The sequence below is a fragment of the Sphingobacterium sp. 1.A.4 genome, from assembly GCF_002734245.1.
GTDB lineage: Bacteria > Bacteroidota > Bacteroidia > Sphingobacteriales > Sphingobacteriaceae > Sphingobacterium > Sphingobacterium tenebrionis.
This window is the reverse complement of record NZ_PEAZ01000128.1, coordinates 57,672-111,078: the sequence shown is the minus strand read 5'-3', so window position 1 is coordinate 111,078 and position 53,407 is coordinate 57,672. Positions and strand designations below refer to the sequence as shown.

The 53,407-nt window shown below is 41.9% G+C and carries 43 protein-coding genes and 1 pseudogene (1 of these 44 running past the window's edge); 31 read left to right on the top strand and 13 right to left on the bottom strand.

The annotated features are described in order from the left end of the window. From CRJ00_RS18560 to CRJ00_RS18550, 3 genes and pseudogenes are all read left to right on the top strand, one after another. Positions 1-236 (top strand): annotated as a pseudogene (locus CRJ00_RS18560) (IS110 family transposase); the annotation flags it as partial. Positions 237-464: 228 nt separating this feature from the next. Continuing rightward, positions 465-1,421, top strand: coding sequence for a ribose-phosphate pyrophosphokinase (locus tag CRJ00_RS18555; protein ID WP_099368215.1), 957 nt, complete (start codon positions 465-467; stop codon positions 1,419-1,421). 252 nt (positions 1,422-1,673) lie between these two features. Continuing rightward, positions 1,674-2,270 carry a 50S ribosomal protein L25/general stress protein Ctc gene (locus CRJ00_RS18550; protein ID WP_099368214.1) on the top strand — a complete coding sequence of 199 codons (597 nt, stop codon included), beginning with the start codon at positions 1,674-1,676 and terminating at the stop codon, positions 2,268-2,270. A gap of 190 nt (positions 2,271-2,460) precedes the next feature. On the opposite strand, the gene ric is transcribed toward CRJ00_RS18550, so the two are convergent. Both ric and azu read right to left on the bottom strand, forming a co-directional pair. Continuing rightward, positions 2,461-3,183, bottom strand: coding sequence for an iron-sulfur cluster repair di-iron protein (gene ric, locus CRJ00_RS18545; protein ID WP_099368213.1), 723 nt, complete (start codon positions 3,181-3,183; stop codon positions 2,461-2,463). A gap of 73 nt (positions 3,184-3,256) precedes the next feature. Continuing rightward, positions 3,257-3,790: an azurin gene (gene azu, locus CRJ00_RS18540; RefSeq protein WP_099368212.1), complete on the bottom strand. Its 534-nt coding sequence runs from the start codon at positions 3,788-3,790 to the stop codon at positions 3,257-3,259. A 142-nt stretch (positions 3,791-3,932) separates the two neighbouring features. Between azu and pth the strand changes: the two genes are divergently transcribed. The 3 genes from pth (at position 3,933) to CRJ00_RS18525 (ending at position 5,610) form a co-directional block, all read left to right on the top strand. Next, on the top strand, positions 3,933-4,496 hold the full coding sequence (gene pth, locus CRJ00_RS18535; RefSeq protein ID WP_099368211.1) for an aminoacyl-tRNA hydrolase: 564 nt from the start codon (positions 3,933-3,935) through the stop codon (positions 4,494-4,496). A gap of 140 nt (positions 4,497-4,636) precedes the next feature. Next, the gene (locus tag CRJ00_RS18530; RefSeq protein ID WP_099368210.1) at positions 4,637-4,828 is read left to right on the top strand and encodes a hypothetical protein; all 192 of its coding nucleotides are present in this window, start codon (positions 4,637-4,639) and stop codon (positions 4,826-4,828) included. Further along, positions 4,825-5,610 carry a prohibitin family protein gene (locus CRJ00_RS18525; protein ID WP_099368209.1) on the top strand — a complete coding sequence of 262 codons (786 nt, stop codon included), beginning with the start codon at positions 4,825-4,827 and terminating at the stop codon, positions 5,608-5,610. Before CRJ00_RS18530 ends, CRJ00_RS18525 begins: the two co-directional genes overlap by 4 nt. Before the next feature lie 284 nt (positions 5,611-5,894). Here the strand turns inward: CRJ00_RS18525 and CRJ00_RS18520 are convergent, their stop codons facing one another. Further along, a complete protein-coding gene (locus tag CRJ00_RS18520; protein ID WP_099368208.1) occupies positions 5,895-7,904 on the bottom strand; it encodes a M56 family metallopeptidase in 2,010 nt (669 codons plus the stop codon). Between the two features lie 51 nt (positions 7,905-7,955). After that, entirely contained in the window at positions 7,956-8,321 is a 366-nt protein-coding gene (locus tag CRJ00_RS18515) for a BlaI/MecI/CopY family transcriptional regulator (RefSeq protein WP_099368207.1), read from the bottom strand. Between the two features lie 312 nt (positions 8,322-8,633). On the opposite strand from CRJ00_RS18515, the gene CRJ00_RS18510 reads away from it, so the two are divergent. Continuing rightward, positions 8,634-9,920, top strand: coding sequence for a citrate synthase (locus tag CRJ00_RS18510; protein ID WP_099368206.1), 1,287 nt, complete (start codon positions 8,634-8,636; stop codon positions 9,918-9,920). A gap of 285 nt (positions 9,921-10,205) precedes the next feature. On the opposite strand, the gene CRJ00_RS18505 is transcribed toward CRJ00_RS18510, so the two are convergent. After that, positions 10,206-10,661: a T9SS type A sorting domain-containing protein gene (locus CRJ00_RS18505; RefSeq protein ID WP_099368205.1), complete on the bottom strand. Its 456-nt coding sequence runs from the start codon at positions 10,659-10,661 to the stop codon at positions 10,206-10,208. Positions 10,662-10,866: 205 nt separating this feature from the next. Between CRJ00_RS18505 and CRJ00_RS18500 the strand changes: the two genes are divergently transcribed. Beyond that, complete coding sequence (locus CRJ00_RS18500) at positions 10,867-12,807, top strand: KUP/HAK/KT family potassium transporter (RefSeq protein ID WP_099368204.1); 1,941 nt, start codon at positions 10,867-10,869, stop codon at positions 12,805-12,807. Positions 12,808-12,909: 102 nt separating this feature from the next. On the opposite strand, the gene CRJ00_RS18495 is transcribed toward CRJ00_RS18500, so the two are convergent. Together CRJ00_RS18495 and CRJ00_RS18490 are read right to left on the bottom strand one after the other, a co-directional pair. Next, on the bottom strand, positions 12,910-14,598 hold the full coding sequence (locus tag CRJ00_RS18495) for an amino acid permease (protein WP_099368203.1): 1,689 nt from the start codon (positions 14,596-14,598) through the stop codon (positions 12,910-12,912). 43 nt (positions 14,599-14,641) lie between these two features. Beyond that, complete coding sequence (locus tag CRJ00_RS18490) at positions 14,642-15,364, bottom strand: ACP phosphodiesterase (RefSeq protein WP_099368202.1); 723 nt, start codon at positions 15,362-15,364, stop codon at positions 14,642-14,644. A 51-nt stretch (positions 15,365-15,415) separates the two neighbouring features. On the opposite strand from CRJ00_RS18490, the gene tyrS reads away from it, so the two are divergent. After that, a complete protein-coding gene (gene tyrS / locus CRJ00_RS18485; RefSeq protein ID WP_099368201.1) occupies positions 15,416-16,699 on the top strand; it encodes a tyrosine--tRNA ligase in 1,284 nt (427 codons plus the stop codon). A 153-nt stretch (positions 16,700-16,852) separates the two neighbouring features. Here the strand turns inward: tyrS and CRJ00_RS18480 are convergent, their stop codons facing one another. Then, on the bottom strand, positions 16,853-17,554 hold the full coding sequence (locus CRJ00_RS18480) for a DUF4397 domain-containing protein (RefSeq protein WP_099368200.1): 702 nt from the start codon (positions 17,552-17,554) through the stop codon (positions 16,853-16,855). Between the two features lie 148 nt (positions 17,555-17,702). Between CRJ00_RS18480 and CRJ00_RS18475 the strand changes: the two genes are divergently transcribed. Both CRJ00_RS18475 and CRJ00_RS18470 read left to right on the top strand, forming a co-directional pair. After that, positions 17,703-20,312, top strand: coding sequence for an FtsK/SpoIIIE family DNA translocase (locus tag CRJ00_RS18475; RefSeq protein ID WP_099368199.1), 2,610 nt, complete (start codon positions 17,703-17,705; stop codon positions 20,310-20,312). A 10-nt stretch (positions 20,313-20,322) separates the two neighbouring features. Then, positions 20,323-20,964: a LolA family protein gene (locus tag CRJ00_RS18470; protein ID WP_180268541.1), complete on the top strand. Its 642-nt coding sequence runs from the start codon at positions 20,323-20,325 to the stop codon at positions 20,962-20,964. Positions 20,965-21,083: 119 nt separating this feature from the next. Here the strand turns inward: CRJ00_RS18470 and CRJ00_RS18465 are convergent, their stop codons facing one another. The 3 genes from CRJ00_RS18465 to CRJ00_RS18455 are packed head-to-tail and all read right to left on the bottom strand — an operon-like array spanning position 21,084 to position 23,607. Continuing rightward, on the bottom strand, positions 21,084-21,713 hold the full coding sequence (locus tag CRJ00_RS18465) for a 3-oxoacid CoA-transferase subunit B (RefSeq protein WP_099368197.1): 630 nt from the start codon (positions 21,711-21,713) through the stop codon (positions 21,084-21,086). 3 nt (positions 21,714-21,716) lie between these two features. Next, positions 21,717-22,895, bottom strand: a complete 1,179-nt coding sequence (locus CRJ00_RS18460; RefSeq protein ID WP_099368196.1) for an acetyl-CoA C-acyltransferase — start codon at positions 22,893-22,895, stop codon at positions 21,717-21,719. Continuing rightward, entirely contained in the window at positions 22,888-23,607 is a 720-nt protein-coding gene (locus tag CRJ00_RS18455) for a CoA transferase subunit A (protein WP_099368195.1), read from the bottom strand. The genes CRJ00_RS18460 and CRJ00_RS18455 overlap by 8 nt, the downstream gene beginning before the upstream one ends. A 363-nt stretch (positions 23,608-23,970) precedes the next feature. On the opposite strand from CRJ00_RS18455, the gene CRJ00_RS18450 reads away from it, so the two are divergent. The 6 genes from CRJ00_RS18450 (at position 23,971) to CRJ00_RS18425 (ending at position 33,298) form a co-directional block, all read left to right on the top strand. Next, positions 23,971-24,558, top strand: a complete 588-nt coding sequence (locus CRJ00_RS18450) for a hypothetical protein (RefSeq protein ID WP_099368194.1) — start codon at positions 23,971-23,973, stop codon at positions 24,556-24,558. A 158-nt stretch (positions 24,559-24,716) separates the two neighbouring features. Further along, complete coding sequence (locus tag CRJ00_RS18445) at positions 24,717-25,268, top strand: RNA polymerase sigma-70 factor (RefSeq protein ID WP_099368193.1); 552 nt, start codon at positions 24,717-24,719, stop codon at positions 25,266-25,268. 106 nt (positions 25,269-25,374) lie between these two features. Beyond that, a complete protein-coding gene (locus CRJ00_RS18440; protein WP_099368192.1) occupies positions 25,375-26,439 on the top strand; it encodes a FecR family protein in 1,065 nt (354 codons plus the stop codon). A 464-nt stretch (positions 26,440-26,903) separates the two neighbouring features. Beyond that, complete coding sequence (locus CRJ00_RS18435; RefSeq protein ID WP_180268540.1) at positions 26,904-30,044, top strand: SusC/RagA family TonB-linked outer membrane protein; 3,141 nt, start codon at positions 26,904-26,906, stop codon at positions 30,042-30,044. Positions 30,045-30,060: 16 nt separating this feature from the next. Next, positions 30,061-31,851 (top strand): RagB/SusD family nutrient uptake outer membrane protein, encoded by a 1,791-nt coding sequence (locus CRJ00_RS18430; RefSeq protein ID WP_099368190.1) that lies wholly within the window; start codon positions 30,061-30,063, stop codon positions 31,849-31,851. A 49-nt stretch (positions 31,852-31,900) separates the two neighbouring features. After that, on the top strand, positions 31,901-33,298 hold the full coding sequence (locus CRJ00_RS18425) for an arylsulfatase (RefSeq protein WP_099368189.1): 1,398 nt from the start codon (positions 31,901-31,903) through the stop codon (positions 33,296-33,298). A 191-nt stretch (positions 33,299-33,489) separates the two neighbouring features. On the opposite strand, the gene CRJ00_RS18420 is transcribed toward CRJ00_RS18425, so the two are convergent. Both CRJ00_RS18420 and CRJ00_RS18415 read right to left on the bottom strand, forming a co-directional pair. Further along, positions 33,490-35,268, bottom strand: coding sequence for a M14 family metallopeptidase (locus CRJ00_RS18420; RefSeq protein WP_099368188.1), 1,779 nt, complete (start codon positions 35,266-35,268; stop codon positions 33,490-33,492). 12 nt (positions 35,269-35,280) lie between these two features. Further along, positions 35,281-36,900, bottom strand: a complete 1,620-nt coding sequence (locus CRJ00_RS18415) for a M14 family zinc carboxypeptidase (RefSeq protein WP_099368187.1) — start codon at positions 36,898-36,900, stop codon at positions 35,281-35,283. A gap of 290 nt (positions 36,901-37,190) precedes the next feature. Between CRJ00_RS18415 and atpD the strand changes: the two genes are divergently transcribed. From atpD to ilvA, 14 genes are all read left to right on the top strand, one after another. Further along, positions 37,191-38,693 carry a F0F1 ATP synthase subunit beta gene (gene atpD / locus CRJ00_RS18410; protein ID WP_099368186.1) on the top strand — a complete coding sequence of 501 codons (1,503 nt, stop codon included), beginning with the start codon at positions 37,191-37,193 and terminating at the stop codon, positions 38,691-38,693. A 113-nt stretch (positions 38,694-38,806) separates the two neighbouring features. Further along, on the top strand, positions 38,807-39,055 hold the full coding sequence (gene atpC, locus CRJ00_RS18405; RefSeq protein WP_099368185.1) for an ATP synthase F1 subunit epsilon: 249 nt from the start codon (positions 38,807-38,809) through the stop codon (positions 39,053-39,055). Positions 39,056-39,376: 321 nt separating this feature from the next. After that, entirely contained in the window at positions 39,377-40,267 is an 891-nt protein-coding gene (locus CRJ00_RS18400; protein WP_099368184.1) for a branched-chain amino acid transaminase, read from the top strand. Next, entirely contained in the window at positions 40,251-41,951 is a 1,701-nt protein-coding gene (gene ilvD, locus CRJ00_RS18395) for a dihydroxy-acid dehydratase (protein ID WP_099368183.1), read from the top strand. Before CRJ00_RS18400 ends, ilvD begins: the two co-directional genes overlap by 17 nt. A 183-nt stretch (positions 41,952-42,134) precedes the next feature. Next, a complete protein-coding gene (gene ilvB, locus CRJ00_RS18390) occupies positions 42,135-43,829 on the top strand; it encodes a biosynthetic-type acetolactate synthase large subunit (RefSeq protein ID WP_099368182.1) in 1,695 nt (564 codons plus the stop codon). A 1-nt stretch (position 43,830) separates the two neighbouring features. Further along, positions 43,831-44,421, top strand: a complete 591-nt coding sequence (ilvN, locus tag CRJ00_RS18385) for an acetolactate synthase small subunit (RefSeq protein ID WP_099368181.1) — start codon at positions 43,831-43,833, stop codon at positions 44,419-44,421. A 66-nt stretch (positions 44,422-44,487) separates the two neighbouring features. Beyond that, positions 44,488-44,961 (top strand): DinB family protein, encoded by a 474-nt coding sequence (locus tag CRJ00_RS18380; RefSeq protein WP_099368180.1) that lies wholly within the window; start codon positions 44,488-44,490, stop codon positions 44,959-44,961. Between the two features lie 41 nt (positions 44,962-45,002). Next, a complete protein-coding gene (gene ilvC, locus CRJ00_RS18375; protein ID WP_099368179.1) occupies positions 45,003-46,484 on the top strand; it encodes a ketol-acid reductoisomerase in 1,482 nt (493 codons plus the stop codon). Positions 46,485-46,579: 95 nt separating this feature from the next. After that, the gene (leuC, locus tag CRJ00_RS18370; RefSeq protein ID WP_099368178.1) at positions 46,580-47,977 is read left to right on the top strand and encodes a 3-isopropylmalate dehydratase large subunit; all 1,398 of its coding nucleotides are present in this window, start codon (positions 46,580-46,582) and stop codon (positions 47,975-47,977) included. Between the two features lie 19 nt (positions 47,978-47,996). Then, a complete protein-coding gene (gene leuD, locus CRJ00_RS18365) occupies positions 47,997-48,581 on the top strand; it encodes a 3-isopropylmalate dehydratase small subunit (protein WP_099368177.1) in 585 nt (194 codons plus the stop codon). Beyond that, on the top strand, positions 48,581-49,993 hold the full coding sequence (locus CRJ00_RS18360) for an ATP-binding cassette domain-containing protein (protein WP_099368176.1): 1,413 nt from the start codon (positions 48,581-48,583) through the stop codon (positions 49,991-49,993). The genes leuD and CRJ00_RS18360 overlap by 1 nt, the downstream gene beginning before the upstream one ends. Position 49,994: 1 nt before the next feature. Continuing rightward, positions 49,995-51,068, top strand: coding sequence for a 3-isopropylmalate dehydrogenase (gene leuB / locus CRJ00_RS18355; protein WP_099368175.1), 1,074 nt, complete (start codon positions 49,995-49,997; stop codon positions 51,066-51,068). 47 nt (positions 51,069-51,115) lie between these two features. Then, on the top strand, positions 51,116-52,270 hold the full coding sequence (locus CRJ00_RS18350) for a 2-isopropylmalate synthase (protein ID WP_099368174.1): 1,155 nt from the start codon (positions 51,116-51,118) through the stop codon (positions 52,268-52,270). 7 nt (positions 52,271-52,277) lie between these two features. Further along, positions 52,278-53,407, top strand: the 5' portion of a protein-coding gene (gene ilvA, locus CRJ00_RS18345; protein WP_099368173.1) for a threonine ammonia-lyase IlvA. It continues 124 nt past the right edge of the window; the window shows 1,130 of its 1,254 coding nt (coding positions 1-1,130); its start codon is at positions 52,278-52,280; its stop codon lies off the right edge, out of view.

The window sequence follows — 53,407 nt, the reverse complement described above, 5'->3', positions numbered from 1 at the left end:
GTGTAAGGGGAAAGGGACATATCTGCAAGATGGGGATGGGCCAGGTCAGAAAGGTGCTGTACATGGCGGCAATATCCGCCATCAGGAGCAACACCGCCTGCAGCGGGCTTTATGGGAGGTTGATGGAAAAGGGAAAACCCTACAAGGTCGCAATCATAGCAGTGGTGAACAAACTGATCAAACAGGCATTCGCCATCGCAAAATCTGGAAAGGGCTACATCGCAAAAGCGGCCTAATCAGAATATTATTTGGAGAAAATTTAATTTATTATTTGGATATATACACAGTTCATTGCGAGGTACGAAGCAATCTTTGGACTAATCGAAAGATTGCTTCGTCGTGCCTCCTCGCAATGACGCAGAAAGTGCGTCCCGAACCTCCCCCATCTCCCCTTCCAATTAATTTTAAATTTTAAAACATTTACCTAACTTTGCGGCTACAATAAATTAATAAATCATTTCACCATGCCTTTGCAATTCAATACCGTAAAATTATTTGCTGGATCTGGAACCCAGGAGCTAGCGACAAAGATTTCAAAATCTTACGGAAAGCCACTAGGAGACATGACCTTGTCGAAATTCTCTGACGGCGAAATCCAACCTTTCTACAACGAATCCGTTCGTGGAAGTGATGTTTTCCTGATCCAATCGACCAATCAACCATCCGACAACCTGTTGGAATTATTGTTGATGATCGATGCAGCAAAACGTGCTTCAGCACATTACATTACGGTTGTTGTTCCTTATTTTGGATATGCCCGTCAAGACCGTAAGGACAAACCTCGTGTGGCCATTGGCGCAAAAATGATCGCAAACCTGATCACCGCTGCTGGAGCATCCCGTATCATGACCATGGACCTGCATGCTGCCCAGATTCAAGGCTTCTTTGATATCCCGGTAGATCACTTGGATGGTGCCATCATCTTCGTTCCTTACATCAAATCCTTGAACTTGGAGAACCTGATGATCGCTTCGCCAGATATGGGTGGTTCTTACCGTGCCCGTACCTTCGCGAAATTCTTCAATGCAGAGGTAGTCATCTGTGATAAACGCAGAARACGTGCAWACGAGATTGAATCGATGTCGATCATTGGTGATGTAACAGGTATGGATGTGGTATTGATCGATGATATCTGCGATACAGCAGGTACCCTATCGAAAGCTGCGGCATTGATCATGGAAAATGGTGCAAAATCTGTTCGTGCAGTATGTACACACGCTGTACTTTCCGGAAAAGCATACGAAACGATCGAGAACTCCGTATTAACGGAAATGATCGTTACAGATACCATTCAGTTGAATCCTGAAAAAGCAGCATTATGCAGTAAAATCAAAGTGCTTTCTACAGCGGATCTTTTCGCAAACGCCATCAAGAACGTAAATGAGCACGGCTCCATCTCGGATCTTTTTGACGTAAAGTAAAGCGAAGCTTTGCTTTACTTTAGTATTTAGTAGTAAGTATTTAGTATAAAGACCTATGTCGGCTAACCTATAGCCGACATTTTTTGTGATATACTTATCCGCCATAGATCAAAGTACTAAGCCGCCATAGATCTTCCTGCTAAGACGCCATAGGTCTAACTACTAAATACTCACTACTAAATACTGCTACTAATTTTGTTTTTCCAAAACAAAATTAGTAGCTTTGCGCCTCATTATTTAAATTTTATAACAATGAAATCAATTGCTATTAGCGGTTCTGCAAGACAGAACGTAGGGAAAAGAGAATCGAAAGAATTGCGTTACGAGGGTCAGATCCCTGCTGTTCTTTACGGAGGTAAAGAGCAAACACATTTTTCGGTTTCCGCAGCTGATTTGAAGCCAGTTCTATACACTCCAGAAGTGATCTTCGTAGAATTGGATATCGATGGTAAAAAAGCAAAAGCTATCGTTCAAGAAGCTCAATTCCACCCATTAACTGATTTAGTTACACATGTTGACTTCTTAGAACTTTTCGATGATAAAGAAGTTTCTGTAAACATTCCTATTACCTTGGTAGGTACTTCTCCAGGTGTTAAAATGGGGGGTAAATTGGTACAGAAATTACGTAAACTTCGCGTGAAAGCATTACCTAACAACCTTCCTCAAGAAATTGAGATCCCTATGGAAGGATTGGAAGTTGGTAAATCTTACCGTGTTGGTAAAGTAGATTTGAAAGACGCAAAAGTATTGAATAACAGCGACGATACTATCGTTTCAGTTGTTATGTCTCGTGCATTACGTCAAGCAGAGCAAGAAGCAGCTAAAGCAGCTAAAGGCGGTAAAAAATAAGTTTAGTAGTTAGTATTTAGTAGTTAGATGTATAACGGCTAGGTATTTTAAACTTAATAACTAATAAGAACTTAATATTTAGAAAATAGAAAAGGCATCGAAATTCGATGCCTTTTTCATTTTACAAACTGTTCAACTAAATAAAAAAATGTTAATGTAGAGTTTCAATTTTGGTATTGAGACCCGATTGTTAATGTAGAGACTCTTCTAATTTTATTGATTTTGGAAATAAAATATTGTTTTCGAGATGGATGTGTTTATGAAGATCCTGCTCGAACTCCCGCAGCATATCAAACGATACCCGGTAGGTGCTGCAAGCGTCATCTGGCACGGTATAGTTGTTGGTAAGCTCCTTGATGCGTTCAAAGCGGTCGCCTTCGGCCTCATGTTCGTGTACCATCATGCTGATCGGGTTCTTTACGGTTCCGAAGGTAGGGGTTTCCGGCTTTTCCTGATGGCTCTTGGATTCTTCCAATGCTTCAATGAACGGAAACAGGATGCGTTCTTCCTTTTCCAGATGATGACCCAAATCCAAGGCACATTCCTCGAACAATCGGTTCACTTCGATCAGCTCGGGATGACGCTCACCATGTACGCGAGCGACCTTGTTCAGGTAGGCCAACAGTACAGGCGTTTTCTCCCGCACATAGCGATGGTGGGTCTTCACGATATAGGAAACCAATAGATCGGATGGCCAGGCACTGAAATCGATGTTCTCGCCGCCTTTCGCGTTCAGCACATCCTCCAGCTCGGTAACCAAGGGGTCCAAGGCTACGCCTTTCTTAGCCGCTGCATCTTCCACCGAACGTTGTCCGCCACAGCAGAAATCCAACCCATATTTTGAAAAAACCGCTGCTGTCCTAAAATCCTGCGCAACGATATCACCCATTTTGTTTTTTGCTAATGCTTCCATGTTTTTTCATTTTTTCCCCTCTTATTTGAATTTAAGAGGTTCTTTTTTTATATAAGAGCTTCGTTATAGCGATTTATTCGGCAATGATCTTCCCTTTCATGATGCCCGCATGACCTGGGAAAGTACAGATATAATCGTAGGTTCCAGGTTCCAAGGTGAATTCGATCTTCGATTCCTCACCACCTCCGATCAATTTGGTATGCGCTATGATATCCGCCGATTCAGGGATGTACTCTTTATCCTTTGCTTTCAGTGCTGCCTCGGTAAAGGCCGTGATATCCGTTCCTGCTTTTAAGACCACCAGGTTGTGGCCCATCACTTCTTTGGCCATCTTGCCCACATGCTTTAGGGTAAGGCTTACAGGCTCTCCAGCCTTCACTTTGATCTCGTGGATATTGTATTTCATTTGGTCATCACTCTCCACAACCACCTCATTGGAAACCGCTGCCGTGGAGCTTGGCTCTGCAACAGGGGTACTCGTCGTTGTCGCTGATGTTTCGTGATTACTGTGATCCACTGCTGGTTTTTCTTTTTGTTCGCCCGAACCACAAGAGGCAATAAATAGACCTGCGATTGCGAGTCCAGTGAAACTAAATAACTTTTTCATAAGATGTCATTTCTATTTAAGACAAATTTGTCGTTTATGTGGAGATTAAAAAGTGATGCTTGCTACTTTTTAAAATGATCCTAAGCTGATTGGCAAAAAATGGGCTATGGGAAATTGTGTGTAATTCCCTATTTTTGCTGCCATGAACTATTTGATCGTCGGATTAGGAAACATAGGCAGGGAATATGCCGATACCAGGCACAATGTAGGTTTTATGGTGGCAGATGAGCTGGCCAATCAGGCTGGGGTTACCTGGTCTACCTTAAAGCATGCCTATTATACCGATTTCAAGCAGCGTGGGCATCAGGTGTATGTGATCAAACCGACCACCTACATGAACCTCAGCGGAAAAGCGGTGAACTATTGGATGAAAGAGCTGAAGGTTCCGGTGGAGAACGTATTGGTGATCGTGGATGACCTGGCGATTCCCTTTGGATCTTTGCGCATTAAACCCAAAGGTTCGGCAGCAGGACATAACGGACTACGCTCGATCGAAGCTACCTTGGGCACGCAGGCCTACCCGCGCTTGCGGTTTGGGATTTCGGATAATTTCCAGAAAGGCCGTCAGGTGGATTATGTATTAGGACCTTTCGATCCGGATGAGCAGAAGGATCTGCCAGCACATATCGAACACGCCGTGAAGATGGTGCATAGCTTCGTAAAAATTGGTATTGAACTCACGATGACGAATTTAAATACGAAATAACGAACAAAAATTCTTCTATTCTTGCCGATCATGGCATTTTATACTAAAAATCATAAGGAAATCCATAAAAGATTTTCTTTTTTCATTGGAAAATTCCAAAATTTTTAGTAATTTTTGGAAAAAAGAGAAGGAGAAAACCAATGAGGAAGATTAGCCCCTATATTTCGATACCTGTAGTGATCTTTTTAGTGATATTGGGATCAACAGAAGCTTTTCAGCTGCTGAGTGAGCGGTCTGATTGGGATGTTTTTCTAGGGGTATTGCTGGTGATCCTTCTGATTGCGGTCGTTTATAATTTTTTCAAATATATCTTTAACAAACCAATTGAATGAAAAGAAACATGATTGCTTTGGGCGCGACGCTGTTCGTTGCCCTGATCGTATGGATTAGTTGTACGGAACGTATTGATGCCGGTTATGAAGGCATTAAGGTGAAACTTTACGGCTCGGATAAAGGGGTTCAGGATGTGAGCCTGGTAACGGGTCGGGTATGGTATAATCCGATCACGGAATCCATCTATGAATTTCCGACCTATGTTCAGACTGTGAATTATGAGAATTTTACGGTGAATGCGAAAGATGGATCTGTTTTTACGGTTGATCCTACCTTATCTCTACGCGTGTCGAATGGCAGTACACCGAAGATCTTTATCAAATATAGGAAACAGATCGATGAGATCTTGGGGAATACCTTGGTGAACCATATCAAGGATGTTTACCGCATTGAATTCAATAAGTATTCTACGGATTCTATTATTAGCAACAGGGAGAAATTTGAAGCGGGTGTTCAGGCGAAGATGATTGCTTTCCTGGAGCAGGAAGGATTTATTTTGGAGCAGTTGACCAGCGGTATCCAGTATCCGGAGGCGATTACGCAGGCGATCAATGCGAAGAATGCAGCGATCCAGAAGGCTCAACAAGCGGAGAATGAGCTGAAGGTAGTGGAAGCTGATGCGAAGAAGATGATCGTGCAGGCAGAGGCGGAAGCAAAGGCCAATGAACTGAGACAGACGACCCTATCGCCTTTGATTATTCAGCAACAATTTATAGAGAAATGGGATGGCTCTACGCCATTGTATGGAAATAGCCCGGTGATTTTTAAGGAGTTGAAGTAGAGGTATTGGCATGGCGAGAGAAATCCTACGTCATTGCGAGGAACGAAGCAATCTTCCCTCATGTCATGCTGAGCGGAGTCGAAGCATCTGTTCGTAGGTAACCGTACAGATCCTTCGCCTGCGCTCAGGATGACAAAGACGAGGCTCAGGATGATAAAAAAACGAAGCACAGGATGACAAAGGCCAAAGATTGCTTCGTCGTACCTCCTCGCAATGACGTAGGGCCTCTTAATGTCGCGGAGGTCGCAATGACGCAGAACCTCCTCCCCATGACGATAAAAAACCTACTTGGTCATTACCGAAACAGCGCCTTCCGAAGCCTTGTCTCCAAACATATGTTTCGCTGTCTCATCCGGGATATAAGCAACCTCCTTAATATCCTTAACATCCAACCTTGACAGCTTCCCAGCTTTCACTTCCTTACCATCTAAATAATACACCGCTTTTTCAGGAAGATTATTCAGGAACTCAGTATAATCCCCCTCCTTTATCAATCGTCTATTGATTCGGATAGGATCCGCATCCCCAGGAAACTTTCTATAACCCATAACAACAACTTCCTTCAACTTACCTTTAAGCGATGGAATAGAATCCTTAGCCCCTTTTCCAAGTGCATTATATGCAAACTTTGTTGTAATCAAAATTACACCATCTTTCCCTCTATCACCATATAAAGCGGTAGATGCTTTATCCTTATATACGGTAATAGACTCAATATTATCCGTTTCAATCCCCTCCCAACTACTTACCGGGCTACCATCGACTACGATTAAAGGCTCTCCCACGGACCCTACTTTACTTCCATCGATCCCAAACTTTGTCCTACCATCCTGATTTCTGAAAAACAACTTTGAAACTTCCCCAGTGGTACCAACCCCATTAATATTCAACTTTTTCACCTCTGGATCCCCTTGTTTATTTTCTCCTGAATTACTCCCTATGGAAACAGAAAAGGTCTTTGTATGTCGGCCCTTCAATGCATCAAAAGTACTGTTTTCTACCTCTCCTCCCTTAAGGGTAATATAAACTTTCCCCTTATCGGTCTTAGTAGTTCCATCCGTTGGATTATAGATCTCCACAGCTAAAATATTCTTTGGATCAATTTTTTCCAACTCCGCCTCCTCGTTAACCTCTTTTCCATTGACAAAGAACTGCGGACGATCCTCTTTATCCTTATAATTCAATTTAAAATTGTCGGGTTTTACAATCACCATCCGCTTATTGGAACCATCCACATCACTCACATAAGAGGCTTTTCCAGAAACAACCATGTTAACAGAAGGATCGTATGCAATTTTCTTAAGCTGAACAGTATCCCTTTTCACTTCCTTCACCGTATCCTTCGCCCCAATCTTCGGCAAATTCACCACTACCTCATCCAGCATCTTCCCCACATCTGCCTGTTTCAGGTTGTCCACAACAACCTCGATTTTACCTTCTGCCTGGCTTACCGAAAAGGTAATCCCGGCCACGATCAACATCGGGAGCATAAAAGCATATTTGCTCAGCTCCAATTTAGATGACCTTTTTTTGTTCATCATCATAATGCGCTTTTTTAGTGTGTTAAAATTAAACTGATTACTGATGCCGACCCGAGCACCCTGCTTGGTGACATTCAGCAATGAATACTGATAAGTCTGTCGATCCACCCCTTTATCCAGCACCTGTTGATCGGTCAGGAATTCTAGATTCTGACGCACGGCTCTGCGCATGAGCCATACGAAAGGATTGTACCAACAGCTTATCAATACAAACTCAAACAATAATACATCTACACTGTGTTGGCCTTTCACGTGGATGTATTCGTGCTTAAATATGTCGTTCAGCTCCAGCTCTTCATGCTGTTGCTGATGTAAATAGATCTTGTTGAAAAATGAAAATGGTGTAATAGGAAATACCACATTCCTGAACAGGTAATCGCGCCATTGGGCAGGCTTCGAATGCCAATGTATCCGAAATAGGCTCAGCAATTGGAAGATCAGCTTCAGGGCAAAAACAGCGGCTCCTAATAACAAAAGTCCCGCTAGCAGGTCCGAGAGCACCAAACTGCTCTGGGTTTCCTCCAGGTCAAAAGGCAGATAAGCCAGCACCTCCCCTTTTGGAAGATCTATCTTTTCTGCAAACCATGCCCTGATGTTCAGAAAGGGATATACAAAGGCATATACTGCGCCCAAAACAAAATAAACCCTGTTGAGGGAATAGAATGTCAATCCTTTCAACAGAAAATGATAGCCCAGGAATAACAGACTCAGCAATAGGTTTACTTGAAGGATATAGGTTAGTAGACTTTCCATGGTTAGTCGCTTTTATGGTACAGGATGTTTTGCTATTCTTCTTCGGAAGGATTACTTGCTTTTATTGTTCTGGATCATATCCATGATTTCCTTCAGTTCATTTGGACTCAATTTCTCTTCTTTCACGAAAAAGGAAACCATCTCCTTATAGGAATTCTTAAAATAATCGCCCACGAAGGAGTTCATGAATTTTCCTTTATACTCTTCTGAGCTGATGAGTGGCTCATAACGTTTGGCATTGGCATATTTCACAGGTTTTACATAGCCTTTTCGCTCCAGGTTCCGGATGGTGGATGCCAAAGTGGTATAAGGCATTTCCGAACCCTTCATATTCTCCAAAATCTCCCGAATAAAGCCGCCATTCAATTGCCAGATGGACAGCATCGCCTCTTCTTCTTGTATCGTTAATTTTTCCATTTTCCTTATTATTTCCCCTAATTTACGAATAATTCGTAGTTCTCCAAGATATTTAACATTTTTTTAATATTTGGTTCAACAGCTAAGTAACTGAGGGTTAGCGAGACAACCATCAAAAGCGCTATTAAAAACAGCCTTAAATACAGCAAAAAAGGCTAAAATAAGGTTTTCCGAACTTTCTGGAAATTTGTCTTAAAATGACGATTATATGTTATTATTATTCAATTTTAACCTCAGAAAATAGAAATCAATTTTATACATTTGTAAGTAAACGTTATATGTTATAATACCATTAATACTAGAAATTTTATTATGTCTGAAACTGCATCTATTAACTTGAATGGATCTACCTTCGAGATGCCTGTCATCACAGGGACAGAGAATGAGAAAGCCCTAGATATTTCGAAACTTAGAGACCAATCAGGATATATTACTTTGGATCCCGGATTCAAGAACACGGGTTCTACAAAAAGTGCTATTACATTCCTAGACGGTGAAAAGGGTATCCTACAATACAGAGGATATGCTATTGAAGATTTAGCTGAAAAATCCACTTTCCTTGAAGTTGCTTATTTATTGATCTACGGAGATCTTCCTTCGAAGGACGTACTGGAGAAATTCCGTGCGGATATTCGTGCGCAGATGATGATCCATGAGGATATGAAGAACTTCTTTACAGGATTTCCTTCCAAATCACACCCGATGGGTCAATTGTCCTGTTTAGTAGGTGTATTGTCTTCTTTCTATCCGGAGTCCTTGAACCCGAACCAAACAGAAGAAGAAGAAAACAAAACCATCATCAATCTATTGGCGAAAATGCCTACGATTGTTTCTTGGATCCAGAAGAAATCATTGGGACATCCGGTAGTTTATCCGAAGAACAACTTCGGTTATATCGAGAACTTCTTGAACATGATCTTCGGAGAGGTGAACCAAGAGAAGACTTTCGATCCGTTAATCATTGATGCGATGCATAAATTATTGATCCTTCATGCAGATCATGAGCAGAACTGTTCGACCTCTACGGTAAGAATGGTAGGATCATCCAATGCGAATATGTACGCTTCGATTTCAGCAGGTATCAATGCGCTTTGGGGACCACTTCATGGTGGAGCGAACCAAGCGGTAATTGAAATGTTGGAAGCGATCAAAGCTGATGGTGGCGATGCAGACAAATATTTGGCAAAAGCAAAAGATAAGAACGATCCTTTCCGTTTGATGGGATTCGGACACCGTGTATATAAGAACTTTGACCCTCGTGCGAAGATCATTAAGAAAGCTTGTGACGATGTGTTGGAGAAATTAGGGGTTAATGATCCGGTATTGGATATCGCGAAACGTTTGGAAGAAGCAGCATTGAACGATCAGTATTTCATCGATCGTAAGTTGTATCCGAATGTGGATTTCTATTCGGGAATTATTTACCGTGCATTAGGATTTAACTCGGATATGTTTACGGTATTGTTCGCTCTTGGTCGTTTACCAGGATGGATCGCACAATGGAAAGAAATGAGGGATAATAAAGAACCAATCGGAAGACCTAGACAGGTTTATATCGGTGAGACTTTACGTCCTTATGTGCCTATCTCTGAGAGGTAGTTAATATTGAGGTCTCGCGCGGATAGCTAACAAACGCGTCAATGACTGTACCGTCATTGCGAGATTTTACCGTCATTGCGAGATTTTACCGTCATTGCGAGGAACGAAGCAATCTTCAAACTAATCGAAAGATTGCTTCGTTCCTCGCAATGACGCTTTTTTTTGACCTCCTCGCTAACCCACTCCCCGCTAAGCTAACCCACTCCCTCTAACTCACATAAAAAAAGCCTCCCAATTCTTGGAAGGCTAAAAAAAATAAAAAAAATATCTTATCGAATACGAATCTTATCTAACCGTAAACCGTTTCACTACCGATTCCGTTCCGGAACTAACCCTTACAAAATAAAACCCTTCGGATAATTTCTGGTTCACATCAAAACTCAAACTCTGCTGTCCAGCTTCTAAGCTCGAATTATGCAGGTTCAACACTTCATTTCCCAAGGCATCCATAATCTTAATCACTACCGTATTGCTCTTGTTCAATTTGAAGTTCACTGTAACCTCTCCAGCAATAGGATTGTACAATACTTTTACATCATTGATTAATTTATCTGACTGTTCAGCCAATAAATTCACTTTTGCGACGTTTCTACTTTTAGATGCCACCATAGCGACCTTATTTGACCTTGTTCCAGCCGTATCAACGGAAGAATGAGAGGCATGCGCATAGCTGAACATGGCCCCTAAAAGGACTATGTTTAATAGTGCATAGCGTGATATTTTCCTCAATTCTAATTTCATCGTTGGTACTTAGATTTCTTTTCTGTGACTTGGTTTAACCAAAAGTAATCATTTAATCCTTAAAACCTAATACAAAAGTAGAGATTTTCGATTTTTTGACGGGAAAAAATAAATCCTTTAACAATTTTTAACAGGAAATTACGTTGTGCCATAAAAAGTTGTAATTTCGTGCCGTTTTTATATTCTAAAACATTAACAATTAAGTATGTCCACAGACCATAAACAAAATCTCAACAAAATAAGTTTTTCGGGATTATTAATTAGTTTAGGAATCATTTTTGGCGACATCGGAACATCTCCCCTCTATGTATTCAAAGCAATCTTTAATAAAGGTGAAATCACGGAAATGGTCATCTTCGGAGGCCTTTCCTGTATCTTTTGGACGCTAACCCTACAAACTACGGTCAAATACGTATTGATCACCCTCAATGCCGATAACAAAGGGGAAGGTGGAATCCTATCCCTGTTCTCCCTCGTGAGAAGAAGAGCAAAATGGTTGATCATCCCGGCCATCATCGGTGCGAGTACACTGCTGGCCGATGGTATGATCACGCCTGCGATCACCATTTCCTCTGCGGTGGAAGGTTTGGCCATTAAAACGCCAAATTTCCCTACCATTCCGGTTGTGGTACTCATCATTTCCCTACTATTTATCATTCAACGATTCGGAACGAATATCGTCGGCCGTGTTTTCGGCCCGTTAATGTTCATCTGGTTCTCCACTATCGGGATCTTAGGGATCTCCTACCTTGGACATTCGCCGGAAATCTGGAAGGCCTTAAATCCATATTATGCTTACCAATTATTGAGCAATTACCCCAATGCCTGGTTTATCTTAGGGGCCATTTTCCTGTGTACAACGGGTGCTGAGGCGCTTTATTCCGATATGGGGCACTGTGGTAAGTCGAATATCCGTATCTCCTGGATCTTTGTGAAACTGATGTTGATCCTGAACTACTTCGGACAGGGTGCCTGGTTATTGGAACATCAAGGTTCCATGTTGGGTGAAATCAACCCGTTCTATGCCATTATGCCGGATTGGTTTGTGATCTGGGGAGTGACCATTGCGACCATTGCGGCTATCATTGCCAGTCAGGCCATGATCTCTGGATCATTTACCCTGATTGCCGAAGCTGTACGTCTGAATATTTGGCCGAAAGTGGCTATTCGATATCCTAGTGACCATAAAGGACAGATCTATGTGCCATCGGTTAACCTCATCCTTTATTTAGGCTGTATGTTGATCATTTTGGTATTCCGGGAATCCAGTAACATGGAGGCAGCGTATGGATTGGCCATTAACCTGACTTTCATCACAACAACCATCCTGATGACGGTATTTATGCTCAGAAAACGCATCAACCCTATTTTGGTAGGACTGTTTGCACTGGTTTATACTACCATCGAATTGGCTTTCTTGGTGGGTAATATCAGTAAGATCACGCATGGTGGCTGGTTGACATTGCTATTGGCCATTGTATTGTTCGTAGTGATGTATGCTTGGTTCGGTGCAAGGAAGATCAAGAACAGGTTTGTGAAGTTTGTGGATGTAAGGGAGTATTATCCTATCCTATCCGAATTGAGCGAGGATGAAACGGTACCTTATTTTGCTTCGCATTTGGTGTATCTGACCAGCGCGAATAATATCCATGAGGTGGAATCGAAGATTACCTATTCGATCATCAATAAGAAGCCGAAACGGGCCGATGTGTATTGGTTGGCGCATGTGGATGTAATGGATAATCCGCATACGAGAGAATATAAGGTGACGCAATTGGTTCCTGGAAAGGTTATCCGGATAGATTTTCACCTGGGATTTAGGGAAGAGCAGAAGATCAGTTTATTGTTCCGGAAAGTGGTGGAAGATATGGTGAAGAATGGGGAGATTGATATTACCAGTAATTATGAGACCTTGAAGAAGCATCATATTCCTGGGGATTTTAATTTTGTGGTACTGGAGAAAGTGATTTCGAAAACGCATTTCTTGAAATGGAATGAGAAAATTATTCTGGAGATCTATAAGGTTTTGAAGAAGTTCAGTTTATCGGAAGAGAAAGGCTTTGGGTTGGATAGTAGTTTTGTGACGCTGGAAAGGGTACCATTGACTATTCCAAATACGGAAGAAGTGAAGTTGAAGAGGTTGTAGGGATTTAGGCATTGCGAGGCTTCGCGTCATTGCGAGGAGGTACGACGAAGCAATCTTTACACTAATAGAAAGATTGCTTCGTTCATCGCAATGACGATATATTTACTTCCCTTCCTTCCCTAATTTCGAGTGTTTATACCCATACGCGAAATAAATCACCAATCCTATCAACAACCAAATAATAAAAATTATCCAGTTACTTGCCCCCAATTCCGACATCAAGTACAGATTAATCAATACCCCTATCACCGGCAACAAAGAAAAATTATACTTATAACTCAACACACTCATCACTGCCCACACCAACCAAAATACAATCACCAGTGATTTATGCAACAATATCTCCGTAGAACCCAAGGTCAACCAATGATCAAGAGTCTCTCCTCCGTATCTATACACCAAAAACAATCCCACCAAAAATCCAATCCCCACAATATACTTCCCATTCACATAAGGCACCCTAAACTTAGATTTCTTCGAAATACCCGAATGGTCCATATACAACACCCCACAACAAACCAAAATAAAGGCAAAGAAAGTTCCCACAGAAGTCAGATCCACAAAGAAATCCATCTTAAAGAACAATGCTGGAATAGCCACGACAAAGCCTGTTACGATCGTTGCAAAGGAAGGCGTCTTATATTTTGGATGGATCTTCGAAAAGCTCTTTCCCAACAAACCATCACGGCTCATGGTCATCCAGATTCTTGGTTGTGCCAATTGAAATACCAATAAAGCAGAAGTAATCGCAATAACCGATGTCACCGAAATAATCCCCGCCATATGATCAAATCCCACATAGGAAAACACATAGGCCAATGGATCTTTCACATTCAATTCCTTATAATTCACCATACCGGTCAGCACCAGGGTGATCGCCACATACAGAACCGCACAGATCAACAAACAATAGATCATCGCTCGAGGAAGATCCCGTTGGGGGTTCTTACACTCCTCCGCAGTTGTAGATATCGAATCGAAGCCAATAAAGGCAAAGAATACCGCAGCTACACCGCTCATCACCCCTCCCAAACCGTTCGGTGCAAATGGCGTCCAGTTCTCTGGCTTTACAAAGAAAATACCACCCAGAATTACCGCCAAGATGATCCCTACCTTGATGATCACCATGATGTTACTCGCCTTACGGGACTCCTTGATACCGATATACACCAACCAGGTCACCAAAACCGTGATAATCCCCGCAGGGATATCCAGGATGATCGGCATCCCAGCAATCCGTGGAGCGGTTTCATAAGCCTGTAAAGCGATCTTATCGATGTTCTCCATCTTATCCAGACCAACCTCCAGAAACTTCTGATGCGCATCCAGGGCATAGCCCGGTGCCATCGTCATCCATCGGGGAATGTTGATACCAAAGCCTTCGAGCATGGAAACAAAGTACTGCGACCAGGAAATGGCCACCACCATATTAGAAACGGCATATTCGAGCACCAACGCCCAGCCAATGATCCAGGCGAACAATTCACCGAAAGTCACATAGGCATAGGTATAGGCACTTCCGGACACAGGAACCGTACTGGCGAACTGCGCATAGGATAATGCGGTGAACACACAGGCAAATGCGACAAAAACGAACAACATGGAGACCGCAGGCCCCCCATTATAACTCGCCAAGCCGATGGTACTGAAAATACCGGCACCTACGATGGCCGCGATACCCAGGGAAACCAAATCCCGTACGCCTAATATTTTTGCTAATCCCGAACCGCCATGTTCGGCATCGGACAAGATTTGATCAACGCTTTTCTTACGGAAAAGTCTATTTGCCATATTTAGTTAATTTATTGGGTCAAGGCTACAAATGTGAAAAAAATTATGATAAATACGTGATATTATCCTGAATATACATGTAGATCTCCTTGAAATTTGTTAATTGATTATCCCTATAATTGATCAGGACCTCGGTCAGTGCCTCGTGTTGGCTGGGCTGCGTTTCGAAGGTCCAAATACGTTTTGATATGTTGAATAAGGGGTTGGATATCTTTTCCACCTCCTTATATTCAAAGATGTAGCGCCAAGAGAGGAACTTATCATAGAAATCCATAAAGCCTTCCACATCCTCTACCCCCAGTGTTTTCAGGTAAGAACGCAAGGTGGATAGGTTTACATGTTCCAGATGTTCATACAATCGGCTTACATTGACCAATTCGTGCTGGATCAGCAGGTGGTCGAGCAGCAGTTCGATGGCAATATGCGCCATAAAGGAGGCGCGAATGGGCAAGCCTTCCAATACGGGTTCCAATTGCTTGCGCAATACATGGTTATGCTCGAGAAAGAATTCACTGCTATGGAAAAGCTTATCGACTTCCACATGCCGGTACCAACCTTCGGAAATGGCCTGGGTCTGTGGATGGAGGAAAAATTGTTCTTCTTGTTTTTGGGGATGGAAGATATAGCTCTTATCTACATTTTTTAAAAGGTCGGGTAGCAGGGAGCCCAAAACACGCTCCGGCTGTGTCGCATACCGTTCAAAATAGAAATGAGAAAGAAAATTCATATCAACCCAATAACCGAACAATTTATCTGTAAGATACATTTTAATCTGTTATCTTTGCAATTCTTTAATAAAAAATCTTAAGGGTAAACTATGAACTTTGTAGAAGAACTACGCTGGAGAGGCATGCTTCAAGACATCATGCCAGGAACAGAAGAATTGCTAAACAAAGAAAAGGTGGCAGGCTATATCGGCTTCGACCCTACAGGCGATTCGCTACATGTTGGTCATTTAACGCAGATCATGACCCTGATCCACTTCCAACACGCTGGTCACAAACCGGTAGCTTTGGTGGGTGGTGCGACAGGAATGATCGGCGACCCTTCATTCAAATCAGCGGAGAGAAATCTCTTAGATGAAGAAACCTTACAACGCAATGTGAATGCGTTGAAAAATCAACTTGCAAAATTCTTGAATTTTGGCGACGGGGAGACCGATGCCAAGATGGTGAACAATTACGAATGGTTCAAGGATTTCAAGTTTCTAGACTTCATCCGTGATATCGGGAAGCTGATTACCGTGAATTATATGATGGCCAAAGATTCTGTAAAGAAACGCTTGGAAGGCGAAAGTGGACTTTCCTTCACTGAATTCTCCTATCAACTAATTCAAGGTTATGATTTCTATTATCTATGGAAAAACCACAACTGTAAGGTTCAGATGGGTGGATCGGATCAATGGGGAAATATTGTTACCGGAAGTGAACTGATTCGTCGTATCGATCAGGGATCGGCCTTTGCGGTGACTACGCAATTGATCAAGAAATCGGATGGCCAAAAGTTCGGTAAAACCGAATCAGGAGCTGTATGGTTGGATCCGAAGAAAACTTCGCCTTATAAATATTATCAATTCTGGTTGAACGCTACGGATGATGACAGTAAATCGTGGATCAAGATCTTTACGTTGAAACCGAAGGAAGAGATTGATGCGATCATTGCAGAGCATGATGCTGCCCCACATTTACGTATCGTTCAGAAAGCATTGGCAAAAGATATTACGATCCGTACGCATTCGGAACAGGATTATGAAACAGCTGTTAAGACTTCGGAATTCCTGTTCGGGAATGGCGATTTGAGTTTCTTGTCCAATTTGGAGCATGATGCGGTTTTGGAAGTATTTGATGGGGTACCTCAATTTGATCTTGCAAAAGATAAATTAGCGGCAGGGATAAATATTCTTGATCTTTTAGCAGTGGAAACACAGGTGTTTCCTTCTAAAGGTGAAGCTAGAAAAATGTTGCAAGGTGGTGGTGTTTCGTTGAACAGAGAGAAACTGACTGATGTGGAATTAGTGGTTGGGAATGATCAGTTGATCAATGGAAAGTATTTGATCGCGCAACGCGGTAAGAAGAATTATTATTTGATAACGGTTTCTTAAGAAACCTGCGTCAATGGCACACTCCCTGCGTCATTGCGAGGAACGAAGCAATCTTTACACTGATCGAAAGATTGCTTCGTCGTACCTCCTCGCAATGACGTTTTAGTTACTAAATACTAACTACTAAATACTCGCTACTAAATAAAAAACCCATCAATACTTAATAACCGAATGCAATAAATCATGTTGGTTCGTTTGCACTACAAGACCTTCATAAATACAAATCGTCCCTAGCATCTGCGAACTTGGCGTAATACTTATCGTCTTCGACTTTTCCGTTTCTCCTTGAAAAGAAACCTGCAGTTCCATAACCTCCATACTAAAATCCTGGAATTTCGTCACCTCATTTCCAATACTCAATTTCTGCAAGGTATTGCCCTGCTTGATCTGAATATCAACCTTCTTACCCTCCGCAAGATTAGCAAACCGCAAGGAAGCCATCCTGTCTTTTGGCACCACAAAATCATCCTGGGTTAGCAGATACTTCACATACGTACGCCCATAAAGAAAAACAGAATAAAAATTACTGCCCTTAAACTCCATGGCCTTACTCAACAACACCGTACCATTTGCCTTTGTACTTATTTCTATTGTTCTGTTCCCTGGAAATATGGTTTTAAAGGAAAGGAAATCACCCGGCTGTAAAAGCTCATTTCCCTGATTGATTCTTTTGTTGTCCACCGAGAAGTCCAGTCCTGCACCAAAGCCTAAGCCATTGAATACCGATAATGCAGCGAATTCTGATGACGGTACATCATTGTACTCATTCATCATATCATCCTTCGCACAGGAATTCAATAGTAAACTGGAACTTACAAATATTAGGAATACAACAATTTGTTGTGTTAATCTCATAGAATTATTATATTATATTTATTCCATACTACGAGTTTGGAAAGCTTATTGCTACATCCTTTTGTTATCAAATCAAAAATACGTACAATTGGAAGCATTCCTATTTTTTTTTAAGTTTGTACAAAGAAAAAATATTAGCCTCATTTAAATGGCAAGACTAAATACATTCAAGAATGGCAGTGGATCGGCTGGGACTAAGAAGACTAAGAATACCACGCTATCTTATCAAAAACGAGCCAAAACAACAGCTACTAAAACCTTCGATCAGATCAATTTTTCGGAAGGACAACGAAAAGCCCTGAAAATATTCGGGTTATTCTTACTGCTATTGGCAGGGTTGTTTACTGTGGCTTTTGTATCATACCTTTTCACTTGGAAGGCAGACCAAAGCTATATCGCCGCAACTAATGGCGGTTGGTCTACCCTATTCCAAACCGGCGAAGAAATTCAGGACGAAGGAACAGAACTTCCTTTGGTCGAAAATAAATTAGGGAAATTTGGAGCATTATTGGCTAATCAATTCATCTACGAATGGTTTGGAGTGGCTTCATTTCTATTTATCGTGATCCTTTTTGTTACAGGATACAAATTTCTTTATAAAAGATCCATTTTCCCGATCTGGAAAACCTGGGTCTATTCCCTTATTTCCATCATCCTGCTTTCGGTAACCTTTGGGTTTATCCAGGATTTCATTGCCGAAACACCACATATCCTAGAAGGTAAGTTTGGTTTTTGGACCAATCAGATCCTCAAGGCACAGATCGGTCAGGTAGGAACTGCAGGGGTACTGATCTTTATTGTGCTTACCGCATTGGTATTGCTTTACAATTATGACCTACGATTGTCTTTCCGTTCCAAAAACTCGGATGAGGAAGATGATGAATTAGAAGATGAGGAGGAATTGCTGGAAGACTCCCAAATCAATAAAATCCGTGCAAACAGACAAAACGACGTGGCTACGCATACCTACAGCTACCCACAAACAGAACCTGAACAAGAGCTAGAAGACGAGGAAGAACTCACTCCTGAAGAGGAAGAATTGAGTTTATCCCTTCCGCTACAGGTCAACACCCCAAAACCGAGCAATCAAGTCGCTTCCAATACACAGGAGAACGAGATTGAATTCAGTATCGAACAGCCAACATCCAACAAAGTGGAAGCTCCAATTCAGGAAGAACCTAGCTTGGTGGTGGAAAAACCGATTGAGGAAAAGCCCATTACGGCCAATGATCTGGTGGAGAAATTTGGTGAATATGATCCGAAACTGGATCTATCCGGCTACCAGTACCCTACCTTGGATCTATTGAAAGATTATGGTACCGGCAAGATTACCATCAATCAGCAGGAATTAGAAGGAAACAAGAACCGTATTGTAGAAACCTTACGGAACTACAGCATAGAAATCGAGCATATCAAAGCGACCATTGGCCCAACGGTGACCTTGTACGAGATCATCCCGAAACCTGGTGTCCGCATTTCCAGGATCAAGAACCTGGAGGATGATATTGCATTAAGTTTGGCGGCATTGGGAATCCGTATTATTGCGCCGATGCCGGGTAAAGGTACTATTGGTATTGAGGTACCGAGCAGTACACCGGAAATGGTTTCCATGCGTTCCATCTTAGCTACTGAAAAATACCAGAAAACGGATATGGACCTTCCTATTGCTTTAGGAAAGACCATCTCCAACGAGGTTTATATTGCCGATTTGGCAAAAATGCCGCACTTATTGGTAGCAGGAGCCACCGGTCAGGGTAAATCCGTCGGGATCAACGCCATCTTGACCTCCCTGCTTTTCAAAAAACACCCGGCAGAACTAAAATTCGTGCTGGTCGATCCGAAAAAAGTGGAACTTTCCCTGTTCAAAAAGATCGAAAGGCATTTCTTAGCGAAACTTCCTAACGAAGATGACGCTATTATTACAGATACGAAAAAGGTGATCAACACCTTAAATTCCTTGTGTATTGAGATGGATCAGCGTTATGACCTGTTGAAGAATGCGCAGGTACGTAATCTGAAGGAATATAATGTGAAATTTATCAACCGTCGATTAAACCCTGAGGAGGGTCATCGATTCTTACCGTTTATAGTTCTTATTATTGATGAATTTGCCGATTTGATGATGACGGCAGGCAAGGAAGTGGAAACACCGATAGCACGATTAGCACAGCTGGCCCGTGCGGTAGGTATTCACTTGGTCATTGCAACGCAAAGACCATCCGTGAATATTATTACCGGTACGATCAAGGCCAACTTCCCGGCGCGTTTGGCATTCCGTGTATTATCAAAGGTCGATTCCAGAACGATCTTGGATAGTGGCGGTGCCGACCAATTGATTGGACGTGGGGATATGCTTTTGGCAACCGGTAGTGATCTGATCCGGATTCAGTGTGCCTTTGTGGACACACCGGAAGTCGATCAGATCTCCGATTTCATCGGGGGCCAACGGGGATACCCTTCAGCGCATTACCTACCGGAATATGTAGGTGAGAACAGCGAAGGCGGATCTTCATCCGACTTTGACATGGATAGTCGTGACCCGATGTTCGAAGAAGCTGCCCGCCTGATTGTTATGCATCAACAAGGCTCAACCTCATTGATACAGCGCAAATTAAAATTAGGATACAACCGCGCTGGAAGGATAATCGATCAATTGGAATCTGCAGGAATTGTAGGTCCATTTGAAGGAAGTAAAGCACGCGAGGTGCTCTATCCAGACGAATATTCTTTGGAACAGTATTTGGAAACGTTAAGATAAGATGAAGAACATGAAAAAATTACTGTACGTAGTACTGGCGGTCTTTATCGCCAACACTGCCTTTGCGCAGAGCAATAAAGCAAAATCTATTTTGGATAAGGTATCGGCGAAATATGATTCCTATAATACCTTACAATCGAATTTCTTGTTGAAAGTAACTCCACGAACCGGAGAAGCATCTACGGTGAACGGGAAGATCCTGGTAAATAAACCGGAAGATAAATTCAAGATCGAATTGGCTGATCAGGATATTTATGGCGATGCGAATACCACTTGGACCGTATCAAAAGAGGTAAAGGAAGTACAGGTCAATTCGGCCGATGATGGTAATCAAAAGATCGGCCCTTCCAATATCTTCACCTTCTACAAGAAAGGGTTTAACTACAAATATGTAGGCACGAACAATGTAGCCAAAGAAGGAAAGGTAGATGTGATCGATCTTGTCCCTACGGATAAGACAACCAACTATCAGAAGATCACCTTAAGGGTAAACAGCAAATCCCATATCCATGATGTAAGTATCCTGGATAAATCGGGCGCCAAATACACCTATGCATTTAATGCCCTGTATGTGAACCATGCGATTAGCAATGCAAGCTTACAGTTCAACAAACAGAACTACCCAGGCTACGAGGTGGTCGATCTGCGTTAGAATAGATATTTTATTATAGATTATAGATAATAGATGAGAGATAATAGACCTTAAAAAAAACGAGCATTGCTGCTCGTTTTTTTTAAAAAGTCTAAAGTCTATTATCTATTATCTCTCATCTAGTAAACCAGGCGGCCGGCAGTACTGGCTCTCACCTGGTCTAGGGTTACTCCTTTGTGTAACTCAACCAATTTGAAGCCTCCTTCCGGGAGGACATCGAATACGCCGAGTTCTGTTACGATTTTCTTAACACAGCGGACGCCTGTAAGCGGAAGGCTGCAGGAAGATAGGAGTTTGGATTCGCCAGCCTTATTGACGTGTTGCATAGCAACAATGATGTTCTCTGCACTGGCTACTAGATCCATCGCACCACCCATGCCCTTTACCATCTTGCCTGGGATTTTCCAATTGGCAATATCGCCATTCTCGGAAACCTCCATCGCGCCCAGGATCGTCAAGTCGATCTTTCTCGAGCGGATCATGCCGAAGCTCATGGATGAATCAAAAAAAGCTGATCCTGGTAAGGTGGTAATGGTCTGCTTTCCAGCATTGATGTAATCGGCATCTTCTTCCCCTTCAAATGGAAAGGGCCCCATTCCCAACATGCCATTCTCACTTTGCAGGACCACCTGCATCCCATCCGGGATATAATTCGCTACCAAGGTAGGAATCCCGATCCCTAGGTTCACATAGTAACCATCTTTTATCTCTTTCGCAATACGCTTTGCAATTCCAAATTTATCCAACATAGCTTAGCATTTTTTAATGATCATTGCACTAGCACCACCGCCACCATTACAGATAGCAGCAAGCCCATAATTTCCATTCTCCTGATGCAGCACGGAACTCAAGGTCACGATGATCCTTGCGCCGGAGCATCCCAGGGGATGCCCTAGAGCCACCGCTCCACCATAGACGTTGATCTGGTTGGTCGAAAGGCTCAACAGCTTTGCATTTGCCAAGGCAACTACCGAAAAGGCTTCGTTGAATTCGAAATAATCCATATCATCCATGGTTAGGCCTGCCTTCTGCAATACTTTCTGCGTAGCGATTGCTGGTGTGGTAGTAAACCATTCTGGCGCCTGCTCCGCATCTGCATAAGCAATAATCTCTGCGATTGGCTTTAAGCCCAATTCCTTCATTTTCTCTTCGCTCACCAATAACACCGCAGCAGCACCATCACTCAAGGTGGAAGCATTGGCCGCCGTAATGGTTCCATCCGATTTAAAGGAAGGACGCAATTGGCTCAATTTTTCAAAATTGACCTGCTTATATTCTTCATCTTCCGAAACGACCACCGTTCCTTTACGACTGTTGATTTCTACCGGAGCAACCTCCTTTGTGAACTTTCCGGATTCCCAAGCGATCTTGCTACGGGTATAGGATTGGATGGCATATTCATCCTGATCCTCGCGGGAAATGCTGTATTTCTCGGCACAGACCTCGCCACAATTTCCCATAGCCTGGTTGGAATACACATCGGTTAACCCATCTTTCGCCAATCCATCGATCAATTTCTGATCGCCATATTTTGCTCCCCAACGAGCAGCAACATCATAATATGGCACCTGGCTCATGCTTTCCATCCCACCAGCTACCACCACATGGGCATCGCCCAAAAGGATCTGCTGGGCAGCGATGGAGATGGCCTTCATGCCACTGGCACACACTTTATTGATGGTCGTTGCAGGGATATGATCCGACAAACCGGCAAATTTCGATGCCTGGCGCGCTGGTGCCTGTCCTAGATTGGCCTGTAGCACCGAACCCATATATACTTCATCGATCTGTAATGCATCGATTCCACTTTCTTCAATAACAGCAGAAATAGCTTTTGCACCTAATTCTGTGGCAGAGATACTGGATAAAGCACCTCCAAAACTGCCCATGGCAGTACGTTTTGCGGCTATAATAAATACGCGTTTATTCATCTTCTTTTTGTCTTACAGTTCGTTGTTCAATTCTTTTTTCGTATTGCTCTCCTTGAAAAATACGTTGTACAAATACACCCGGTGTATGGATATGATTAGGATCCAATTCCCCCACTTCCACCAGTTCCTCTACCTCAGCAATCGTGATCTTACCGCACATGGCTACCGCATGGTTAAAGTTCTGCGCTGTACCTCGGTAAACCAGGTTACCCGCCGTATCTCCCTTCCAAGCTTTTACCAACGCGAAATCGGGTTCAAACGCATATTCCATCAGGTAATCTTTTTCTACTCCGTGAAAAGTAAACCGACGAACTTCCTTGCCTTCGGCCACCTCGGTTCCAACCCCAGCAGGGGTATAAATCACCGGAAGCCCATATCCCCCAGCCATTAGTCTCGTTGCCAAAGTTCCTTGCGGGATCAGCTCTACCTCCAGTTCGCCATTCAGCATCTGTCTTTCAAATTCTGCATTCTCGCCCACATAAGAAGCGATCATTTTCTTTACTTGTTTTTTCTGTAATAATAGGCCGAGACCAAAATCATCTACCCCTGCATTATTGCTGATGCAGGTCAGGTTGCTCACGCCTTTTTCCAATAAAGCACTGATCAGGTTTTCCGGAATTCCGCATAAGCCAAAGCCCCCTAGGGACAGGGTCATGCCATCCTCAATATCCTGAATCGCCTCCTTAGCATTTGAAACAGTTTTGTTTATCATGTATAATGAGATTAGAATCGCAATTGCCTCAGAAACCAAATATTATTTCAATCCCTTTACAATTGGCTTACAATTTCGACTGTAAACCTACTTGCGATTTCGCAGTTTATAATTTTTATAAATTTAGTGAATTATATTCAAATGCGTTTGAAGTCGGAACTTTTAGTATTCATTGAATCAGGAAGTTAATTTATTACACACTTGGCATCAAAATGCATCTGCTGTTAGCAATGATGAAACAGATATTCTATTTTTTGGAAGGATTGTCAATTGAGGGAGGATATAATTACAATATTTTCTTTACAATATCTAATTAAATTGCTAAACTTGATTAAATAAGACAGTAAAAAACAACTTAAAAATATGCGATTTTTATCCTTTCTATTATTGTTTTGGGTGCTAAGCCCTGCCGTGCATGGTCAAACGCTACAACAAAAACTTCGGACCACTACCTTAGATAGCCAATTTGTGGTACTCAACGTGCAATCGAGATCCCAGGATGCAGATTTCAAAATCATTAGAAAAAGTAACCTGGACATCATCCGTCAGAACGTGAGGGACTCCCTGAGCAAATACAAAAAAACGATCAATGAACTGAATGGTTCGGCATCGAGCGCTGCTGGTAGTATGCAATCTTTGAAGGATTCTGTTCAGAACCTTTCTACCGCTTTGGCAGCAGAACAACAAAAAACAGATAGTATCTCCTTTTTAGGGATGGATTTCGCAAAAGGAACTTACCATACGATGGTCTGGGCCATTATCATTGCCTTAGGTGCTGCGTTTTTTGGAACCTTAGTGGCGTTTAGAAAATCGAAAGTGGATACCGTGGATAGTAAGAATACCGTGGATGAACTGCAAGAGGAATTACAAACTCTGAGGAAGAAAGCAATGGAAAGAGAACAACAGTTGAAAAGACAGTTGTTGGATGAGCAGTTGAAGAGGAACAGTTAGGTTTGGAGTATTTAGTAGTGAGTATTTAGTATTTAGATATGAAGCCCCCTTTTTTGGGGGCTTTTTTAGTTAAAAACCAGTTTGGTTCAATATAGGGAATGGTATTATTTGAGCAATCAGATTTTTATATATATTTTTAGAATTCTCAAAGAAAATTCATGGAACCTAAAGGAGGAGAGATAGATTGGGTAGTTGAAAAAAGTAAAATTGCAATTGCTAAAGATGCAACTGCATTTAAATTACTTTTCAATCATTTTTATGCACCGTTATTAGGTTTTTCTCTTTCAATTACTGGAAATAAGGAAATTTCGGAAGATATAATGGCAGATTTTATGGTAAAATTATGGACCCAACCCGAAAAACTTTTGAAAATCAACCATTTAAAAACTTATCTCTACACCAGTGTTAAAAACCTCTCCCTAAATGCATTAGAAAAAATCAAGGTTCGTCACAATCACTTGAACAGTCTAAATCCAGAGCCTAGAGATCCTAACAATCCAGAAAGGGAACTTCTAATTAAAGAATTAAAAGGTCAAATCGAACAGGCAATTGCTCAACTCCCACCGAAATCAAAAATGGCACTTATACTTATTCGTGATAATGATTGTAGTTATAAAGAAGCCGCGGATATTATGGAGGTCAGTATTAAAACTATTGATAGACACCTTCAAATTGCAATGGGAAAAATTAAAGAAAACCTCAATTTATAATACTGAAAATCAGCACCAAAGATATAAATATTTTATTTTTTTCCTTTTGATTGGGGAGTATCCTTGTATTAGCTGTCCTATATATAATTAGCACCAATTTTACACCATGCAAGGAGAACGATTTTTTGAATTAATCCATCTTTATCTATCTAAAAAAATTTCAGCTGAAGAACAAGTGGAATTGGATAGTGCTATCAATAACGATGAAAAACTTTCTATTTTATTTAAGGAACTAACGAAACAAAAAAACATGATGGTTGGTCCTCTCGAATTGGAGGAAAAGTTTGGAAAAATTATGAATGCTAAGAGAGGACGTGATGTAACTAATAGAACTGTTTTAAAAATTTCTCGAAATGCTTTTTTAAAATATGCAGCTGCTATTCTGATTGGTATTTTCACATGTTCTGTTTTATATTATGGAATTTTTAACGCATATAAGGTTGATAATTTTAGTCAAAAGATAGAAACTAAAAATGGAGAAAGGAAAAATGTGACGCTACCTGATGGAACACATGTTTGGCTGAATAGCGCAAGTACTATTTCTTATAAGAAATCCTTTGGAAAAGAAAATAGGGATATAAGTTTAATTGGAGAAGCGTATTTTGAAGTTTCAAAAAATCAAAATCTTCCCATGTATATCAACGCAAAGGAATTAACTGTAAAAGTGGTAGGGACAAGTTTTAATGTTCGTTCTTACCCAGATGAAAATCGTGCAGAAGCTAGTTTGGTTGAAGGAAAAATCGAATTATTTATTAATAAAGATCAAAAAGACAGTAAGTTTTTACAAGTTATCCCTGGAGAAAAAATCAGTGTTAATTATGATAAGAAATTGAATAATCAACCTATAAATTTTGAGACCTCGAAAATACCTACAAAAGATATGATTATTCAAAAAAGTATCTTCCTAAAAAATAATTCGTCAGATGTTCCTGCAGAAATAGCTTGGAAGGAAAATAAGCTTGTTTTTGACCAAGAACCTTTTGACAACATCATCTCTAAATTGGAAAAATGGTATGATGTTCAAATTGAAATTAAGAATGACTCACTAAAACAGCATAATCTTTCCGGAAATATGGAATCCGATCATGTTGAAGATGTATTAGAATTATTGAAATCAACGGGAATAGAATTTAAATTCAAAAAAGAAAATAACCTAATAACCATTTACTAAACAAATTGTGATATTATGAAATAAGAAAACTATAAACCTTCAGAAAAAAAGGACACATCCAAAGATGTATCCTTCATCAAATTATTAATAATTAAGCATCTAGCCCTGAGAAAGTAAGACGCTTAAATCAATTCAACTAATTTATGAAAATTAATTTACATGCCATTAGGCTACATGTGAAATGGCCTTATCTATTTAAAGTATTATTGATGCTTAAACTTATCATCTGCTTTATCTGTATTTTTTCTTTACGTGTAATTGCAAATCCTACTACTGCACAAGAGAAGGTTTCCATGCGACTTTATAATAGTGACCTTAAATCAGTATTAAAATCCATTGAAAAACAAACCAATATTAAATTCATCTATGCAGATAATCTGATAAACAATGAATCTTTTTCAAGAATTCAGGTAAGTAATCTTCCATGGACCGAAGTTCTTTTGCCGCTATTGAACAACGCGGGATTGACCATTAAAAAATTAGATGCATACCGGATGGTAATTCGACCTGAAAACAATAGACAGGACGGGTTTCCTGTTCGAGGAATTGTTGTTGATAAAAGCGGTAAGCCATTAGTTGGTGTAAGTATTACAGAAAAGAATTCTACTAAAGCTACAAGTACTAATGAAGGAGGTCGATTTGAGATAAATGCAAGTAATGATCAAGCTATTTTAATCATTAGCTATATGGGATACTCTAGTCAAGAAATAGCCGTATCCTCAAGTGAAATGAAAATCATCCTTCAGGAGGATTTAACATCCTTAGATGAAGTTGTAGTCGTTGGTTTCGGCACTCAGAAAAAAGCTAATCTTACAGGAGCTGTCTCCTCTGTAGATATGAATAAAGTATTGGGGGATCGGCCCGTGAGCAGTTCTTCTCAAGCTCTTCAAGGAGCTGTACCTGGCATGCAAGTAACTTTTGGAGGTGGGCGTCCAGGGCAAGGATCTGACCTCAATATTAGGGGTATTACTTCTATAAATGGAGGCAGCCCTTTGGTTTTGGTAGATAACGTCCCAATGAACCTTGATGATATCAACCCTAAGGATATTCAAAATATAACGGTATTAAAAGATGCTGCAGCATCCTCCATTTATGGAGCAAGAGCTGCTTATGGGGTGATTTTAGTGACCACTAAAAAAGCAGGAAAAAACCAGCCAATCAAATTCAATTATTCTTCTAATCTAACTTGGTCCAATGCTACAAGTTTACCAGAAAAGGCTAGTCCATTAGAATTTGTACAAGGGTTAAAGGATTTCGGACAAGCAACAAATTGGACAGGTGAAAATGTTGAAACCTGGTTGGAACTTTTAAAAGAGTTTCAAGTCGACCCAAGCAAATACCCAAATGGCAAAGCTGAGGTAAACAATACTAAATACGCATTACAGGAATATGATATGTATGGGGAAGTTTTTACCACAGGATTTGAACAATTACATAATATTTCAGTTTCTGGTGGTGGGGAAAAAATGGCATATAGATTATCTGGTATGCTTGCAGATGAAGATGGAATCATGGCCACTGATAAAGACAGTTACAATCGTTATAATGTAAATGCTTTTATAACAACCGAAATAGCAAAAAATCTGAATGCGAGTGCGAACATTCTCTACAAAAACGACAAACGAAAAACTCCTATGAACATGGGGGAAATGTTCTACCGTTCTATTACGCATGGTTCCTATATTAATCCAGGTTATGATGTTGCGATGGATGGCACTCAAATCCCATACGGAACACCAAATAACTACTTGAAATACGAAGATCCAAGTTTAAATTATGGTGATAACCTGCGGTTATTTGGCAAATTAGAATATAACCCAATTCAAGGATTAAATTTAACTGCTGAGTATACATTTGATAAAAACAACAGTAATAGCAAATATTATCAGGTTAGGCATAAATATATGAACCCTAATAATTACAATGAGGAATATTTATTCAATAACCAATATTATCAAAGGGGGAGTAGTATAACAAATTATAATGCCTTAAATTTATACGCAAGTTATTCACACAGTATTTCCAATAACAATTTTAAATATTTATTGGGAACAAACTATGAAAAAAGCCATTACGAAACTTATTCGGCAACCAGATATGATATCCTTAGTCCTGATTCCCCTTCACTAGGTACAAGTAGCGGAAATCAATTTGTCGATGACGCATTCGGGCAATATGCTGTATTAGGGTATTTTGGAAGAATCAATTATGATTACAAAAACCGTTATCTATTAGAATTAAATGGTCGTTTGGATGGATCTTCAAGATTCCAAAAAGGATCTAAATTTGGTTTCTTCCCTTCTGTTTCTGCTGGATGGAATATCAGTGAAGAAAATTTCATGAGCGCCTTAAGAAACCAAGTTCCTTTGTTGAAAGTTAGAGGTTCATTTGGAGAAATTGGAAACCAGGTCGTATATAATTCTGGCGGTGGACAAAATTATTTTCCAGTAATCCCATCTATGTCTGCAACGAATTCCTCTTGGATCAATCCGACTACTGGAATAAGGTATTTGACAATAGCTCCTCCAGGCTTAGTTTCCTCGACATTTACTTGGGAAAAAGTTCGTACCTTAAATTTAGGCGTTGACATTGCCTTATTTAATAGTAAGCTAAATACAAGTTTTGACTGGTTCCGAAGACAAACTATCGGAATGTTATATCAGGGAGCAGATTTACCTGCGGTATTAGGCGCTTCTCCACCATTTCAGAACACCACTGATCTGGAATCAAAAGGTTGGGAATGGGAATTGAACTGGAAAGATAAAATCAGTGATTTTACTTATGCAGTCGGATTCAACCTTTCCGACAATAGAGGATTTATTACACGCCTTGAAAATAGTTCCGGACTAATAAACAGCTTTTATGAAGGTAAAGAACTAAATGAAATTTGGGGATATGTGACAGATAGATTCTATACGGAGAATGATTTCGAAGCAGGAAGTTTGAATGAAAAACTTCAAGGTGGAAAATTAAAAGATGGAATACCTTATTTTAATGGCGTCGCTCAAAATCCAGGAGATATTCTTTATAAAGACCTAAATGGTGATGGCATCATTTTCTCAGGAAATGGTACTTTAAGTGATCCAGGTGACATGAAAGTAATCGGGAACAGCAAAAGGAGGTATCAATATGGAATTACAGGAAATTTTGGTTACAAAAACTTTGACCTTTCCGTATTTCTACAAGGAGTTGGAAAAAGAGACCTTTGGATGAGTAATTTTGTTTTCTGGCCTTATAATAATGAGTTTTCTACTTTCTTCAAGCATAATCTGGACTATTGGACTCCAGAAAATCAAGACGCCTATTATGGAAGAGTTTATTCCAATGCAGGATTGAATACGAGTGCAAATAGAAGGACACAGACCAAGTTCTTACAGGACGGTTCATATTTAAGGGTGAGGAACATTACACTGAGTTATAACCTAGGTAATGATGTTTTGAAGTCCAAATTCTTGGAAAGTATTAGACTATATTTAACGGGTGAGAACCTTTTCTTGTTTGACAAATTACCTAAAGGATTTGAAGCTGATGCAGCTGATTTAGGATCAGGCGGAATTTACCCCTATTTGAAAAAATATAGCTTTGGTGTAAACATCAATTTCTAACCTATTACCTACTATCATGAAAATATTTAAATCAATTATATATATCGCACTCGCAACGAGCCTTGCGACTGGAAATACGAGTTGTACAAAACTACTTGACTTATCTCCTGAAGGTACTTTAACTGAAAATACGACTTTCACATCTTACGACAATTTTATTACCTACTCTTGGCAGTTTTATGGAATTTTCCCAGGATACAGCAACTCAGTTCCCAATTCGGAAGTCAATGGAGATCTATTCGCCTTAGCCAACAACAATGCAACCTCAGATTGGATTTGGAATCGCATAGTCATTCCTGGAACTTCTTCTGACTACAATGCACCATTCGTTCAGATCAGAGCAATAAATATTTTATTGAATAATATTGATGCAGCATCTCAATTAAGCGATGTGGAGAAAAATCATATTCGCAGCATTGGATATTTTTTTAAGGCATACAATTACATGGATTTATTAAATAAATTCGGTGGAGTGATTTGGGTGGAAAATGCCATAAATGATGGAGATAAAGAAATTCTATACGGAATTCCAAATTCTAGGGATGAAATCGCTCAAAAAATTATGGACATGCTTACTTTTGCAGAAGCAAATATTAAAGTTGCGGGAGATGGAAAGAACACTATAAATGTGCATACTGTTCGAGCATTAATCTCAAGGTTCGGATTAAGAGAAGGTACTTGGAGAAAATATCATGGATTATCCGATTCAGAAAAATATTTGAATGTTTCTGTTGATGCTTCGTCCAAATTGATAGCTAGTTTCCCAGAATTGCACAATGATTATGACGAATTATTTAATAGTGAATCATTAGCGAACAATTCAGAAGTGCTTCTATACAAACAATATGAAGTAAATCAAATTACTCATACTTTAGCATCTTTAGCTAGAAATTCTTCTGGACGTTGGGACCTTACTAAAAAAGCTGCTGATTTATATTTAATGAAAGATGGACAAACACGTTGGACTAGTCCTCAATTTGCTGGAGATGACACTCCGTATAAAGAATTCAGAAACAGGGATATTAGACTTTATTACACTGTTCCTCCTCCATTTAAGGTGATAACTAACCACCCTAGCTATACATTTGAGCATACAGTAAATCTAGCAGATAGGGAATATATTGACCTTATGAATATCTTGTCTATTCCCAGCAGAAAAACATTACCTACTATTAACTGGCAAGGGTTGGTATTACGTCAAGAACCACATTATGCAGATTATACAAATGGCCAACCATTCAATGTAACTTTTACGGGTTATAGATTCTATAAATTTAGTAATAAGATTAAAATACTTCAAAATGAAGACATTAATGATGCACCAATTTTCAGAATGGGTGAAGTGTTTTTGAATTTGGCGGAAGCAAAATATGAACTTGGCACTTTCAATCAAGGAGTAGCTGACCAAACCATTAACAAACTTCGTAAAAGAGGTCAAGTAGCTTCTTTGCAATTAACTGCAATACCTTCAGACCCTACAAGGGATGCTTCCGTTACTCCTATATTATGGGAAATTCGAAGAGAGCGTGCAATAGAATTAATGGGAGAAGGATTTCGTTTTGATGATTTAAGGAGATGGAAAAAAATGGATTACGCTTCCGCTCGTAAAATTGGACGTTATATCCAAAAGGGAGTTGATGTCCCGGCTAACGCTCCAATTCCTATTTTGAACGGAGGATCTAGTGGTAATATTGCTTATGAAGGCACTCCCCCTTCCTTCCCGGAGTATTACTATTTATATCCAATTCCATCTGCTGAAATAGTATTGAATCCTAATATCAAACAAAACCCAGGCTGGGTTAAATAAATAAATTAACCTTCGGAGGTAATCCTCCGAAGGTTGCTAATAAATTATCATGAAAAAGCTCTTATTATTTTTGCTATTGACCACTATTATCCAAGTCCAGGCACAACAAAAACCGAATATCGTTCTTATCCTAGCCGATGACCTTGGAATTGGGGATATCGGTCCTTACGGCCAACAAAAAATCAGCACCCCAAATCTAGATAAACTAGCCGCCGCTGGAATGAAATTCAGTAACTTCTATGCCGGAACCTCCGTATGTGCGCCTTCAAGATCATCCCTCATGACAGGGCAGCATACCGGCCATACTTATGTTCGCGGAAACAAAGAAATCGAGCCAGAAGGGCAAGAACCTTTGGCAGATTCCATCCGCACTTTTGCCATGATCCTCCAAGAACACGGCTACAAAACCGGAGCATTCGGAAAATGGGGATTAGGCATGGTGGGCACCTCCGGAGATCCGAACAGAAAAGGTTTTGATGAATTTTACGGCTATAATTGCCAACGACAGTCCCACCGTTATTTCCCTACGCATTTATGGCATAATGATAAGCGTGTCGAATTGGAAGGAAATGACCTCACAAAAATGGCTACCTATGCGCCTGAATTGATTCAGGAACAAACATTGGCATTCCTAGAAAAAAACAAGGACCAACCTTTCTTTCTATTCGTACCAACGGTTCTTCCTCATGCCGAGTTAACAGGTCCTGAGGATGAGTTTTTCAAGAAATATGAGCATTCCTTTACCGAAAAACCGCATAAAGGAAATGATTATGGACCAAATGCAACCGTCCCAGGATATGCCTCGGTCGCTAAACCAAGAGCCACATTCGCAGCCATGGTAAGCAGAATGGATCATTATGTGGGCGAGATCATGGACAAATTAGCCCAATTGGGATTGACTGAAAACACCATTATAATTTTTACCAGCGACAATGGTGCCCACCGCGAAGGAGGTGCCGATCCGGTATTTTTCAACAGTACGGCGGGATTGAAAGGGTTCAAGCGAGATCTTTACGAAGGTGGGATCCGTACGCCCATGATCGTGAAATGGAGTGGTAAGGTGGCAGCGAACAGTACCTCCGATCATGTATCAGCTTTTTGGGATATTTTACCAACCGTTCAGGCGATCGTAGGCGATAAAAAAACAGAAAACACCGATGGAATTTCGATGTTACCGACCCTATTGGGCAAAGGTAAACAGCAACAACATGACCAATTGTATTGGGAATTCCACGAAGATGGAGGTAGACAGGCCGTTCGGTATAAGAACTATAAACTGATCAAGTTTAAAGTGAAGGATCCTAAGAACAGTTATTTTGAACTCTATGACCTGGAAAAAGACCCGCAGGAGAAAAATCCGATCAAGAATGAAAAGCTAAGCAAGAAATTGCTTAAACTCATCGAAACGGAACATGTGGAAAGTGCTATTTTCCCATTGCTAAGATAGCCAGTAAACATCTGTATTTTTACTTATTTGGTTCGATGTGAAAGCATATTGCAAGTAGCGTAAAAGTGAGTTGTAAGTGCCTAAAGTCACTTACAACTCACTTACATATCACTTACACCTCACTTGGAGTAAGAAGACAAAATATGTCAAGTGTTGCTTGTCAAAGTCTTTCTAATTCGCAAAAGCCGTAATTATCCTTTATTTTCTTGCTGTTTCAGGTCATGCTCCAAATACCCTCCTTTCGGGCTATCCACAACAATCTTTGCAGAATTCGGATTTCCTCTTACAATCCATCTTACCTTCACTGCTGAAGTCCCTTCAATGGTCGGCACCTCAATCTGTTCCGGTTTAAATTTCTGCTCAATGGTCTCATTGAAATCCGCATTCATCACGCGCATCCCCGTAACCACCTTCGCTCCTTCCAATCGGATATGGTTTGGCCTTTCAATCCGATACCGCACATCATGGTCTGAATGCGTCGGAATGATCCGGCTGTTCCAAACTGTTGCATTCACTTCATAAAGATTGCCTCCCAAAGATTTCACATCGGTTTCCAAGACTTCCAATTTTGGCATATGATAGGCATGATAGATGGTAAAAGCAGCATTCCGATGCGCATCCTCCATCAATAAAAACCCGGGATGGTTTCTGGTATAGTTCTTCTTCGCCCCACCGATCTCAATCTTTCCGTACTGCGGATGATCATATTCCTTCCAGGGCACGTAGGCATCGCCAAACATCAACAGTTTATCAAACTCATAGTATTCAGCACTCTGCCGCATCCCCTCTGCTTTCTCATTGAACAATTTATAATTGGTCATCAATTCATTGGAGAAGGTAAAAATTCCACGCGTCAAGGCCAGAAAATCAATCTCACCACCAAAAACGGTATATAGATCTTTATGGATGACGATATAATTGTATCCGGGCAGCATCTTAGCACCCGTGGTTCCCAAGGCATCATACACCTGAACATCCTTTCTCGAATAGAAACGTTCGTCTTCAGCAGCACCCGGACCACGAAGGATCATCCCGCCATAATTATGGTAAGATTGGGCGCCGGCAATATTCGGATGGGCGTAGATAAAATTCTTTACCGCCTGCGTTTCAGGCAAAGTGCCCGGATAGTACAAAGCACCTCCCTGCACATAGTTTGGCTGCCAGTTCCATCCCCAATCCCTGTTCGGGTCATAGGTGCCGGTAATGTCCTCGTTCACCAATCCGTCTCCATCATTATCTATCCCCTCAAATCCAAGCATCTCATAATCGCCTACTTCTCCGGGCTTCACGATGATCATGCGGTTCGGATTGTCTGGATCCACCTTATAGCGACCCGTCTTGGACTTCCGGCGCATAATCACAATGTGGCCATCACCATCCAGATCATCATACAGATCCTCCGCCACTAAGCCATCGCCATCGTTATCAAACGGTCTCCGCCCTGTCCTGGAGGAATGCATGGTATTGGGTTCATAGATAAAATATTCTCTGGAATCTGGATTGATGGTCGGTGCTATATAAAAGACCTTATCCTTCAATAATTCTTTGATGAAAGGTACTGCATGGTAATTCTCGGCCAGGTACCAGGCTGTATACATCGATATTTCGGAACCTTGCAGTTCATTGGCGTGGATATTCCCATCGATCCACATGGCCGGTTTGCGCTTCGCATCCCCCTCCTTAAAATCTGTAACGGTCAACACGAAAATATCCCGGCCTTCATAGCTCTTGCCAATGGATTCGTATTTCACCAAGTTCGGATAAGCTTTTTGAAGATCCTTATAGAACTGTTCCATCTGTTTCAGATCGTGGTACCTGTTCCAATTCATCGGAACCTTTGGGTTCGAAGGCGAGCCCACCGCGCGAAGACCAGCAATTTCTTTCTGCCCTTCCTCGGTTTTCTGTTGTGCCATACCCAGGCTCAAGCTCAATGTCATCGCCAGGGTCAGTATGTTATATCTTAATTTCATGGAATTTCTAGCTTATAGGGTTATATCAATGGTTTTCTCTCCGGCAGATGGACAGCCAACGGTCAATTGTACCTTTCCTTTGCCCTTAACCAACCAGGAAAAATTGGTCGAACCTCCTGCAGCCAACGTAGGATACAGCTGCAAGCGTTTGCCACTTAGGAATTTCTGCGATTTCTGGATCTCCAGAATGGATTTCATCTTGGATACATGCTTGATCCTATCCGCAATCTCCGGATAGACAGGCATAGCACCGGTATTGAATAGGCGTATTTCTATACGGTACACCTCATCGCCCAGGTTGGTCACTTTTGGTGCACTGAACTCCAGTTTGGCCATCGCTTTGGTCAATTTGACGATAAAGTCCGCATGCAATCGCCCAGATTCTTCCAAATGCTCGACCGGAGGATTCTGCCTGAATTTATCCACCACTCCCCCAACTTCTACTTCCTGTCCTGGAAAATCAGGATGATCGATTTTTGTCCAAGGAAGAATTGCCCCTTGGATCTGCTTCGCACGAACCCAATTGGCAAACCTATCCTCATCCTTTAACCCTTGGTTAGGCGGTGCTTTTTTACTGGTATCGGCTTGGCTTGGAATCCACCAAGATGGTGTAACAAAACTGAATTTACCGGTATGGTAATATACCGTACTGGAAAAGTTACCTCTTCCTGCTGGCATTTTAGGCGCATCGCCCAAGCTCTTCATATCCTTATTATATAGTTGGCTGATAATGGCCGAAATCTGAGTATCATTGCTCGTCCAGGATTTGGTGATCCTTTCGCTTGCTTTACGGGGATCGAACTGTTCCGGAACAGAAAGGTTATTCTGAAGACCAAAATGTAGAACGGTCGCGATCTGCGGGTGTTCAAATATCAGGTCGATGATGGCGCGGGTTTCAGGCTCTGAGGCGGCATAATCGCCGGTTTCCTGCTCGAAGAAAGGGTATTCAAAGGTAAAATTACGATCGATGTTCACCCCTCCAAGGCCATCTTCTCCAAATAGACCATCTTGATCTGTATCTAAGCCTTCTTTAAATAACTCGTAAGACCCCGATTCAGATTTCGTACGGTCAGCAACTACCATCAGGTCCGGATGTTCGGCATGTGACCGAAAAGGACCAGCAGGTAATTTAACACGCATCTGCGAGATGACCCCATCCTTATTCAGGTCTACATTCGGGTTTTCATCTATTCGCCCATCACGGTCGTTATCGATCTGTCTGCCATTGCCGGAAGCCCAATCCAACGTCTGGGCATTCCTTTTATACGCATCCACATTCAACACCGGTACAATCCAAATGGATTTATCCGATAAAAGCGTCTGCAATTCAGCAGCAGGTAGCGCAAGAATATGCTTGGCAACCGATAAGGCATTAATAGATCCGGCTAGATGTTTACCGTCTACCCCTGCCACGATCAACAAAGTAGGCTTTGCCTCCTTGCTGGATTGAATCTTTAACACAGGGATCTGCTCACCGGAAAAGGATTTTCCAATACTGACCTGTTCAACAAGCTTATTGGAACTGATGGATTGGATTTGTCCTTTGAGCGCATCGTAGCTTGGGTAATTCCATTGTGCGCTAGCTCCCAAAGGTATACAGGCAAGACAAAGTCTTAGAAACCAATATTTCATAATATTTAGGTGTTAGTTCTTCATAAAACTAATGATTTTCCGTAATTCAACAAATTAGCGGGGGTAACTTATTTGTTATGTGAATTTTTTAATAAATGCTTTCAGTAAATCAAGAAATTAGCCTATTTAAAAAGGGTTTTACAGGGTGAAAATTCCGCCGAGAAAAAAAATAATAATTTATTATGCATATCCCTTTTGTTTTAAGGAGATAAAACTTATTTTTGCATTCCAAAATACAGTGCGTAAAAACGCTGTAATTAAATTGATTAATAAATTTTAGTCCCTATAATATGCCCAATATTGGTAAAATAGCGCAGATTATCGGCCCAGTAGTTGACGTCAACTTTGCCGACAATGAAAATCTTCCTAAGATTTACGATGCATTGTACATTGAAAAAGACAATGGACAACGTATTGTATTAGAGGTTCAACAGCACTTAGGTGAGGAACGTGTTCGTACAATTGCAATGGATGCTACCGAAGGTTTAGTTCGTGGCATGAAAGTAGTTGATACTGGCGCTCCGATCAAAATGCCTGTTGGTGAAGAAATCAAAGGTCGTGTATTTAATGTTGTTGGTGATCCAATTGATGGTATCCAAGCATTGAACAAAGAGAATGGTCGTCCTATCCACAATGTACCTCCTAAATTTGAAGATCTATCAACAGAATCTGAAGTACTTTTCACAGGTATTAAAGTTATCGACTTGTTAGAGCCTTATGCTAAAGGTGGTAAAATCGGATTGTTCGGTGGTGCCGGTGTTGGTAAAACGGTATTGATCCAAGAATTGATCAACAACATCGCAAAAGGTCACGGTGGTCTTTCGGTATTTGCCGGAGTAGGCGAGCGTACTCGTGAGGGTAATGACTTATTGCGTGAGATGTTGGAATCAGGCATTATTAAATATGGTGACCATTTCATGGAAGGCATGGAAAAAGGCGAATGGCCTTTGGAAACTGTTGACTTGGAATTGATGAAGGATTCGAAATGTACGTTCGTATTCGGACAGATGAACGAGCCTCCAGGTGCACGTGCGCGTGTTGCTTTATCTGGACTAACTGTTGCGGAATACTTCCGTGATGGAGATGGCGAAGGTCAAGGTCGTGATATCCTTTTCTTCATCGATAACATCTTCCGTTTTACACAAGCAGGTTCTGAGGTATCCGCACTATTAGGTCGTATGCCATCAGCAGTAGGTTACCAACCAACGCTTGCTACCGAGATGGGTTTAATGCAAGAGCGTATTACTTCCACTAAAAACGGTTCCATCACATCTGTACAGGCGGTTTACGTTCCTGCGGATGACTTGACTGACCCTGCACCGGCGACAACTTTCGCCCACTTAGATGCAACTACCGTATTATCACGTAAGATCTCTGAGTTAGGTATCTACCCAGCGGTTGACCCATTGGATTCAACTTCTCGTATCCTTTCTCCAGCAGTATTAGGTGATGAACACTACAATACAGCACAACGCGTTAAAGAAATCCTTCAACGTTACAAAGAACTTCAGGATATCATCGCTATCTTAGGTATGGATGAGCTTTCTGAAGAGGATAAATTAACGGTACACCGTGCTCGTCGTGTTCAACGTTTCTTATCTCAGCCGTTCCACGTTGCGGAGCAGTTTACAGGTTTGAAAGGTTGTTTAGTAGACATCAAAGACACCATCAAAGGATTCAATATGATCATGGCTGGTGAGGTTGATGAATACCCAGAAGCATCCTTCAACTTAGTAGGTACCATCGAAGATGCTATCGAAAAAGGTAAAAAACTATTAGCAGAAGCAGTTTAGTTCTAGATATTAGATAATAGACATTAGATTTAAGACTCTGTTCAAAAGAGTAGAGTCTTAAATTGTTTTTCAGGGTCTACTATCTTATATCTCAAATCTATTATCTAAGCACAATGAAATTAACAGTAATTACTCCAGACAGATTAGCTTTCGAAGGCGACGTAACAGCCGTTACTGTCCCTGGTTCGGCGGGATCCTTTCAAATTTTGAAGGACCACGCGGCTATTGTGTCTACGCTAGAAGATGGCAAGGTCATTATTAAGAACAACAATATTGAGCAGGTCATTATTATTAATGGTGGTGTGGTCGAAGTAAAGGAAAACAATATCATCATTCTAGCGGAGGGAATAGCCGAGCAATAGATAGATAAATTCACAAGATAATGTAGCCCTTAAGACTTCAAGTTTTAAGGGCTATTTTTTTTGTGTTTTACTTCACTTTTCCTGGTTTTAGGAAGAATTTTCCGAGTTTTTGGAAAAATTAAAAAAAATCAAAAGTATACCAATTTTAATATTAGTCTACTAACCACAAAACTAAAAATGATAGAATTCCAATTTTTACAAAATAAAATTTTAATGAATTTAAATATTCGAAATAAAAAACTTTATCAAAATACTTTGTTTGGCTATTGTAAAGAATTTTAATTCGACCTAAATTAACAATCGGAAAAGAAAGCAGGCATTATGCAGTATTATAATCAGGAAACACTCATCTATTTAAATGGACAATTCGTAAAGGCAAATAATGCCGGAGTTGATCTATTCGGTCAGTCTTTACATTATGGTTATGGCGCCTTTGAAGGACTGCGTGCCTATAGTACCCATAACGGTACCCGCATCTTCAAAGCGGAGGAGCATTTCGAACGCTTACAGCAATCCTGTAAAGCCATCGGACTACCTTATTCTTGGGACAACAGGGAGCTGATCGAAAAGACCTATGAGCTTTTAGAAGTAAACAACCTAAGGGCGGCCTATATACGGCCATTGATTTATTCCGGATCGAACATGCACCTGACCGCTTCCGATCATGCCAACATCATGATTGCGGCCTGGGAATGGGGGCCTTATCTTGGACAGAACCTGATCAAGGTGAACATCTCCAAGATCGAACGCCCAAATCCAAAGTCCTTCCCGACCAGCGCGAAGGTTTCTGGACAATATATCAACTCCATTTTGGCAACCAGTGATGCGATCCAAAAAGGTTTTGATGAAGCTTTGTTAACTGACCAGGATGGGTTTGTGGCACAAGCATCCAGCGAGAACCTATTCTTAGAAAAGGATTTTAAAATATACACCCCTCCTTTGGGCAATATCTTCCCAGGAATTACCCGAGAAACGGTGATTGCTATCTGCAAGAGCCTAGGCTTTGAGATCATTGAAAAAAGATTATCGGTAAAAGACATTTACGAGGCCGACAGCGCCTTTTTGAGTGGTACCGCAGCAGGGATTATAGGAATTAAACAAGTAGACGATGTGGTATTCCCGGAAGAGTGGGAAGACAGCATCGGATCATCTATCCAACGAAAATATAAAAACTTAGTATTAGAGCAAGAGAATTATGAAGTCATCATCTGATAACCAGCAGGGAATCAACAAGTACAGCCGCATCTTCACACAAGATGAGACACAACCAGCAGCAAAAGCCATGTTATATGGGATCGGTCTGACCGATGCGGATATGGAAAAAGCGCAGGTCGGTATTGCGAGTATGGGTTATGATGGGAATACCTGTAACATGCACCTGAACGATCTGGCAGCCGTGGTAAAAAAGGGTATTTGGAACCATGACCTGGTCGGGTTGACTTTTGGAACTATTGGTGTCAGTGATGGGATGAGTAATGGTACTGATGGAATGCGCTATTCCCTGGTATCACGCGATGTGATAGCGGATAGTATCGAGACGATCTGTGGCGGTCAATACTACGATGGTGTGGTAGCCATTCCGGGATGTGATAAGAACATGCCAGGTGCTATTATGGCGATGGGAAGATTGAATCGCCCAGCCATTATGGTATACGGTGGAACCATCGCACCAGGACATTATAAAGGGGAAGAACTGAATATCGTATCGGCATTTGAAGCATTGGGCAAGAAAATAGCTGGAACGATCTCGGATGAGGATTATGATGGGGTGATCCGTCATACCTGTCCGGGTGCAGGAGCATGTGGTGGTATGTATACCGCCAATACCATGGCATCAGCGATCGAAGCCATGGGTATGAGTTTGCCCTACTCCTCTTCTAACCCTGCCACTTCCACCGAAAAACAGAAGGAATGTCTGGAAGTGGGTAAATATATCCGCATCCTATTAGAAAAAGATATCAAACCGACCGATATCATGACCCGTAAAGCATTTGAGAATGCGATGCGTATCATCGTGATCTTAGGCGGTTCTACCAATGCCGTGCTGCACTTTATTGCCATGGGACATGCGGTTGGTGTAGAAATTACCCCGGATGATTTCCAACGCATGTCGGACGAAACTCCGGTACTGGCAGATTTCAAACCATCAGGAAAATTCCTGATGCAGGATCTACACCAATATGGTGGTATCCCTGCGGTGATGAAATACTTGTTGGACGAAGGTTTATTACATGGCGACTGCCTAACGGTTACCGGAAAAACGGTAGCAGAGAACTTGGCGGAGGTAAAATCAATCATCGATTACAACCAGCCGATCATCCATGCATTGAACGATCCGATCAAAGCTACTGGCCATTTACAGATCCTTTACGGAAACTTGGCAGAAGAAGGCTCTGTGGCTAAGATCTCGGGAAAAGAAGGCGAGAAATTCACAGGTCCTGCCCGTGTATTCGATGGGGAGCATGATCTGGTCAAAGGATTGGAAACCGGACGCATCAAATCGGGTGATGTAGTCGTGATCAAAAACGAAGGCCCTAAAGGCGCCCCAGGTATGCCGGAAATGTTGAAACCAACTTCCTTGATCATCGGTGCTGGCCTTGGAACTTCCGTGGCCTTGATTACCGACGGTCGCTTCTCCGGTGGTACCCACGGATTCGTTGTGGGCCATATCACCCCTGAAGCCTACGAAGGTGGCCTGATCGGATTGGTTCAAGACGACGACATCATCGAGATCGACGCCGTCAACAACACGATCAACCTGAAAGTCTCCGACGACGAGATCGCTTCCCGCAGAGCAGCTTGGCAACAACCTGCCCTCAAAGTAAGCAAAGGCGTTCTTTACAAATACGCCAAATCTGTCGCCAACGCATCGAAAGGGTGTGTGACGGATTTGTAGGGAGTATTTAGTAGTTAGTATTTGGTATAAAGACCTATAGCGGAATTTATGCGCCCAAGGTCTAACTACTAAATACTAACTACTAACTACTAAAATCTATTTACAAAATACTAAAAAAAACATTAGTACAGCAGTAGCGACCCTAGGTCTAACTACTAAATACTAACTACTAAATACTAAAAAATGACAACACAGATCAGTGGTTCGAAAGCGGTCTTGGAGGCCTTAATCCACGAGGGAGTGGATACCGTATTCGGGTATCCGGGTGGGGCGATTATGCCGATCTACGATGCATTGTATGATTACAATGATCAATTGAGGCATATATTGGTGCGTCACGAACAAGGAGGAATTCATGCTGCTCAAGGTTATGCACGTACGTCAGGACGTGTGGGAGTGGCTTTTGCAACAAGTGGTCCAGGGGCAACCAACCTGGTCACTGGATTGGCGGATGCCATGATTGATAGCAATCCTATTGTTTGTATTACCGGACAGGTATTTGCATCCCTATTGGGAACAGATGCCTTTCAGGAAACCGACGTCGTCAATATTACCACCCCTGTTACCAAATGGAACTACCAGGTAACCGATGCCACCGAGATTCCGAGTGTGTTGGCAAAAGCATTTTACATTGCTCGTACCGGCCGTCCTGGCCCGGTATTGATCGATATCACCAAGAATGCCCAGATGCAGCTGTTCGATTATGAGGGATATACTTCCTGCGATCATATCCGCAGTTACCGTCCTGCGCCGATCGTGCGTAAGGAATATATAGAAGAAGCCGCAAAAGCGATCAATGCTGCGGAAAAACCTTTTGTCCTTTTCGGACAGGGGATTATCCTGGGTAAAGCAGAAGAGGAATTCAAAGCGTTCATCGAAAAGGCGGGTATCCCTTCAGCGAGTACCGTTATGGGCTTAAGTGCCTTGGAAACCAACCACCCATTACATGTGGGCATGTTGGGAATGCATGGTAACTACGCTCCGAATGTCATGACCAATGCATGTGATGTGTTGATCGCGATCGGTATGCGTTTCGATGACCGTGTAACTGGGCGTTTGGATAAATATGCAAAACAAGCGAAAGTAGTGCACCTGGACATCGACCCTGCGGAGATCGATAAGAATGTGAAAGCACATTATCCGGTGTGGGGCGACTGTAAGGAAACCCTTCCCCTATTGACATCGCTTATTGATAAAAAGGATCACAGTGCATGGTTACAGCAATTCCGCGACCTGGAAAAAGAGGAGATCAAAGAGGTAATTCACGATGAACTGAACCCGACTTCAGATATCCTGACCATGGGTGAAGTGATCAAAACCTTGAACGAGCTAACAGGTGGTGATGCTGTCATTGTTACCGATGTTGGTCAGCACCAGATGGTAACCTGCCGTTACGCCAAGTTCAACCAGTCCAAATCCAACGTAACTTCTGGAGGATTGGGAACCATGGGATTCGGCCTGCCAGCAGCCATTGGCGCTTGGTATGGTGCTCCGGAAAGGGATGTGGTAGCTATCATCGGGGATGGTGGTATACAGATGACCATCCAGGAATTGGGAACCATCATGCAATTCGGTGCCAAAGTGAAGATCCTTATCCTGAACAATGAATTCTTGGGTATGGTACGTCAGTGGCAACAACTCTTCCACGACAAGCGTTATTCCTTTGTGAATATCACCAGCCCTGATTTTGTAGCGGTGGCAAAAGGATATTACATCGATGGGAACAAAATCTCCGAACGTAAGGATTTAAAAGATGCCTTGAAGGCCATGTTGGACCACGATGGATCGTACCTATTGGAAGTGATGGTGGGCAAGGAAAACAACGTTTTCCCGATGGTGGCGCAAGGAACTAGTGTATCAGAAATTAGATTGAAGTAAAATGGAAAAGCAAGAATATACCGTAACCCTATATACAGAAAATTCGATCGGTATGATCGGACGCATCTCGGGAATCTTCTCCAGACGCAAAATCAACATTGAAAGCTTGAACACCTCGCCTTCGGAGGTGGATGGTATCCATCGTTTCACTATTTTGATTACTGAATCTGAAGAAGTGGTCAGGAAACTTTGCCGCCAGATCGAAAAGCAGGTGGAGGTTTTGAAAGCGTATTACAATACCAATGATGAATTGATTTGGCAAGAACAGGCGCTTTACAAGGTTCCGGCGGATGTGATCGCCGAGAAAGCCTATGTGGAAAGGCTGTTGCGGCAATATGGAGCGAATGTCGTGGTTATCCGGAATGATTACATCGTGTTTGAAACAGCAGGTCATCGGGAGGAAATCGATAGGTTAACAGAAGAACTTGGAAAATACAACCTGATTGAATTTGTGCGTGGTGCCCGTATCGCTATCATTAAAGATAGTGCTGGTTTCCACTCGAAACTGAAACAGTTCGAACGGGAAGAACCTTCGCAAGAAGTGGTAGAAAACGAATTCCTTGATCAACAGGATAAGGTTTTTACCATGTAAAACTCTTTTAAGGAGACAACAGATTAATTCATCAGGTTATTAATTCATTAGGTTAAAAAAACAACAATGGAACATGTTTTCAAATTCATAAAAGACAGTCGTTTGGCTTTCATCAAATTGATCGATGGATTATCCAACGAGCAGTTGAACGAAATCCCTGAAGGCTTCAATAATAATATCATCTGGAACTTTGGACATATCGTCGTAAGCACACAGACCTTGGTCTATACGCGTACAGGCATCCGCGAAGGGGTCAATTGGGTAAAGTATGTAGATTCTTATGCCAAAGGCACAAAACCGGCCTATACCGTAAAGCCTGAAGAGGTAGAGGAGCTGAAAAAAATAGCGATAGAAAGCATCGAGGCTATTGAAATCGACTACAAAGCGGGGCTATTTGATATCATTACGCCATATGAAACAGGTACCTACTTCGCTAAGCTGAATAGCATCGAAGATGTTTTAACAACGACGGCCGGACATGATAACCTTCACTTCGGCTATGCCGTCGCACAGAAACGCATAATCAACATCAATAACTAACATAATTCTGAAAAGAAAAATATTTTAAAAACAGGAAGATAATGGCAAATTATTTCAACACCTTACCGATTAGAGAGCAATTGAACCAATTGGGAATTGCAGAATTCATGGACTCAGCGGAATTTGCTGATGGCGTAGAAGCTTTAAAAGGTAAAAAAATCGTAATCGTAGGCTGTGGTGCACAAGGTTTGAACCAAGGTTTGAACTTGAGAGATAGTGGTTTGGATGTATCCTATGCTTTACGTAAAGAAGCTATTGAACAAAAAAGAGATTCTTGGAAAAACGCTACGGACAACAATTTCAACGTAGGTACCTACGAAGAATTGATCCCTACAGCGGATTTAGTGATCAACCTGACACCAGATAAACAACATACATCGGTTATCAATGCCGTAATGCCTTTGATGAAACAAGGCGCTACCCTATCCTACTCTCATGGATTCAACATTGTGGAGGAAGGCATGCAGATCCGTCCGGATATTACGGTGATCATGGTGGCTCCTAAATGTCCAGGTTCAGAGGTTCGCGCAGAATACCTAAGAGGATTTGGTGTCCCGACCTTGATCGCTGTACACCCAGAAAACGACCCGCAGGAAAAAGGTTGGCCAGAAGCGAAAGCTTACTGTGTAGGAACTGGCGGTCACCGCGCAGGTGTCCTAAAATCATCCTTCGTAGCCGAAGTTAAATCGGATTTGATGGGTGAGCAGACTATCCTATGTGGATTGTTGCAAACAGGCTCGATCCTTTCATTCGACAAAATGGTGGAAAAAGGAATCGACCCGGGCTATGCATCGAAATTGGTACAATACGGTGTGGAAGTAATTACCGAAGCCTTGAAACACGGTGGTGTAAGCGGCATGATGGATCGTTTGAGCAACCCTGCAAAGGTTAAGGCATTTGAACTTTCTGAAGAATTGAAGGATATCATGCGTCCTTTGTTCCAGAAGCACCAAGATGATATCATGTCTGGGCATTTCAGCAAGACCATGATGGAAGACTGGGCAAATGGCGATGCCAACCTATTGAAATGGCGTGCAGAGACCGGTGAAACCGCATTCGAAAAAACACCAGCAGGCGATGTAAAGATCGACGAGCAGGAATATTTCGACAATTACGTATTGATGTCGGCATTTATCCGTGCAGGGGTAGAATTAGCGTTCGAAACCATGGTTCAAGCAGGAATCAAACCAGAATCTGCATACTATGAGTCGCTACACGAAACACCTTTGATCGCCAATACCATCGCTCGTAAAAAATTATTTGAGATGAATCGCGTGATTTCAGATACGGCAGAATATGGTTGTTACTTGTTCGATCAAGCATGTAAACCATTGTTGGCAGATTTCATGAAAAAGATTGATACTGATGTGGTTGGAAAGAACTACAATGAAGGAAAAGATGGGTCGGTAGACAATATTAAGTTGGTACAGATTAACGAAAAACTACGCAATCACGAGGTAGAAGTGGTAGGTAGAAAATTGCGTAAAGCAATGACAGCGATGAAAGCTATCAAAACTGTTTAATTTTTCGTAAATTAGTAGATGGTTTAAAGGGTAAAATTATGATTATCATAATTTTACCCCTTTGAATTATCAAACCAACCAAGTAATAGAGAGAAATGGGAAAAACATTAGTAGAAAAAATTTGGAATGCACACGTCGTCAAGCGTCAAGAAGGGTTTCCAGATATGTTATATATCGACACCCACTTGATCCACGAAGTGACTTCCCCACAAGCATTTGATGGATTACGTAAGCGCGGACTTCCCGTGTTCCGCCCGCAACAAACGGTAGCTACTGCCGACCATAACGTGCCCACATTAAACCAACACCTTCCGATCCAAGAGGAACTATCCCGCTACCAAGTGGATATGCTGACCAAAAACTGTAAGGAATTCGGAATTGAACTATACGGTTTGGGGCATCCCTACCAAGGTATCGTCCATGTGATCGGCCCAGAATTGGGTATCACCCTTCCCGGCAAAACGATGGTATGTGGCGATAGTCATACCTCTACCCATGGTGCCTTTGGCGCTATAGCCTTCGGAATCGGAACCTCGCAGGTAGAGCAGGTATTTGCGACGCAATGTTTATTGCAGCAAAAACCAAAGACGATGAAAATTGAAGTGAACGGTGAATTAGGGAATGGTGTCGGTGCAAAAGACATCATCCTGTACATCATCTCCAAGATATCAGCAGCCGGAGGTACCGGTTATTTCGTGGAATACGCAGGATCTGCGATCCGCTCCTTGAGTATGGAAGGTCGTATGACCATCTGTAACATGAGTATCGAAATGGGTGCTCGTGGAGGATTGATCGCACCGGATCAAACCACTTTTGATTATATCGATGGCCGTGAGTTCGCACCGAAAGGTGAGCAATGGGATCAGGCATTGGCCTATTGGAAAACGTTATACTCGGATGAGGATGCTGTTTTCGATGAGGTATTGACCTTTGATGCTGCTGATATCCAGCCCATGATTACTTATGGTACCAACCCAGGTATGGGAATCGGTGTTACGGAAGAAATCCCAACAACGGAATCCCAACCAGAGAACGAAAGACCATCTTACCAAAAAGCATTGGACTACATGGGTTTCCATGATGGTGAAGGCGTTTTGGGCAAACCGGTGGATTATGTGTTCATCGGTAGCTGTACAAACTCCCGCATTGAGGATCTACGTCAGGTTGCTGCCTTTGTAAAAGGGAAGCAGAAAGCCGACAATGTGGAAGTATGGATCGTTCCTGGATCAAAACAAGTTGAAGCCCAAGCCAAACAAGAGGGTATCGATAAGGTGTTCGAAGAAGCGGGATTCATGCTTCGCGAACCTGGATGTTCGGCATGCCTAGGCATGAACGAGGATAAGATCCCTGCAGGTAAATACTGTGTTTCTACTTCTAACAGAAATTTCGAAGGTAGACAGGGACCGAATGCAAGAACCCTATTAGTAAGCCCGTTGACTGCTGCCGCTGCCGCAGTAACCGGTAAAATTATGGATGTAAGGGAATTGGTGTAAGCAGAAATTGTAATCAAGCATGAAAAAATTTGAAAAATTAAATTCTACGGTAGTTCCTCTACCGATAGAGAATATAGATACCGATCAGATCATTCCAGCTCGTTTCTTGAAGGCTACAACCCGTGAAGGATTTGGTAATAACCTGTTCCGCGATTGGAGATTCGACAGCAATGACCAACCTAAAGCCGATTTCGTAATGAATGACCCGACCTACCAAGGTAAAATCCTGGTAGCCGGTAAAAACTTTGGTTGTGGATCCTCCCGCGAACATGCGGCCTGGGCCATTCAGGACTATGGTTTTGATGTGGTGGTAAGTTCCTTCTTCGCCGATATCTTCAAAGGGAATGCCCTGAACAATGGGGTATTGCCTATTACGGTGCCTGAAGACTTCCTGGAGAAGATCTTCGAGAAGGTATTCGAAAATCCGGAAACGGCGATTGAGGTAGATCTGGAAAATCAGACTATCAAAATTGCTGAGACAGGAGAATCCTATGCGTTTGAAATCAACCCATACAAGAAATCCTGTTTGATCAATGGTTATGATGATATTGATTTCATCTTGAGCCATAAAGCGGAAATCGAAGCTTTTGAACAAAACAGATAATGTCCAAAAGCATCCATATTGATCGTTTAAACCTGGCCTATGCCGGGAAAAGTATATGGAATGACCTGTCATGGACCATATATCCAAACGAACACTATGTTTTAGGCGGGAAAAGTGGATCAGGCAAAACTTCTTTGGGCAAATACCTCGCTGCGCATCATGATGCAGTTTACATCGCCAACTGGTATCAATTTACCAATTTAGAAGGCGATAGAAACTTTTACTATCAGCAGCGGTATAACCGCCACCAAGGAAAAGATACCCTGACAGTTCGAGGAGAACTAACGCATTATGCCCAGAAAGAAGGATTAGACATTCGGGATATCCAACATAAACTACAGGCCTTTGGCTATGAGGAGGTGTTGGATTCCCAATTGATCGAACTTTCGAGTGGTGAACATAAAAAACTGCAATTGATCAAGGGTTTATGGTTAAAACCAACCTTATTGATCATTGATGAGCCTTATACCGGCCTGGATAAACAGTCCAGAAAGGTATTGAATGAATGGTTGGATGAACTGGTAACAGAAGGTGTACAGCTCATACTGATCACAAACGATGAGCAAGTTCCGAATTCCATCAATAGCTATGCGCATATTGTAGAAGGGAAACTTGTTCGGGAAGAAAAACAGGATGCATTGATCCAGGATGCTGTACGGCAGCAAAAAAACATCCCGGAATTTCTCAAGGTCATCCCACATACAGATCATGAGTACATGTTCCAATTAAAGGATGTACACATCAAGTATGGTGAAAAAGAGGTGCTAAAGGGCATTGATTGGGAAGTGAAAGTGGGCGAACGCTGGTTGCTTCAAGGGGCGAATGGTTCTGGAAAGTCCACCTTGCTTAGCTTAATAAATGGCGATCATCCACAATCCTACGGATTGGATATCTCCTTGTTTGGAAAGAAAAGAGGCTCGGGTGAGAGCATTTGGGATATCAAGGAAAAAATAGGGATGATATCTCCCGAAATGCATTGGTATTTCGATCAACAAGCCACCGTGTGGCATACCTTGGCATCAGGCTTCTACGATAGTATCGGATGGTTTATCGATGTCAAATTCCAGGAGAAGAAACAGATCGAAGAACTGATGGACTTTTTTGATCTTACGGAATATAAAGATCATTTATTATACAGTCTTCCCTTGGGAAAACAACGCCTAGCCCTATTGGCGCGAAGCATCATTAAAAATCCACCACTTTTAGTGCTGGATGAACCTTGCCAGGGATTAGATTACAATCAGGCAAGATATTTCAATGATGTGGTCGATGAATTATGCCAGTATGGCAAAACATTGATCTACGTGGGGCACTACGAGAGTCAACTACCGAAAGGGATTGACCATAAAATTGAATTAGCGCATGGCCAGGTAAAAGCCATTGAACATAACATAGAAAACGTTTTAAAATAACATGAAGAAGAACATTCTTATTATTCCAGGTGATGGAATTGGACAAGAAGTTACAACTTGGGGTAAACAGGTATTGAACCGTATTGCAGAAAAATATAACCATGAATTTATTTTTGATGAGGCTATTATGGGCCACACGGCAATCGAAGCTACCGGAAATCCCCTACCCGATGAAACATTAGAAAAAGCAAAAGCATCGGATGCCATCCTTTTTGGTGCCATCGGACATGCTAAATACGATAATGATCCTTCCGCAAAGGTACGCCCAGAGCAAGGTCTCTTGAAAATCCGTAAAGAACTCGGCTTGTATGCCAACCTTCGTCCTATCCTTTTGTTCGATGAACTTTTGGATGCTTCCAGCCTAAAACCAGAAGTTTTGCGCGGTACAGATATCCTATTCTTCCGTGAATTAACTGGTGATGTTTATTTCGGAGAGAAGAAACGCAATGAGGATAATACCTTCGCATCCGATCTGATGAACTACCACCGTTATGAGGTAGAGCGGATCACACGCAAAGCCTACGACGCAGCAAGAACAAGAAATAAAAAGCTCTGCTCTGTAGATAAGGCGAATGTATTGGAAACGTCCCGTCTATGGCGTGAAGTGGTTCAGGAAATTGCCAAGGAATATCCTGACGTGGAAACAGAACATATGTTCATTGATAATGCAGCCATGCAATTGGTGAAAAACCCGAAGAAATTCGATGTGGTACTGACCGCTAACCTTTTTGGGGATATCCTAACCGACGAGGCTTCGCAGATTGCAGGCTCGATGGGCATGTTGGCATCTGCATCCATTGGTGATGGAACTGGCTTTTTTGAACCTATCCATGGCTCTGCCCACGATATCGCCGGCCAGAACAAAGCTAATCCATTAGCTTCTATCCTATCCGCAGCTTTGATGTTAGATATTGCTTTCGGATTGCAGGATGAGGCTAAAGCGGTAACCAATGCTGTCTCGGGAACATTGAAAGCAGGCTGGAGAACAGGCGATATTGCCAATGCAGAAACCGCTGCAGACAAGATCTTTGGAACCGAAGAAATGGGTGCCAAGGTATTGGAATTTTTAAAGTAGATTTTGAAAAAGAATAAACCAAGGTATAAACATAAATAGATATTGATATGTTACACGATCCTAATCACTTATATATTTTCGACACGACCTTACGTGATGGCGAACAAGTACCAGGATGTCAGTTGACAACCCCCGAGAAAGTCGAGATCGCGAAAGATTTAGAACGCTTGGGCGTAGATGTTATCGAAGCAGGATTCCCTGTTTCCAGTCCTGGCGATTTCCAATCGGTAGTGGAACTTTCCAAAGCGGTGAACGATGTGATCATCTGTGCGTTGACCCGTGCGAATAAGAATGATATCGATGTGGCTGCTGACGCCCTTAAGTATGCGAAAAGACCACGTATCCACACGGGTATTGGCTCTTCGGATATGCACATCAAATACAAATTCAACAGCACCAGGGAAGAAATTTTAGAACGTGCGGTAGCTGCTGTAAAACATGCGAAATCCTATGTGGAAGATGTGGAGTTTTATGCAGAGGATGCTGGCCGTGCGGATTTGGAATTCCTGGCAAAGATGATCGAAGCGGTAATTGGCGCAGGCGCAACTGTAGTCAACATCCCAGATACCAATGGTTATTGCTTGCCTGACCAATACGGTGCTAAAATCAAGTACTTAAAAGACCATGTGAGCAATATCGACCAAGCCATCATATCGGCACATTGCCACAATGACCTTGGCTTGGCAACGGCAAATTCCATTGCGGCTATCCAAAACGGAGCCCGCCAGGTAGAATGTACCATCAACGGTATTGGCGAACGCGCAGGAAATACCTCCTTGGAGGAAGTAGCGATGATATTGAAGGTACATCAGCATTCGTTTAGAAATTTAAGTTCCAATATCGACAGCAAAATGTTCACTTACATTTCCCGTAAGGTGAGTGATATGATGAACATGCCGGTGCAACCGAACAAAGCCATCGTTGGCCGAAATGCTTTTGCACATAGCTCCGGAATCCATCAGGATGGTTTCTTGAAACACCGTGAAAATTATGAGATCATCCGTCCAGAAGATGTGGGCTTGGAAGAAGCAGATATCATTTTAACTGCTCGTTCTGGTCGCCATGCGCTTAAACACCATTTAGAGCGCTTAGGTTATCATTTAGACAAAGATACTTTAGCAGATACCTACCAACGGTTTCTAGTCCTTGCAGACGCTAAAAAAGACATCTGCGACGAAGACCTGCTTACCTTGGTGAAATAATATTTAGATGAGCTTGGATTTATCAACCTTAACCCTAGACTCTCAAGCCGCAAAAGAAAGAATCAAAGATGTGGTTGTCCGCACGCCGCTGCAGTACAACCATCATCTTTCTGAAAAGTACGGTGCCGAAGTTTACCTTAAAAGAGAAGACCTTCAGGTCGTTCGTTCCTATAAACTTAGGGGCGCTTTCAACAAAATATCCAGCCTTTCTCCTGAAGAAAGAGCCAATGGGGTGGTTTGTGCCAGTGCAGGAAACCATGCCCAAGGCGTAGCCTTATCCTGCAAACGTTTGGATATCAAAGGCGTGATCTTCATGCCTGGGCCTACACCTCGCCAAAAAATTACCCAGACCGAAATGTGGGGAAACGGTAATATTGAGATCGTCCTGATCGGAGATACCTTCGACGATTGCCAAAAGGCCGCTTTGGATTATGCCAAGGAACACGGCATGACCTTTATCCCACCTTTTGATGACCTTAAGATCATTGAAGGCCAAGGAACGGTCGCTGTGGAAATCTTAGAAGATCTTCCGGATCTGGATGTGGTATTCATCCCCATCGGTGGTGGTGGTCTATCCTCAGGGGTAAGCTATTACTTCAAGAAGCATGCGCCTCAGGTCAAATGTTATGGTGTAGAACCGGAAGGTGCGGCATCCATGCAGGCTGCTTTGCAGCAAGGAGAACCCGTAGAACTCGACCAGATCAATAAATTTGTGGATGGTGCTGCCGTGAAGAAAATCGGCAAGCTGACCTTCGATATCAGTTCCCAATTGTTGGATAGCGTAAAGTCCATTCCTGAGGGAAAGATCTGTACCACGATTTTACAACTGTACAATAAAGACGCTATTGTTGCCGAACCAGCAGGGGCACTTTCCATTGCTGCGCTGGAATTCCATAAAGAGGAAATCAAAGGCAAAAAAGTTGTTTGTATCATTTCAGGTGGCAACAACGATATCGATCGCATGAGCGAGATCAAGGAGATGTCTTTACTATATGAGGGCTTCAAGCATTACTTCATCGTTCGCTTCCCACAACGGCCAGGAGCCTTACGTCTCTTGGTGACCGAAGTGTTGGGTCCCAAAGACGATATTACCCGTTTCGAATACATCAAAAAAACAGAACGCGAACGCGGTCCAGC

Excerpts from the sequence above, each read along its gene's own strand:
- CRJ00_RS18550 (WP_099368214.1), top strand. The coding sequence starts at position 1,674 with ATGAAATCAATTGCTATTAGCGGTTCTGCAAGACAGAACGTAGGGAAA.
- ric (WP_099368213.1), bottom strand. The coding sequence starts at position 3,183 with ATGGAAGCATTAGCAAAAAACAAAATGGGTGATATCGTTGCGCAGGAT.
- azu (WP_099368212.1), bottom strand. The coding sequence starts at position 3,790 with ATGAAAAAGTTATTTAGTTTCACTGGACTCGCAATCGCAGGTCTATTT.
- pth (WP_099368211.1), top strand. The coding sequence starts at position 3,933 with ATGAACTATTTGATCGTCGGATTAGGAAACATAGGCAGGGAATATGCC.
- CRJ00_RS18530 (WP_099368210.1), top strand. The coding sequence starts at position 4,637 with ATGAGGAAGATTAGCCCCTATATTTCGATACCTGTAGTGATCTTTTTA.
- CRJ00_RS18525 (WP_099368209.1), top strand. The coding sequence starts at position 4,825 with ATGAAAAGAAACATGATTGCTTTGGGCGCGACGCTGTTCGTTGCCCTG.
- CRJ00_RS18520 (WP_099368208.1), bottom strand. The coding sequence starts at position 7,904 with ATGGAAAGTCTACTAACCTATATCCTTCAAGTAAACCTATTGCTGAGT.
- CRJ00_RS18515 (WP_099368207.1), bottom strand. The coding sequence starts at position 8,321 with ATGGAAAAATTAACGATACAAGAAGAAGAGGCGATGCTGTCCATCTGG.
- CRJ00_RS18510 (WP_099368206.1), top strand. The coding sequence starts at position 8,634 with ATGTCTGAAACTGCATCTATTAACTTGAATGGATCTACCTTCGAGATG.
- CRJ00_RS18505 (WP_099368205.1), bottom strand. The coding sequence starts at position 10,661 with ATGAAATTAGAATTGAGGAAAATATCACGCTATGCACTATTAAACATA.
- CRJ00_RS18500 (WP_099368204.1), top strand. The coding sequence starts at position 10,867 with ATGTCCACAGACCATAAACAAAATCTCAACAAAATAAGTTTTTCGGGA.
- CRJ00_RS18495 (WP_099368203.1), bottom strand. The coding sequence starts at position 14,598 with ATGGCAAATAGACTTTTCCGTAAGAAAAGCGTTGATCAAATCTTGTCC.
- CRJ00_RS18490 (WP_099368202.1), bottom strand. The coding sequence starts at position 15,364 with ATGTATCTTACAGATAAATTGTTCGGTTATTGGGTTGATATGAATTTT.
- tyrS (WP_099368201.1), top strand. The coding sequence starts at position 15,416 with ATGAACTTTGTAGAAGAACTACGCTGGAGAGGCATGCTTCAAGACATC.
- CRJ00_RS18480 (WP_099368200.1), bottom strand. The coding sequence starts at position 17,554 with ATGAGATTAACACAACAAATTGTTGTATTCCTAATATTTGTAAGTTCC.
- CRJ00_RS18475 (WP_099368199.1), top strand. The coding sequence starts at position 17,703 with ATGGCAAGACTAAATACATTCAAGAATGGCAGTGGATCGGCTGGGACT.
- CRJ00_RS18470 (WP_180268541.1), top strand. The coding sequence starts at position 20,323 with ATGAAAAAATTACTGTACGTAGTACTGGCGGTCTTTATCGCCAACACT.
- CRJ00_RS18465 (WP_099368197.1), bottom strand. The coding sequence starts at position 21,713 with ATGTTGGATAAATTTGGAATTGCAAAGCGTATTGCGAAAGAGATAAAA.
- CRJ00_RS18460 (WP_099368196.1), bottom strand. The coding sequence starts at position 22,895 with ATGAATAAACGCGTATTTATTATAGCCGCAAAACGTACTGCCATGGGC.
- CRJ00_RS18455 (WP_099368195.1), bottom strand. The coding sequence starts at position 23,607 with ATGATAAACAAAACTGTTTCAAATGCTAAGGAGGCGATTCAGGATATT.
- CRJ00_RS18450 (WP_099368194.1), top strand. The coding sequence starts at position 23,971 with ATGCGATTTTTATCCTTTCTATTATTGTTTTGGGTGCTAAGCCCTGCC.
- CRJ00_RS18445 (WP_099368193.1), top strand. The coding sequence starts at position 24,717 with ATGGAACCTAAAGGAGGAGAGATAGATTGGGTAGTTGAAAAAAGTAAA.
- CRJ00_RS18440 (WP_099368192.1), top strand. The coding sequence starts at position 25,375 with ATGCAAGGAGAACGATTTTTTGAATTAATCCATCTTTATCTATCTAAA.
- CRJ00_RS18430 (WP_099368190.1), top strand. The coding sequence starts at position 30,061 with ATGAAAATATTTAAATCAATTATATATATCGCACTCGCAACGAGCCTT.
- CRJ00_RS18425 (WP_099368189.1), top strand. The coding sequence starts at position 31,901 with ATGAAAAAGCTCTTATTATTTTTGCTATTGACCACTATTATCCAAGTC.
- CRJ00_RS18420 (WP_099368188.1), bottom strand. The coding sequence starts at position 35,268 with ATGAAATTAAGATATAACATACTGACCCTGGCGATGACATTGAGCTTG.
- CRJ00_RS18415 (WP_099368187.1), bottom strand. The coding sequence starts at position 36,900 with ATGAAATATTGGTTTCTAAGACTTTGTCTTGCCTGTATACCTTTGGGA.
- atpD (WP_099368186.1), top strand. The coding sequence starts at position 37,191 with ATGCCCAATATTGGTAAAATAGCGCAGATTATCGGCCCAGTAGTTGAC.
- atpC (WP_099368185.1), top strand. The coding sequence starts at position 38,807 with ATGAAATTAACAGTAATTACTCCAGACAGATTAGCTTTCGAAGGCGAC.
- CRJ00_RS18400 (WP_099368184.1), top strand. The coding sequence starts at position 39,377 with ATGCAGTATTATAATCAGGAAACACTCATCTATTTAAATGGACAATTC.
- ilvD (WP_099368183.1), top strand. The coding sequence starts at position 40,251 with ATGAAGTCATCATCTGATAACCAGCAGGGAATCAACAAGTACAGCCGC.
- ilvB (WP_099368182.1), top strand. The coding sequence starts at position 42,135 with ATGACAACACAGATCAGTGGTTCGAAAGCGGTCTTGGAGGCCTTAATC.
- ilvN (WP_099368181.1), top strand. The coding sequence starts at position 43,831 with ATGGAAAAGCAAGAATATACCGTAACCCTATATACAGAAAATTCGATC.
- CRJ00_RS18380 (WP_099368180.1), top strand. The coding sequence starts at position 44,488 with ATGGAACATGTTTTCAAATTCATAAAAGACAGTCGTTTGGCTTTCATC.
- ilvC (WP_099368179.1), top strand. The coding sequence starts at position 45,003 with ATGGCAAATTATTTCAACACCTTACCGATTAGAGAGCAATTGAACCAA.
- leuC (WP_099368178.1), top strand. The coding sequence starts at position 46,580 with ATGGGAAAAACATTAGTAGAAAAAATTTGGAATGCACACGTCGTCAAG.
- leuD (WP_099368177.1), top strand. The coding sequence starts at position 47,997 with ATGAAAAAATTTGAAAAATTAAATTCTACGGTAGTTCCTCTACCGATA.
- CRJ00_RS18360 (WP_099368176.1), top strand. The coding sequence starts at position 48,581 with ATGTCCAAAAGCATCCATATTGATCGTTTAAACCTGGCCTATGCCGGG.
- leuB (WP_099368175.1), top strand. The coding sequence starts at position 49,995 with ATGAAGAAGAACATTCTTATTATTCCAGGTGATGGAATTGGACAAGAA.
- CRJ00_RS18350 (WP_099368174.1), top strand. The coding sequence starts at position 51,116 with ATGTTACACGATCCTAATCACTTATATATTTTCGACACGACCTTACGT.